52 protein-coding genes and 1 tRNA gene (1 of these 53 running past the window's edge) are annotated in these 57,303 nt (G+C 62.8%); 22 read left to right on the top strand and 31 right to left on the bottom strand.

The genetic code is table 11. From position 1 onward, the window contains the following. The 4 genes from paaC to NGM68_RS15745 form a co-directional block, all read left to right on the top strand. Window positions 1-758, top strand: the 3' portion of a protein-coding gene (paaC, locus tag NGM68_RS15730) for a 1,2-phenylacetyl-CoA epoxidase subunit PaaC (protein WP_252699176.1). Its footprint begins 100 nt before the window's first position; 758 of the gene's 858 nt are visible here — the last part of the coding sequence; the start codon falls outside the window, past its left edge; it ends in the stop codon at window positions 756-758. A 30-nt stretch (window positions 759-788) separates the two neighbouring features. Beyond that, window positions 789-1,319 (top strand): 1,2-phenylacetyl-CoA epoxidase subunit PaaD, encoded by a 531-nt coding sequence (gene paaD, locus NGM68_RS15735; RefSeq protein ID WP_252699177.1) that lies wholly within the window; start codon window positions 789-791, stop codon window positions 1,317-1,319. Between the two features lies 1 nt (window position 1,320). Continuing rightward, complete coding sequence (gene paaE, locus NGM68_RS15740) at window positions 1,321-1,491, top strand: 1,2-phenylacetyl-CoA epoxidase subunit PaaE (RefSeq protein WP_252699178.1); 171 nt, start codon at window positions 1,321-1,323, stop codon at window positions 1,489-1,491. A 100-nt stretch (window positions 1,492-1,591) separates the two neighbouring features. Continuing rightward, window positions 1,592-2,071 (top strand): hypothetical protein, encoded by a 480-nt coding sequence (locus NGM68_RS15745; RefSeq protein WP_252699179.1) that lies wholly within the window; start codon window positions 1,592-1,594, stop codon window positions 2,069-2,071. Window positions 2,072-2,117: 46 nt separating this feature from the next. On the opposite strand, the gene NGM68_RS15750 is transcribed toward NGM68_RS15745, so the two are convergent. Continuing rightward, complete coding sequence (locus NGM68_RS15750) at window positions 2,118-3,878, bottom strand: YcaO-like family protein (RefSeq protein WP_252699180.1); 1,761 nt, start codon at window positions 3,876-3,878, stop codon at window positions 2,118-2,120. A 119-nt stretch (window positions 3,879-3,997) separates the two neighbouring features. After that, on the bottom strand, window positions 3,998-4,693 hold the full coding sequence (locus NGM68_RS15755) for a ThuA domain-containing protein (RefSeq protein WP_252699181.1): 696 nt from the start codon (window positions 4,691-4,693) through the stop codon (window positions 3,998-4,000). A 283-nt stretch (window positions 4,694-4,976) separates the two neighbouring features. Here NGM68_RS15755 and NGM68_RS15760 point away from each other — a divergent pair, with 283 nt between their 5' ends. Then, window positions 4,977-6,083 (top strand): Gfo/Idh/MocA family protein, encoded by a 1,107-nt coding sequence (locus tag NGM68_RS15760; protein WP_252699182.1) that lies wholly within the window; start codon window positions 4,977-4,979, stop codon window positions 6,081-6,083. Between the two features lie 72 nt (window positions 6,084-6,155). Continuing rightward, on the top strand, window positions 6,156-7,436 hold the full coding sequence (locus tag NGM68_RS15765; protein ID WP_252699183.1) for a hypothetical protein: 1,281 nt from the start codon (window positions 6,156-6,158) through the stop codon (window positions 7,434-7,436). Window positions 7,437-7,536: 100 nt separating this feature from the next. Here the strand turns inward: NGM68_RS15765 and psmB are convergent, their stop codons facing one another. Continuing rightward, the gene (psmB, locus tag NGM68_RS15770; RefSeq protein ID WP_252699184.1) at window positions 7,537-8,268 is read right to left on the bottom strand and encodes an archaeal proteasome endopeptidase complex subunit beta; all 732 of its coding nucleotides are present in this window, start codon (window positions 8,266-8,268) and stop codon (window positions 7,537-7,539) included. A gap of 218 nt (window positions 8,269-8,486) precedes the next feature. Beyond that, a complete protein-coding gene (locus NGM68_RS15775; RefSeq protein ID WP_252701459.1) occupies window positions 8,487-8,690 on the bottom strand; it encodes a hypothetical protein in 204 nt (67 codons plus the stop codon). A 371-nt stretch (window positions 8,691-9,061) separates the two neighbouring features. On the opposite strand from NGM68_RS15775, the gene NGM68_RS15780 reads away from it, so the two are divergent. Both NGM68_RS15780 and NGM68_RS15785 read left to right on the top strand, forming a co-directional pair. Beyond that, the gene (locus tag NGM68_RS15780; RefSeq protein ID WP_252699185.1) at window positions 9,062-9,418 is read left to right on the top strand and encodes a DUF555 domain-containing protein; all 357 of its coding nucleotides are present in this window, start codon (window positions 9,062-9,064) and stop codon (window positions 9,416-9,418) included. Between the two features lie 59 nt (window positions 9,419-9,477). After that, window positions 9,478-10,017, top strand: coding sequence for a CBS domain-containing protein (locus NGM68_RS15785; protein ID WP_252699186.1), 540 nt, complete (start codon window positions 9,478-9,480; stop codon window positions 10,015-10,017). Window positions 10,018-10,171: 154 nt separating this feature from the next. Here NGM68_RS15785 and NGM68_RS15790 read toward each other — a convergent pair whose 3' ends face one another. The 4 genes from NGM68_RS15790 to NGM68_RS15805 are packed head-to-tail and all read right to left on the bottom strand — an operon-like array spanning window position 10,172 to window position 17,945. Next, complete coding sequence (locus tag NGM68_RS15790) at window positions 10,172-12,187, bottom strand: SpoVR family protein (protein ID WP_252699187.1); 2,016 nt, start codon at window positions 12,185-12,187, stop codon at window positions 10,172-10,174. A gap of 41 nt (window positions 12,188-12,228) precedes the next feature. Further along, complete coding sequence (locus NGM68_RS15795; RefSeq protein ID WP_252699188.1) at window positions 12,229-13,557, bottom strand: YeaH/YhbH family protein; 1,329 nt, start codon at window positions 13,555-13,557, stop codon at window positions 12,229-12,231. A 31-nt stretch (window positions 13,558-13,588) separates the two neighbouring features. Next, a complete protein-coding gene (locus NGM68_RS15800; protein ID WP_252699189.1) occupies window positions 13,589-15,871 on the bottom strand; it encodes a PrkA family serine protein kinase in 2,283 nt (760 codons plus the stop codon). Window position 15,872: 1 nt separating this feature from the next. Beyond that, complete coding sequence (locus tag NGM68_RS15805) at window positions 15,873-17,945, bottom strand: PrkA family serine protein kinase (protein ID WP_252699190.1); 2,073 nt, start codon at window positions 17,943-17,945, stop codon at window positions 15,873-15,875. A gap of 530 nt (window positions 17,946-18,475) precedes the next feature. Here NGM68_RS15805 and NGM68_RS15810 point away from each other — a divergent pair. Then, window positions 18,476-18,883, top strand: coding sequence for a DUF5820 family protein (locus NGM68_RS15810; protein WP_252699191.1), 408 nt, complete (start codon window positions 18,476-18,478; stop codon window positions 18,881-18,883). Between the two features lie 135 nt (window positions 18,884-19,018). On the opposite strand, the gene NGM68_RS15815 is transcribed toward NGM68_RS15810, so the two are convergent. Further along, on the bottom strand, window positions 19,019-19,720 hold the full coding sequence (locus tag NGM68_RS15815) for a glycosyltransferase family 2 protein (RefSeq protein ID WP_252699192.1): 702 nt from the start codon (window positions 19,718-19,720) through the stop codon (window positions 19,019-19,021). A gap of 96 nt (window positions 19,721-19,816) precedes the next feature. Here NGM68_RS15815 and NGM68_RS15820 point away from each other — a divergent pair, with 96 nt between their 5' ends. After that, entirely contained in the window at window positions 19,817-20,803 is a 987-nt protein-coding gene (locus NGM68_RS15820) for a beta-ribofuranosylaminobenzene 5'-phosphate synthase family protein (protein ID WP_252699193.1), read from the top strand. An 87-nt stretch (window positions 20,804-20,890) separates the two neighbouring features. On the opposite strand, the gene NGM68_RS15825 is transcribed toward NGM68_RS15820, so the two are convergent. From NGM68_RS15825 to NGM68_RS15835, 3 genes are all read right to left on the bottom strand, one after another. Further along, window positions 20,891-21,238, bottom strand: coding sequence for a hypothetical protein (locus tag NGM68_RS15825; protein WP_252699194.1), 348 nt, complete (start codon window positions 21,236-21,238; stop codon window positions 20,891-20,893). Next, window positions 21,208-21,900: a hypothetical protein gene (locus NGM68_RS15830; protein ID WP_252699195.1), complete on the bottom strand. Its 693-nt coding sequence runs from the start codon at window positions 21,898-21,900 to the stop codon at window positions 21,208-21,210. Before NGM68_RS15830 ends, NGM68_RS15825 begins: the two co-directional genes overlap by 31 nt. A gap of 478 nt (window positions 21,901-22,378) precedes the next feature. After that, window positions 22,379-22,612, bottom strand: coding sequence for a hypothetical protein (locus tag NGM68_RS15835; protein WP_252699196.1), 234 nt, complete (start codon window positions 22,610-22,612; stop codon window positions 22,379-22,381). 315 nt (window positions 22,613-22,927) lie between these two features. Between NGM68_RS15835 and dph5 the strand changes: the two genes are divergently transcribed. Both dph5 and NGM68_RS15845 read left to right on the top strand, forming a co-directional pair. Further along, window positions 22,928-23,701 carry a diphthine synthase gene (dph5, locus tag NGM68_RS15840; protein WP_252699197.1) on the top strand — a complete coding sequence of 258 codons (774 nt, stop codon included), beginning with the start codon at window positions 22,928-22,930 and terminating at the stop codon, window positions 23,699-23,701. A 15-nt stretch (window positions 23,702-23,716) separates the two neighbouring features. Further along, window positions 23,717-24,304: a GrpB family protein gene (locus NGM68_RS15845; RefSeq protein ID WP_252699198.1), complete on the top strand. Its 588-nt coding sequence runs from the start codon at window positions 23,717-23,719 to the stop codon at window positions 24,302-24,304. 36 nt (window positions 24,305-24,340) lie between these two features. On the opposite strand, the gene leuB is transcribed toward NGM68_RS15845, so the two are convergent. The 9 genes from leuB to NGM68_RS15890 form a co-directional block, all read right to left on the bottom strand. Next, window positions 24,341-25,324, bottom strand: a complete 984-nt coding sequence (leuB, locus tag NGM68_RS15850) for a 3-isopropylmalate dehydrogenase (RefSeq protein WP_252699199.1) — start codon at window positions 25,322-25,324, stop codon at window positions 24,341-24,343. Between the two features lie 76 nt (window positions 25,325-25,400). After that, on the bottom strand, window positions 25,401-26,045 hold the full coding sequence (gene leuD / locus NGM68_RS15855; protein ID WP_252699200.1) for a 3-isopropylmalate dehydratase small subunit: 645 nt from the start codon (window positions 26,043-26,045) through the stop codon (window positions 25,401-25,403). Beyond that, entirely contained in the window at window positions 26,038-27,459 is a 1,422-nt protein-coding gene (gene leuC, locus NGM68_RS15860) for a 3-isopropylmalate dehydratase large subunit (RefSeq protein ID WP_252699201.1), read from the bottom strand. The genes leuD and leuC overlap by 8 nt, the downstream gene beginning before the upstream one ends. After that, window positions 27,456-27,788, bottom strand: a complete 333-nt coding sequence (locus NGM68_RS15865; protein WP_252699202.1) for a DUF7989 family protein — start codon at window positions 27,786-27,788, stop codon at window positions 27,456-27,458. Before NGM68_RS15865 ends, leuC begins: the two co-directional genes overlap by 4 nt. 33 nt (window positions 27,789-27,821) lie before the next feature. Further along, window positions 27,822-28,889, bottom strand: a complete 1,068-nt coding sequence (ilvC, locus tag NGM68_RS15870; RefSeq protein ID WP_252699203.1) for a ketol-acid reductoisomerase — start codon at window positions 28,887-28,889, stop codon at window positions 27,822-27,824. Beyond that, window positions 28,882-29,568: an acetolactate synthase small subunit gene (gene ilvN, locus NGM68_RS15875; protein WP_252699204.1), complete on the bottom strand. Its 687-nt coding sequence runs from the start codon at window positions 29,566-29,568 to the stop codon at window positions 28,882-28,884. Before ilvN ends, ilvC begins: the two co-directional genes overlap by 8 nt. Beyond that, window positions 29,565-31,370 (bottom strand): biosynthetic-type acetolactate synthase large subunit, encoded by a 1,806-nt coding sequence (ilvB, locus tag NGM68_RS15880; RefSeq protein ID WP_252699205.1) that lies wholly within the window; start codon window positions 31,368-31,370, stop codon window positions 29,565-29,567. Before ilvB ends, ilvN begins: the two co-directional genes overlap by 4 nt. Before the next feature lie 370 nt (window positions 31,371-31,740). Beyond that, window positions 31,741-32,985, bottom strand: a complete 1,245-nt coding sequence (locus NGM68_RS15885) for a LeuA family protein (protein ID WP_311136070.1) — start codon at window positions 32,983-32,985, stop codon at window positions 31,741-31,743. 719 nt (window positions 32,986-33,704) lie between these two features. Next, window positions 33,705-34,526 carry a winged helix-turn-helix transcriptional regulator gene (locus NGM68_RS15890; RefSeq protein WP_252699206.1) on the bottom strand — a complete coding sequence of 274 codons (822 nt, stop codon included), beginning with the start codon at window positions 34,524-34,526 and terminating at the stop codon, window positions 33,705-33,707. A gap of 196 nt (window positions 34,527-34,722) precedes the next feature. Between NGM68_RS15890 and NGM68_RS15895 the strand changes: the two genes are divergently transcribed. Both NGM68_RS15895 and NGM68_RS15900 read left to right on the top strand, forming a co-directional pair. Further along, window positions 34,723-35,853, top strand: a complete 1,131-nt coding sequence (locus NGM68_RS15895; RefSeq protein WP_252699207.1) for an ATP-binding response regulator — start codon at window positions 34,723-34,725, stop codon at window positions 35,851-35,853. 93 nt (window positions 35,854-35,946) lie between these two features. Continuing rightward, window positions 35,947-37,488, top strand: a complete 1,542-nt coding sequence (locus NGM68_RS15900) for a replication factor C large subunit (protein ID WP_252699208.1) — start codon at window positions 35,947-35,949, stop codon at window positions 37,486-37,488. 85 nt (window positions 37,489-37,573) lie between these two features. On the opposite strand, the gene NGM68_RS15905 is transcribed toward NGM68_RS15900, so the two are convergent. After that, window positions 37,574-38,830 (bottom strand): aminotransferase class I/II-fold pyridoxal phosphate-dependent enzyme, encoded by a 1,257-nt coding sequence (locus NGM68_RS15905; RefSeq protein WP_252699209.1) that lies wholly within the window; start codon window positions 38,828-38,830, stop codon window positions 37,574-37,576. 348 nt (window positions 38,831-39,178) lie between these two features. Here NGM68_RS15905 and NGM68_RS15910 point away from each other — a divergent pair, with 348 nt between their 5' ends. Then, window positions 39,179-41,818 carry a heavy metal translocating P-type ATPase gene (locus NGM68_RS15910; RefSeq protein ID WP_252699210.1) on the top strand — a complete coding sequence of 880 codons (2,640 nt, stop codon included), beginning with the start codon at window positions 39,179-39,181 and terminating at the stop codon, window positions 41,816-41,818. A gap of 250 nt (window positions 41,819-42,068) precedes the next feature. On the opposite strand, the gene NGM68_RS15915 is transcribed toward NGM68_RS15910, so the two are convergent. After that, window positions 42,069-42,434 (bottom strand): winged helix-turn-helix domain-containing protein, encoded by a 366-nt coding sequence (locus NGM68_RS15915; protein WP_252699211.1) that lies wholly within the window; start codon window positions 42,432-42,434, stop codon window positions 42,069-42,071. A gap of 290 nt (window positions 42,435-42,724) precedes the next feature. Then, on the bottom strand, window positions 42,725-42,958 hold the full coding sequence (locus tag NGM68_RS15920) for a DUF2249 domain-containing protein (protein ID WP_252699212.1): 234 nt from the start codon (window positions 42,956-42,958) through the stop codon (window positions 42,725-42,727). 219 nt (window positions 42,959-43,177) lie between these two features. Here NGM68_RS15920 and pyrE point away from each other — a divergent pair, with 219 nt between their 5' ends. Next, window positions 43,178-43,717: an orotate phosphoribosyltransferase gene (gene pyrE, locus NGM68_RS15925; protein WP_252699213.1), complete on the top strand. Its 540-nt coding sequence runs from the start codon at window positions 43,178-43,180 to the stop codon at window positions 43,715-43,717. Window positions 43,718-43,755: 38 nt separating this feature from the next. On the opposite strand, the gene NGM68_RS15930 is transcribed toward pyrE, so the two are convergent. From NGM68_RS15930 to NGM68_RS15950, 5 genes are all read right to left on the bottom strand, one after another. Beyond that, complete coding sequence (locus tag NGM68_RS15930) at window positions 43,756-44,388, bottom strand: ribulose-1-phosphate aldolase (RefSeq protein ID WP_252699214.1); 633 nt, start codon at window positions 44,386-44,388, stop codon at window positions 43,756-43,758. After that, window positions 44,385-45,092, bottom strand: coding sequence for a ribulose-1,5-bisphosphate 5-phosphatase (locus NGM68_RS15935; RefSeq protein ID WP_252699215.1), 708 nt, complete (start codon window positions 45,090-45,092; stop codon window positions 44,385-44,387). The genes NGM68_RS15930 and NGM68_RS15935 overlap by 4 nt, the downstream gene beginning before the upstream one ends. Window positions 45,093-45,141: 49 nt before the next feature. Then, window positions 45,142-46,563, bottom strand: coding sequence for a chromate efflux transporter (gene chrA, locus NGM68_RS15940; RefSeq protein ID WP_252699216.1), 1,422 nt, complete (start codon window positions 46,561-46,563; stop codon window positions 45,142-45,144). 161 nt (window positions 46,564-46,724) lie between these two features. After that, window positions 46,725-47,201, bottom strand: coding sequence for a winged helix-turn-helix transcriptional regulator (locus tag NGM68_RS15945; protein ID WP_252699217.1), 477 nt, complete (start codon window positions 47,199-47,201; stop codon window positions 46,725-46,727). 243 nt (window positions 47,202-47,444) lie between these two features. After that, a complete protein-coding gene (locus tag NGM68_RS15950; RefSeq protein WP_252699218.1) occupies window positions 47,445-47,867 on the bottom strand; it encodes a universal stress protein in 423 nt (140 codons plus the stop codon). 1,096 nt (window positions 47,868-48,963) lie between these two features. Between NGM68_RS15950 and ppc the strand changes: the two genes are divergently transcribed. From ppc to NGM68_RS15975, 5 genes are all read left to right on the top strand, one after another. Continuing rightward, the gene (gene ppc, locus NGM68_RS15955; protein ID WP_252699219.1) at window positions 48,964-51,654 is read left to right on the top strand and encodes a phosphoenolpyruvate carboxylase; all 2,691 of its coding nucleotides are present in this window, start codon (window positions 48,964-48,966) and stop codon (window positions 51,652-51,654) included. 62 nt (window positions 51,655-51,716) lie between these two features. After that, window positions 51,717-52,745 carry a DUF4129 domain-containing protein gene (locus NGM68_RS15960; protein WP_252699220.1) on the top strand — a complete coding sequence of 343 codons (1,029 nt, stop codon included), beginning with the start codon at window positions 51,717-51,719 and terminating at the stop codon, window positions 52,743-52,745. Further along, on the top strand, window positions 52,742-53,329 hold the full coding sequence (locus tag NGM68_RS15965) for a DUF7269 family protein (RefSeq protein ID WP_252699221.1): 588 nt from the start codon (window positions 52,742-52,744) through the stop codon (window positions 53,327-53,329). The genes NGM68_RS15960 and NGM68_RS15965 overlap by 4 nt, the downstream gene beginning before the upstream one ends. Continuing rightward, window positions 53,326-54,807 carry a DUF58 domain-containing protein gene (locus NGM68_RS15970; RefSeq protein ID WP_252699222.1) on the top strand — a complete coding sequence of 494 codons (1,482 nt, stop codon included), beginning with the start codon at window positions 53,326-53,328 and terminating at the stop codon, window positions 54,805-54,807. The genes NGM68_RS15965 and NGM68_RS15970 overlap by 4 nt, the downstream gene beginning before the upstream one ends. Next, entirely contained in the window at window positions 54,804-55,328 is a 525-nt protein-coding gene (locus NGM68_RS15975) for a DUF7519 family protein (RefSeq protein ID WP_252699223.1), read from the top strand. Before NGM68_RS15970 ends, NGM68_RS15975 begins: the two co-directional genes overlap by 4 nt. Window positions 55,329-55,391: 63 nt before the next feature. Here NGM68_RS15975 and NGM68_RS15980 read toward each other — a convergent pair whose 3' ends face one another. Beyond that, window positions 55,392-56,342: an AAA family ATPase gene (locus tag NGM68_RS15980; RefSeq protein ID WP_252699224.1), complete on the bottom strand. Its 951-nt coding sequence runs from the start codon at window positions 56,340-56,342 to the stop codon at window positions 55,392-55,394. 158 nt (window positions 56,343-56,500) lie between these two features. Here NGM68_RS15980 and NGM68_RS15985 point away from each other — a divergent pair. After that, window positions 56,501-56,585 (top strand) — tRNA-Ser (locus NGM68_RS15985). Between the two features lie 413 nt (window positions 56,586-56,998). On the opposite strand, the gene NGM68_RS15990 is transcribed toward NGM68_RS15985, so the two are convergent. Further along, the gene (locus NGM68_RS15990) at window positions 56,999-57,190 is read right to left on the bottom strand and encodes a hypothetical protein (RefSeq protein WP_252699225.1); all 192 of its coding nucleotides are present in this window, start codon (window positions 57,188-57,190) and stop codon (window positions 56,999-57,001) included. Window positions 57,191-57,303 lie beyond the last annotated feature (113 nt).

The raw sequence follows: 57,303 nt of genomic DNA on the forward strand, positions 1-57,303 counted from the left end.
TCCTCGCCGAACGCTACACCGAGTGGCAGGTGCGCTCGCCGACGCTCGAGTCCGATCTCGCGCTCTCGAACATCGCCCAGGACGAACTGGGCCACGCCCGCCTCTGGTACGACCTACTCGAGGACTTCGGCTACGAGGAGGCCGATCTGCTCTGGGAGCGCGACCCGTCCGACTTCAAACACTCGACGCTGGTCGAACTCCCGTTCGAATCGGGTGACTGGGCCGACGCCATCGTTCGCTCGTACCTGTACGACGAGGCCGAACACCTGCGCCTCGAGGCGCTCGAGGACTCCGCGTACCCCCGGATCGTCGACCGCGTCGGCAAGGTGCAGGGCGAGGAGCGGTATCACCGCGAGCACGCCACGAACTGGCTCGAGCGACTGTCGTCGACCGACGACGGCCGCGAGCGCGTCCAGGCGGCCGTCGACCGGCTCTTCCCGCACGCGCTGACGCTGTTTGAACCCGTGAACCCGGAACTCGAAGCTCGTATCGACGAGTACGGCATCCGAACCCGGTCGCTCGACGAACTGGGCGAGACGTGGCTCGAGACGGTCGTCCCCTTCCTCGAGTCGCTCGGCATCGAGACGCCGGTGTCTGACAGCCACGAGGTGACGGAGAACGACCTCCCCGAGGTGCGTGGACGGGACGGCACCCACACCGACGAGTGGTTCGACCTCTACGACGAGTTCACCCACACCTACCGCGAACTCGGGCGTACGAGCGCGGATCGGATTATGGCAGATCCAGACGACGAGTAACGACGATCCGACCACCAAGGTTTCATCACTATGACCGACGACACAACACCCACTGACCCCTCGAAGGCCGCCGTAGACGGTCGTCACGACGTCGACGTCGCGTTCAATCCCGACGCCGACGCCGGGGCGACTCCCTGTGCGTACACCGAGTACGTCGAACGCGGCGACGTCGACGGCCTCCCGGCGACCGGAGAGGACGCCACAGGCCTCGAGCGCGCCGTCTGGGACGCCCTCTACGCGGTCGAAGACCCGGAGATGCCCGTCTCCATCGTCGACCTCGGGCTGATCTACGGCGTCGAACTCGAGGCCGACTCAAGCGACGAGGAGACGGCTGCAGGCGCTACTGCGGAGAACGACGCCCACGTTCGCGTCATCATGACGCTCACCTACACCGGCTGTCCGGCCCGAAAGATGCTCACCGAAGAAGTACGAGAAGCAGCGGCCTCGCCCGACGGCGTCGCCTCGGCCGAGCTCGAACTCGTCTGGAGCCCCGAGTGGTCGCTCGATATGGTGACCGACCAGGGGAAAACCGACCTGCGCGAATTCGGACTGAGTGTCTAACATGCGACGAACGACCGATCCCAGCGTGCAGACGACCGGCGACGAAACCGGTGCGGAGTGTCCGTACTGTGGCTCGACGAATACCGTACGCGAACACCCGAGGGGGCCCTCGTTGTGCCGGTCGATGCACTACTGTCAGGGCTGTGAGCAGCCGTTCGAGAAGTTCGAGTAACGGATTTCGGCAGGTCACCCTCGAGCAATAGTGTGGGTGCTGGTGACACTCGAGTATCCGAAACAGTACGCTTAGGAGACTCCATTTCCTACGTTCTTGCGTGAATCGTCGTAGCGTCCTCCAAACGGCCAGCGTCGCCGCGCTCGCAAGCGTCGCCGGCTGCCTGAGCGGGGTACGAGATCATTTTACTGGCGAGTTTCGGACGAACGCCCCCATAGAGATTTACAGCGAGGCGGAGCTCCCATACAACATCGTGGTCGAGGCCCACGAACAGGGAACGGGGAGACAGACCTACGACCAGAGCTTCAACGTGATCCCTGGCGAGCGCGTCGCTCCCCAGAACGTCCAGCGAAGCGACCAGCACTTCCGTGTCACCCGCTATGGCTACGACGGGCGGGACGGCGGGCCGGGCGAGGACTTCGTCGCCACCGATATAATTTCCGCTGACACCCAGTTGGTGAGTATCCGTATCCACGACGATGACCTCGAACTCGAGGTCATCGACGACATTTCGCAGGCCGAAGCTGAACAGGACGAACTCGAGGAGGAGGCAGACGAAGCGAACACGACCGAGTCCTGATCGAGTCCCTTCGTGGCCACTTTATCGATAGTCCCGTCAGGAACACTCAGGGATACGGATGGAATTCCCGCTCGAGCCGTGGCTCGAATCCGAGTTCCTCGGGAACCGTTTCGGCCCGCTCGGCGAAGTACGGATCCCTCGTAAAGAGCGGCTGCGCTTCCGGTACCACGACTCGCACGGCCTCGAAGCCGAGCCGTTCGACGTCGCGTGTCGTCAGCCGTGCCGCGTACGGGGTCAACCCACTCTCGGTGACTCGCTCGAGCAATTTCTCGAGTCCCGTGGAACCGGTCGGTGTCGGATTCGGGCCGACGCTGTCGGCTGGAACCGTCGGTTCGACGTCGACCAGTGAGCGAGCCCGCTCTGGGAACGCGCCGTACTCACCGATCGCGCCACCGGCCTGGTCTGCGTCGTCGGGGCCGATACCTCGCAGTTCCATCCAGTTCTGGAGCGCTTCCTCGAGTGCACTGACGGCCGCCCGGTCGCCGTCGAGGGCGGCCGCCGAGCCGATGGCGAAGTGGGGCCAGAGCTCGTCGTATGCGGCTGTCTCGACCTCGAGGTCGCGGTGGACGGCGACGGCGACGACGGGGACATCGACGTCCTGAGTACACAGCAATGCCGTCGTCTCTAGCCCCTCACTTCTGGCTCGTTTTTGGAGGGCCACAAAGTCCTCGTGGTCGACCTCGAGGCCGAGTGGCTCGAACGTCGAGTACCACGAGAGCATCGTCCCGTCCCGTTCGACGACCTCGGTGAGTCCCGAGATGAGCGCGTCGGTCATCGACGAGCCGAGACCGAGACCGGTCGTGATCGACGGCACCAGCGCCTCCCCCGGTTGTGGAAACTGGACGGCCGCGGCAGGAAGGAACGCTTTCTCACCCGTCTCGAGGTTCCTCCCCTCGACCCAGCGGTGCTCGTCTGCCGGATCGTACGCCGGCGATCCCTCCCGACGAGGTAAGTCGGTGGGTGGGACGGCGTTCTCCAGTTCGTCTTCGGTGGCGTGGACGAAGTCGGCGTCTCGGTAGGTGCCGGCGCAGTACCGCTCGAGCCCCTCACCGACGGCTTTCATCAGTGCCGTGTTCCAGTCGATGGCACAGCCGGCAGACTGGGTCGGCGCGCTCGCGTCGCTGAACGCCGTGGTATCGGCCGTCGTCGCGAGGTAGTACGGTAGCGGGAAGGACTCGAGTTCGCCGATGGTCTCGATGAGCCCGACGCGGTCGTCGATGGTCAGTTCGGCTCGTTCGACGGCGTTCTCGAGCGAAAGTGAGGCGTCGGCAGTCTGGTCGATCGATCGATCCCGTCCGCTCGTGGCACAGGTGCAGTCGGGAACTGGAAGCAGGTTTCGTCTGGCGTATGGCACCTCGCGAACCTGGCCGAGGATCGTCGGCTCCTCGCCGCTGAACAGCCGAATGCACTCTCGACCAGCAATCGCCCCGGCGAGTCTGGCCGCGCTGCGGTTCGCCCGTGGCCGCGTTTCGGCGGGTTCGTCGTCCTTCGTCGAGGCGACGCGCGAGCGAAGGCACTCGAAGCATCCGGTCTGAGGCGAAAAGCCCGTGACCGCTGCGTCGACTTCCTCGAGTGCCATACCACCGGCGCCTCCGATCTCGACGGCGATCCATGGCGTGTTGCCCGTCCGAGCCGCGACATTCGCCTCTTCGAAGCGAACGGCGCGGACGACGTCGCTTACGACGCCAAAACGGGCGTCCTCGAGATCGGCCGGTTCAGCATCGACGACGGTGACCGACTCGACGTCTTCGAAAGCGGCGACAACCGCTGCGCGGACAGGGTCGTCACCGACGACGTGTACATCCATACGCTGACCCACTCACGCGGGGACAAAAAACACGCCGTTCTCGGAACGAGGTGTGCTCGAGTGGTCGAAACAATTCGGCTCGAGCGGTGGTGTCACATTCTGCCCCTGCTCACAATGCCTTACGCGCGCTCCCCGAACGTCCGTGGGGCGCCCTCGGTCGGCATCGCCCAGTCGATGGCGTTGCGGATGACCCGCTGGATCTCCGGGTTCTCGTAGATTGGAATCGTCTCGTGGCCGGGTCGGAAGTAAAAGATTCGACCGCTGCCACGACGGTAACAACAGCCGCTGCGGAACACTTCGCCGCCCTCGAACCAGCTCGTAAAGACGAGTCGATCGGGCTCCGGAATATCGAACGGTTCGCCGTACATTTCGGTTTCGGGCAGTTCGATGTACTCATCCAACCCGTCGGCGATGGGATGGCCGGGGTCGACTACCCACAACCGTTCGAGGCCATCGTCCTCACGCCACTGGAGGCTACAGGTCGTCCCCATCAGTCGCTTGAATATCTTCGAGTAATGCCCCGAGTGTAAGACGATCAGTCCCATCCCCTCGAGTACCCGCTCGTGGATGCGGTCGACGATGTCGTCGTCGACCTCGTCGTGGGCTAGGTGGGCCCACCAGCAGAGGACGTCCGTTTCCTCGAGGACGTCGCTGGTGAGGCCGTGTTGTGGTTCGTCGAGGGTTGCCGTCCGTACCTCATAGTCATCCTCGAGAAAGTCAGCGATCGTCGCGTGGATGCCGTCTGGGTAGACGGCTGCGACCTCATCGTCGTCTTGCTCGTGTCGGAACTCGTTCCAGACGGTTACGGTAGGCATTGGCTGACTCTGGCGTCCCCTGCGTGATAGGTGGGCCGGTTCCGGCGGGGGTTGGCAGGATCGCAAGTTCATATTTGTCAGAATAAATGGGCCGCTTACAGAAAGATAATCATCTTTCACGCAAAATACGTTCGAATCTCTAGAGGAACCGGGACACAACCCTTATTTTGCTAGCCACCTCCTTTCCATCTATGAACCGCCCGCCCCGTGATCGACCCCACTCGAAATGGAGCATTGATCGACTCTCTCGACGCTCTGTATCGAGGCAATCGGAGGTTACCGTATGATCGAACAGGACATTGGCATCGGTATCGTCGGGCTGGGCGGGATGGGGCAACTCCACGCCTCGAACATGCGCGAGGAGGGTGCTGAAATCGTCGCGGGTGCCGATCTGGTACCTGAAAAGCGAGAACAGTTCGGGCTCGAGTTCGACGCTGAAACGTACGACTCCCACGAAGCGCTCGTCGCCGACGCCGATGTCGACGCTGTCGTCGTCACGACGCCAAACAAGTTTCACGAACCGATTTCTGTCGTCGCCCTCGAAGCCGGCCACCACGTCCTCGTCGAAAAGCCACTTGCACACACACTCGAGAGCGCCGAACGGCTTGCGAGAGTCGCTGAAGACGCCGAGGGGATCTGTATGGTCGGCTTCCACAATCGGCATGCGGCGTCGTCAACGATGTTCGATGCGTACAAAGCCGATGGCCGCTTCGGCGAGTTGACCCACGTCGAAGCGAACTACGTTCGACGGCGCGGTGTCCCCGGTCCGGGATCCTGGTTCACGAACCCGGATCTCGCCGGCGGCGGTGCACTGCTCGACATCGGTGTGCACGCTATCGACCTCGCCCTCTATACACTCGACTTCCCCGAGGTGATCGAAGTGTCGGGCGTCGCTCGAACCACCTTCGGCACCGACGAGGACTACGCTGATCCGGATGGCTTTGGTAGCAACTGGAATGCCGAGGCCGAGACCTACGAAGTCGACGACTCCGTCACCGCGCTGATCCGCTGTGCGGGCGGTCAGACGATCTCGCTCGAGGCTGGCTGGGCGACCAACCGCGAATCGAGTATGGAGTTCCACGTCCGCGGAACCGAGGCTGGCGCACAGTTCGAAATCGGCGACTCCGACCTCCGGATCATCGGCGCGAGCACCGCCGGCTGTGATCATTACGCAGACGCCGAACTCACCGGCGACGCGTCGGTAACGGGCCATTACGAACAGGATCGTCGCTTCCTCGAGACGATCGAAACCGGCGTCGAACCGACGACGAACACCATCGAGGAAGCGTTGACGGTACAGCGGGTGATCGACGCCATCTACCGCTCGAGCGAAGGCGGCCGGTCGGTCAGTCTCGAATCCGAAGCGGAGCCGGTTCAGCGCACGAACTAACGGAAACCAGCAGCGGTTTTATTCCTGATTGCGCAGAGCATTTGTCGTTGAAAAACACTGTATACGTACGACATGAATCCTCGCTCTCGCAGGCGACTCCTTCAGACCCTTCCGTTCGTTGGTCTCTCGACACTTGCCGGCTGTCTCGATGGTCTGGAGTCGGAGGGTGACGATACCGTCACTAACCTTGGTGACGACGATGCCGACCTATCAGCAACGGATGAGCAGTCGGACGTCGACACCGACACCGCGCCACCTGCGCTTTTACTTGAGGAGTGGGCACCGACAGCCGACGTCTTCGACGACGGCGCCTCGCTGGCGTTACGTGAACTCGATCTCGAGGCCGTCCGGAACCGTGCGGATCTGCTCGACGACGACGTCCGCGAGATGGTCACCGACGACATGGATCGCTACGTTGGCCCAGGATACGACCGCGACGAAATCGCCGGCTTCCTCGAGATCGAGGAACTCATCGTTCTCGAGGGGACGTTCGACCCGACGACAGTCGGAAGCGCACTCGAGGAACGCGCCGACGAAACCACGACTCGTGAGGCCATCACTCTGTACGACGGGGTCGTACTCGACCAAGCTGAACGCATCGATGATGGCGCAGCGATCGCTGTCAGCCAGTCGGCCATCGCGATCGTGAACCCGGTCACTTCGGCAAACGACACCGAGGGAAGCACGCCGCGGGAGACGCTCGAGGCCGTACTCGATACGCCCACTGGGTCGGCAGCACGACTCACCCGGGAGTACGGAGACGTCAGTGCGCTGTTCGACATGCTCGAAGTGGGTGGCTTCGACCCGAACGAGACCACGCTCTATCTTTGTGAGCGGTTCGAGGAGTCGCCGTCGTCACTTCCCGAGGGGACTAGAGCAGTCGGTGCAGCATGGGCGTTCCACGGAGAACGTGTCTCCCTCTCGTTCGCGCTCGTGTTCGATGACGGGAGACCAGATGAGACCGAAATTCAGGACTACTTCGACGAGTTCGGAGCGACCTCACACTACACCGATACGCAGACGACGGTGACCGATTCGGGAGCCGTTTTCACTGGCTGGATCGCCCTTGGATCGTTCAATTTCCTCGACCAGCCGCCAGAAGAACACCGAACGACCCCGAGTGCAACGTTCGATTTGATGACCAACGACGGATCGACCGAAGCCACCGTGACGCTCCTGGCAGCGGGCCGCCTCGACGCCTGGGAGATCCACCGGAACGGCGATCAGATCGAACGGATCACCGACGTCGCCGTTGGCCAGGCGGAGACGGTCGCAATCGAACCCGGCGACACCATCGTCATCGTCGGCGAGTACGATGATGTCCAATCCGTCTTGGTGATGCAGGACATTTGATCGATACGGCAGACTGAAGACCATCAAACGGGTCAACGATCCTCAGCGCGGCCGCTCTCGGTGGACGTACGTGTGAAAACGAAAGTGGAACCCCTCGAGTCTAGATAACTTCTTCGAAGTCGTTGTGCCCGTGGATGTCGACGCCCTCGGTGGTAATTTCACAGAGGAATACGCCGTTGCCGGAGCCGGTGTCGCGCTCGGCAGCGGACTTGATGCCGCGGGCGGCGATGGTCATCGCCTCCTCGTTCGAGAGGTCGTCCTCGTAGGACTGCTCGAGGTGGCCGTAGGCCAGTTGCATCCCGGAGCCGGTGACGGTGTAGTCGTCTTTCATGACGCCGCCTGCGGGGTCGATGCTGTAGACGTGGCTCCCCTCCTCGTCGACGCCCCCCAGGATCGGGTGGATGGCGAAGAACGGGCCGCCGCGGGCGAAGTTCCCCGCGAGGGTCGCGAGTGCGTCGATGCTCATCCCGTTGCCGCGACGGGCGCCGTAGAGGTTGACCTCCGCACGGAGGCTCTTGATGAACGACTGGGCACCACCGACGCTGCCGACCATCGTCAGCGCGCCCGTGGGGTGAATCTGCTCAACCTTCTGGACGTTCTTGTTTGAGACGAAGCGTCCTCCAAGACTCGCGCGCATGTCCGTCGCGATGACGACACCGTCGGCGGTCGTGATGCCGATAGTGGTCGTCCCGGTCTTGTTTACGTTGTCGAGGTCGGACTGCGAGAAGCCGTTCTGTGGGAGTGAGCCCAGTTCTGGCTCGTACGGCGATGGCTCGTTCGCCAGCTGGTCGACCGTGCGAGCAAAGTCGGAGTCGTGGGTTGGCGTTCGCATTACCCGATTGTTAGACCGACAGGGTATAAAACATCGGCGGTCACTTTCGCCGAGTCGATTGAGGCACTTGCTGGTCGAATAGTACGTGCTCGAGTGGACAAGTGTTGGGACGAGGAGTGAGCGAGTGGCCCCGAACCGATTTCGATGCTATTCGAACGAAGACCGAGAGCTGCCGCTCGAGCGGTGAGATAACGAAAAGTGTGCGATCGATTGGGGTTCTACTGAGCGTTCTCGTAGGCCTCTCCAACGGTAGCGAGGACTCTGTGGATGGGCAGGGAGATGCCTGCGCGGTGAGCGGCGATCGCGAGCGGCATCATGACGATGCCGACTGCGATGCACAGTTGGTACAGTGCGAACAGGGACGCGTGGTACACGCGGGATATCATCGGCGTTCGATCGATGCTCAGTCCAGGGGTGTACATAAGTCTTCTTGCCTGATACGAATCATCACGATTGAACAGGAACGTTAGAAGTCGACGCCTGCTTGCGATTAAAGTCAGGTTGTGAAAGGAACAATTCCACCAGTGTTCGGCCTCGAGTGACCCGTATCCAGACGGGAATTCACGGGCTCAATTTCCATAAGTTATAGCCAACGTAGTGGAACAGTGCGCGTCCATACGGGCGAGTGTGCGGGCTGTACACACCGTACACACTCCGTTGCGACCCGTCGTATAGTGACCATGTGACCCGAAGCCGAATCGCCCTCCCGTCGATTCGAGGGTGGTCGAACGGGGGTGGCTCGGGGACGCGACCAAACCGCAAAGCAGGAAACCCCCCAGACCGTCCACCGAGTATGGGAAACTATCTCGTCGGGATGGAAGCCGCGTGGCTCGTCCGTGACGTTGAGCAGATCGACGACGCCATCGGCGTCGCCGTCAGCGAAGCCGGAAAGCGCCTCAACCAGCAGAACATGGAGTACGTCGAAGTCGAAGTGGGTGCAACGGGCTGTCCCGCCTGTGGCGAACCGTTCGATTCGGCGTTCATCGCCGCCGACACCGCACTCGTGGGGCTCGCCCTCGAAATGGACGTCTTCAACGCCGACGGGGAGGAACACGCCTCCCGAATCGCCAAGAGCGAAGTCGGCGGTGCCCTGCGAGACGTCCCACTGTCGGTCGTGGACGTGTTCAAACTCGACGACGAGGACGAGTAATCGCACAGGCGATCGGTTCGACCCAAACACATTTCTATAACCCGTGGTTATCCCCACGTATGGAGCTACCGACGCCGACGGATCTCAGACAACGCCGGAACGAACTCGAGTTAACTCAGAGTGAACTGGCAAATCGGGCCGACGTCTCACAGCCGTTGATTGCCCGGATCGAAGGCGGGGACGTGGATCCACGTTTGTCGACGCTTCGCCGGATCGTCAACGCCCTCCAGGAAGCCGAAAGCGACGTCATCAGAGCGGACGATCTCATGCACGAGAACGTCGTGAGTGTCACCCCCGATGACCCGGTGAGTGAAGCGGCGAAACTGATGGAAGAGGAAGCGTACTCCCAGCTCGCCGTCCTGCAAAACGGCATCCCCGTCGGCTCCATTAGTCAGAGTGAACTCGTGCACCTCGATGAGGACGACCGGAACGAGACAGTTGCCGAACACATGGCAGAGAGCTTTCCAACGGTGTCCAAAGACGCGACGCTCGATGAGATCAGCAACCTCCTCGATCACTACAAGGCTGTCATGATCACCGAAGCAGGCCAGACCGTCGGCATCATTACCGAAGCCGATCTGGCATCGAGGCTCTCCTGACAGGATCTGGGTACGCTCGAGCCGAGAACTACTGTGGGTTCGTTCGCAGACGAACCACTGTCGCACCTGAATTAGCGTCTCAGCATTTCAGTGACTGGCGCTCGCTCGTCTCGAAACTTCTGTGACTGGCGCTCGCTCGAGAAAACTCTCTCGCTCACGCTAGCCACTCCTCGGGCTTCGTGTCGTAGTCCACGTCGTCTGCCGCCAGGTGTTCGACGGCCTCCCAGGGAACGTCCTCGACCGTCACCCGCTCGCCGTCGTACCGAATCCGTTTGCCCGTTTCGCTCGGCTCCGGTTCGCGGTTTCGTCGCTTGGCCACTTCGATGTCGTGATCGTCGACCTCCTTGACGATCGTGAGCAGGTTCACCGGCCGCCCCCACAACTCGAAGACGCGCTCGAGGGTCGCTGTCGCCTGTTCGACGTCGAGCATCACGCCGTTGTACTGGTGGCCCAACAGGAGCTCGTTCGCGTTGTCGTAGTTCCCGTCGTACACCGCAATCGTGGGCTTGCCGAAGTTGGTGAACTGCAAAAGCAGCTTCTTCTTGACGTCCTCGGCGTCGATGCTCGAGACGTGGTATTGGCCGGTGGCCCTGGAGTACTCGTAGGTGAAGTAGTCGTTCTCGGTGATGAACTCCTGGGTGAGGTACTCATCGAGGAACGTGACGTCGTTGTGGCTCTCGCGGATGTCGTACATTCGATCCCAGCCAGCGGTATAGGAGACGGCCTCGAGCGCCTCCTCGACTGACTCGTACCGGGCATCGTCGAACAGGTAGCGGCCGATCGACTCGAGATCGTTCTGGCTGACCCGACCGAGGAAGCCACGGTTCTGGGGTTTGACCAGTGAGTAGTGCCGGCGGGCCAGCCCCTCGTACGTCAACACCTTCCAGGGGTAGCGGTCGACGTCGATCTCTCCCGCCTGGGCGGCTTCGAGCGATCCCCGGTCGATCCAGGTCTCCGGCACCGATTCGAGTGCGTCCAGCGTCTCGGAACCGATCGAGGCCAGGGCAGCAGGTGCCTCGAGCGTCTTCATGACGGCATCGAAATCGACGACGTCGTCGAGGTTTCGCCAGGAGATTCCCTCGACACGAAGCAGGTGCTCGAGAACCTCACGCCGGTTCGTGGTGTTCTCGACGTACTCCCACAGCGCCATGCCGAGGCTGTAGGGATTCAGCCCCCGCGAGGCCAGCACCTTCGCCATGTGATCGGCGTAGTTGAGGAACTCGTTGGTGCCCGCGAACGCCTCGTCGCTCATCATCGTCGACTCCCAGTAAGCCGCCCACCCCTCGTTCATCACCTTCGTCATCTTCTGGGCCGCGAAGTAGTAGGCTTCCGCGCGCATCATATCGAGGACGTCGCGCTGCCACTCATCCATCTCGCGGGCCTTTCCCGTCTCTGGGTCGAATTGCTTGCCGTACTCACGGACGAACGCCAGCACGTCCGACTGTGGCTCGGCCGGGAACTCGGAGATCCCGTCGTCGGCCTCCATCCGTTCGAGCCACTCCTCGTCGAACACCTCGGCTTTGACCTCCGCGGAGAGGCCGAGTTCGTCCAGTTTCTCGGCGATGTCGTCGTCGAGGCCGTCCTCGCCCCTCTCGAGTTCGAGTCGCCGCTCGAAGACAGCGTGTTGATCGATGGTGTCCTCGAGTACCAGTGCGTTGTCGATCCACTTTTCGACCTCGGCCCGATCGATCTCCGGGTCGGCCATGTACTCGCCGATAGCGCGGGCGTGGCGCTCGAGCATCGCCGCGGCGTTGACCGCGTCCTGGTCGGCGCTCGCGCCGGTAAATAGCCCGAACCAGTCGTTGTTGGCAAAGAAGTCCGAGTGTGCCTCGACGTGGGTGATGACGGCCTTCTGGTCGGCCATCGTGTTCGACTCCTGGAGGAACGCGTGGGACGGGTTGTCGTTGTTGACGATCTCGAAGGCCTTGCCGCCGCCGTACTGTCCCTGTTTACGCTGGCGGTCGTACTGCATCCCCCACCGCCAGTGGGGGTACCGCGACTGGAACCCGCCGTAGGCGATGAGTTCGTTCATCTCGTCGTAGTCGACGATCCAGTACTTGACCGGGTAGGGCTCGAGCCCCAGTTTTGTCGCGAGGTTTCGAGCCTCGATAACCGGCTCCTCGAGGTTGGTGGCAATCGCCTGTTTGCGGAATCGGTCTGCGTTACTCACGGTGCTCACCTCGTTCGTTCGAAACGCGGTATTGGGGTTCGTTATGCATCGGACTCACCTGCCTCGGTGCTGAGAATTCGGTAGATCGCGTCGGTCACATCTTCCGCTGAGTTGACGTATGCAACGGCGACGTCGTCGCCGTCGGTACCGAAGTGACGCTCGAGCTCCTCTGCGTGGGTCGCATTGATCGCGTTCCCGCTGGGCTGCGTTTCGACGTAGGCGTGGAGGTTCGCCGGAATCGACTCCATCAGCGGGATCACGTTCTCCTCGGTGTCGTTGCTCGAGTTCTCGGAGTCGCCGGCAGCGAAGACGTAGCGGTTCCAGTCTCTCCAGGGGTACTCCTCGAGCAGTTCCGCGGCGAGTTCGTAGGCGCTGGAGATGCGAGTGCCGCCGCCGCTTCGGATGCCGAAGAACTCCTCGCGTTCGACCGCCCACGCCTCGGCGTCGTGGGCGATGTAGATGAACTCGGCGTTGTCATATTTCCCCGTCAGGTACCAGTCCAGCGGGGTGAACGTGCGCTCGACGAGTTCGCGCTTTTTCTCCCGCATCGAACCGGAGACGTCGCGAATGTTGACGACGACGACGTTCTTCTCTTTCTCCTCGATGATCTCGGGGTAGCGGTACCGCTCGTCCTCGCGTCGGAACGGCACGTGCCTGATCCCATCCCGGCGGATCTGCTGGTGGATCGTCTCGCGCTCGACGTTCGCCTCTACCTCCTCGATCGACGACCACTTACCCCGCTCGTCGGCCATCTCCTCGTGGGCCTCCTCGATCCATGCCATCGACACAGGTAGGCTCTCACCTCGCGCCCACTCGAACACCTCACGTGGGGTAATTCCCTCGACGGCACAGACCTCGCGGACGAACTCCTCGTCGAAGTCCATCGTGAGCTTTCGCTTGAGTCCCTCCTTGAACATCCGTTCGAAATCGAGGGTGCTGTCCGGGCCGGATCGCGTCAGATCCGTGTACGGCCCTTCCTTTTCCTCGATCACCCGTTTACCCTTGGGCTCGAGGTCGAGGCCCAGTTCTTCGTCCAGTTCCTGGGCGAACTCCTCGGGATCCATCTCGTAGTACTCGTGGTCGCCGCCCTCTTCGCCGGGTTCACCGTCCTCGCCGTCCCCGTCACCTGGCCGGGGCTGTGGCTGGCCGACCGGCTGGCCGACGTCCGGCGTCCCGCCGTCGCCTTGACCGACTCCGCCCTGATCGCGCTGGTCGTACTCGAAACCCGGAAGTGAGACGATCTTGACGGGGATTCGGATGTCGTCGTTGCTACCGCCGCTCAAATCGCCGTACTGGATGAACTCCGATAGATCCTCGCGGCGCTGTTCTCCCACTTCGCGGAATCGCTCGAGATCGTCTCTCAGTCCCATGAGCGTCCCTCCATTCCATCCGTTCCCTCCGTTAGTTCCATCGGTAGCTCACCTGTCCCATGACGTGTCGGCTGGTCAGTTCCGCGGAGGCGGGCGAGTAGTCGAATTCGTCGATCAGACACTCGACTGTCGCCGCTTTGACGGCCGCGGTTTCGGTACCGCTCGGCGGATCGTCCCACTGGCGTGGATCGAGGTCGTCGAACGTCCGCTTTACGTCGTCCCAGTCGTGGGTCTCCAGGACGTTCTTGATCACCGGAATCGAGGCCAGGTCGACGTCCTGGACGGAGAAGTCTTCGTCGCGCTGTTCCCAGGCGTGGCGGTTGAGTGCGGTGATGACCTTCTCCTGACGGAACTGTCTGACGCTCTCTCGAGGCAGGTTCGACTCGTAGGCTTCCTCGGAGAACCGCCCGAGGTGTTCGACCTCGAAGAGCTTCATCTTCAGCGGATCCGGATCGATCTCCTCGCCCCGGTCGTTGTACAGCGCTTCGCCGGTTTCCCAGGCGTAGACGTGTTCGACGTACTCGGCGACGGTCGCCTCGTCGACGCGGCGGTCGTGCATGATCGCCTCGATGACGTCGGCCTCCTGCTGGTCGTAGACGTAGTTTTTCACCGGAACCACCCGGTTTTCGAACTCCGATCGCTCGCCCGTCGAAAAGACCGGTGCCTCCGACAGCCCCTCCGCCATCGCGTTCAGGACGTCGCGGGGCATGACCACGTCTTCGACCGGAAGTTCGGGATGGTGGCGGTCACGCTCGTGCTGAAGGAGATCAGCCAGCGTGTCTCGGGTAAAGGTGACTGGAATCCCGTGTTCGCCGTCGTGACTCTGTTCGTCGAACTCGAACTCGTCTTTCTCGCGTCGGTTGTCGCCCTCCTGCAGGTACCCTTGATCGTACAGTAACGCCTTGTCGATCAGGTCGAGTTCGGCCGGCGTCGACTCCTCGTCCAACCGCGTCACGACGGCGTACATCGCCGCAGCCTCGAGCGCGTGCGGCGCAAACTCACGCTCACGAAGCCGGCCGTCGTCATCTTTGATCATCACCGTTACTGGTGCGCGTATCTCGTCGGCGACGGCTTCGTGGTCGCCGTCCCAGACGGTCGTCTCGCCGGTCAACTCCCGGCGAATCAACTGCGTCTCGAGGCTCAGGTTCGTCAGATAGCCGAACACGTGCTTGTCCAGCCGACGTTTCAGTGCCTTCAGCGGATCCATCCCGTTGCGATCGGCGTGCTGGTTGAGCTGGGCCTCGAGGTCGGGGTTCGAAATGATGAGCAACTGGGTATCGATGTCCATGACGATTCCCTTGTCGAGTTTGACGGCCCGCTCGTCGGGTACGTTGAGCAGTTTCTGAAGCAAGTCCGCGTGCTGGGCAGCGTCCTCGACGACCGTGAGGACACCGTTGCCCTGCGAAAGGACGCCATCGTAGCTGAACGCCTGCGGGTTCTTCCGCCCGCGTGAGTCGAGTTCCTGGAGCATGCCGTGCATCCAGGAACCGACCAGTCGCTCCTTCGGCCGACCGTCGTCTTCGGCGTGGAGCACGCCGATGCCCGACCCGACGTCGACGACGTAGTTTTTCACCCGAAGGTGACTGTCGTCGGTGATCGCCGAAAACAGCCCGTCCGTCCCCTGACGTCGGTACTGTTCCTCGAGGTAGGCGTACGCTTCTCGCGAGAACGGATCGAGAGTGGAGTCGATGCTGATTGGGATGTGATCGTCGAGTCGACCGTTTAGTTCCTCGAGAAGCTCCGTACGAACCGATTCCGGGAATACCGCGAACGGATGGACGTGTACGGGGCTCTCGTACCAGTTATCGTCGGTATCGGAGGTAGGGTTCCCACCGTAGCTCAGCCCCCGCTCGCCGGGATCGGTCGCACTGACGTTCCATTCGACGGTGTAACGCCGACCGCCGGGCGTCTTCGAGTACTCGCGGAGTCCGTTTATCAGACACCGCTTGAGTTCGGATTTCCCCGTTGCGGTTGGCCCCTCGAACCAGATGATCTTCTCGTCTTTGGCTCGACCGGCCGCGATCGAACGGAGGTCGTCGACGAACGCGTTCAACACGTCCGTATTGCCCAGTATCGCGTGCTGGCCGTCGTTGAACGGATCGTCGAAGAAGCGGTAGCGCTGTTTCTCTTCGCCCTCTTCGACGACCGTCCGAGTTCCGGATGCCTCGATCGCCTCGAGTAAGTACTTCGATGCGTGAGAGGCCGTCGTCGGACGTTCGAAGACGCGGTCGACGTACGTCGCGAGGCTCATTGGCTCCTCGTAGGTGTCCTCGAGGCGACGGTCAGCCGCGTCCACGTAGTCGGTTCCGCGCATATTAGTCCTCAATCTCGGCTTTTGCCACCTCCGCACCGGCGAACTCGAGGACTTCCTTCGCGCCGCCCTCGGAGTAGCCCTGTTCCATCAGCGCGTCTATCCAGGCGCTGCGCTCGTCGTCGTCGTACTCGTTCGCGCTCACGAGCGCCGAGAAGTTGATGTTGTGTTTCTTGTCCTCCCAGAGTTTCCGCTCGAGGGCGCGGCGCAGGCGCTCGTTGTCCTGCGGGTTGAACGTGTCCCCTTCCCGGGCGCGCCGAGAGACCCAGTTCGAGACCTCCTGGCGGAAGTCGTTCTTTCGATCCTCGGGGACGTTGAGTTTCTCCTCGACCGAACGCAGGAACGTCTCGTCGGGCTCTTGTTCGCGACCGGTCAGAGAGTCCTCGATCGTGTCGTCGTCTATGTAGGCCATGACGTGATCCATGTACTTCTCGCCCTGGCGCTGGATCTCGTCGACGTCGTAGGCGAGGGCGTGGCGAACGTCCTCGATGGCGCGCTCGCGGTACTCCTCGCGAACGGTCTCGAGGTAGCGGTAGTAGCGCTCGAAGTTCTCCTCGGGGATCGAGCCGTGGTGCTCTAAGTTCTCCTCGAAGAAGTTGAACACCGTCAGCGGCGAGAGGAAGCCCCGCGACCGATGTTTCGAGTCCATGATGGCTTCGGCGATCTCGTCGCCGATGAATCGGGGGGAGACACCGACCATCCCCTCGCCGATCTCGGCCTTCCCTGCGGCCTCCTCGCGGAGTTTTTTGATGTCGATGTCGTCGCCCTCGTCGATCTCGCCGTTGTAGGCTTTCGCCTTCGAGAGCAGGTCGACCGTCTCGGCGTCGGGTTCTTCCACGCGGGTCAACACCGCGAACAGCCCCGCCATCTCGAGGGTGTGAGGTTCGACGTTGATGTCGGGGACGTCCGCGTTGGTGAGCATTTTCTGGTAGATTTGTGCCTCTTGCTCGTAGGCGAGAACGTACGGGAAGTCGATCCGTTTCGTCCGGTCGTTGAACGCCTCCATCTTCTCGTCGCCCTTCTTGTCCTTGTACTCGGGCATGTTAGTCCGGCCGACGATCACCTGGTCGATGTCGATCCGTGGGTTGTTCTTTGGCTTGATCGTCATCTCCTGGGTCGCGTGCAGGAAGTCGTAGAGGAACTCCCGCTGGAGCTTCAGGAGCTCTTCACCGCTGAAAATACCCCTGTTCGCGTTACAGAACGCGCCGGAATAGTCAAACGCCCGTGGATCACTCTCACCGTAAATCGCAATTTTCGAGTAGTTGACGTCGCCCGTCAACTCGGTCTCGTCCTGATTTTTCTTGTCCTTGGGTTCGAACGTCTCGAGACACTGGCGTTTGTTCTCGTCGGCGACCAGCCGAACGATCTCGACGTGGTTCTCGAGCACTTGCTGGAGGTCGTCGTCGTAGTGCGCGAGCAATCGATCCATGTAGAACTCGCTCTCGGGATCGAGGCTCTGTTCGTTCCGGATCGTGTACGGTGCATCGAGTCGCTCGTTCAGGTCGTCGAGTACGCGCTGGCGTTGCTCGAGCGGGAGCAAGACGAGTGGATCCTGACTCATCGGAGAACGAACCGTATCGTCAGTTGGATCCTGATCACGGATGACGTCACCCAGGTTGATCCACTGGAAGGTGTACATTCGCCCCTCCTCGCGGAGGGTGTAGTCCTCGAAGTACTTTCGCACCTGTTTGTCGAAGTGTGATTTGCCGGAGCCAACCGGCCCGAGGAGCAGTTTGATCCGGCGTTCGGGCCCTAATCGCCGGGCACCGGATTTGACCTTGTTGACGAATTCGTGGATGGACTGGTGGATGACCGTCCCGTAGAAGGTGTTCTCGCCGTCGCCGAGTGGATCCTCGGAGGCGAGTAGGTACTCGACGACGCCTTCGGTCTCGTCGTAGGCGGTGCCATAAAAGTCGAACATGTCTGCGACGCGCTGGTGGGCGTTTCGCGTGATCGTCGGATCCGCGTAACACGCCTCCAGATACCACTCGAACGATCGCGTCTCCCGCAAGTCTTCGGGCATCGATGCTTTGTAATCGGTACTGAGCGTCTCGAGCGTCTTGATGTCACCAGTCATGGTAGCGTAGGTTTCAGGGGAGCCCCACAGCCAGAGTCCCACCTGTACTTTGTCGGCAATCCACGACCGAGAACCCATAACCCGGCCGTGCGGAGGAGCGATCGACGATTTCCGTGCCGTGCACTCGTTGGTATCGGGCGAACGAACGAAGTCGTTCGGGCGGCAATCGTAGGGTCTGTCATGTGTGAACCATCACCACTCTCGTCGACGATGTGACCCGTTCGCCACATGTATCGACAGTGCGCCGGGGACGGGCGCGAAGTGGATCGATCCGCCGATCGGATTCCGATAGTGTTTAATGAGTGTGTATCACAGGTACTTAAGCATATCCCTAAAAGGTATTTACCAGGAGCTTTTTCCGGCAAAATCGTTCCCGAACGATTGTATGTTAGCATGGCACGTTACAAATGTATTGCCGTCTTGCAATCAGTGCGAATCTCGCGCGCGTTACTCGAACCGCCGAACCTGGCAACAGCGCTACTCGAGCCGGAAGCGAACCCCCTATACAGCTACCACGACAATTCCCATCGATGAGCGACTTCGAGGCGCTTGCTGAGGGATGGGTGGTCTGGAGCGACCAGGACGACGGCCGCGCCGTTCTCGCGTTCCGCCCCGACGTATTCAACGCCGACGACTACCCAGCACCGTGTCTCCCGACCATCTACCTCACCCACGGGCGACGGACACGCCGACCGGGTGTCAATCCAGGCGACCGCCAGGCCGAACGCGACTGGCACGTCACGCTCTACCTCGAGCCCGAGGTTCACCTCCGGGAGACGAACCGGTTCCCGACCCGCGAAGCGGCCGTCGAGTCTGCACTCGAACTGGCTCGGCGATTCGTCACAGGAGACGTCGACTACCGCGAGCTATACCAGGTTCCCCGTGAACGGTACTTCGAGCGTCTGGACGAACTGACCGGCGGCGACGATCAAAAGTAACCCCCGGGCGGCGTTCGCCCGGGAAAAACGTACGCGAGATAGCCACGCGCATACGTCAGGAACAATCCCACGTACCCCTCCCGTTCCTGGCGACGGACGGAGGTCTCGACACGGCATTCGGTGTCCAATACGATTTCACCATTCCCCCGAAGTCGCAACGAGAGGTCGGTATCCTCGAGGAAGGCCAGCGATTCGTCGAACCCCCCCATGGCGCTCGAACGCCGTCCGTCGAACGCTACAGTTCGACCCCGGTTGCTGGACGAAGCCGAGGAGCCAACTCACCCGGTACCACCAGTCCGACAGAATTCGAAAGCAGACCCGATGGCGGAGCCCACTCTCGAGTGGATCGAGCGGGCCGCCGACGCCCACTACCTCGGGACGGCGGTAGTGTCGGCTGTGGTCACCGACCCAGGTCGGCGGGACGACAGTGTCTGCGTCGGTAAAGCAGAGGACGTCGCCGGTCGCTCGTTCCGCGCCGCTGTTTCGTGCCCACCCCGGCCCACGGGTGGGACTCGAATTCTCGCCACCGTCGGCTCGCGGAACTGGATCACGACGGCGGGGCTCACTCTTGGAGTTTGGGACGACCTCGCCTTCACACAACTCGTCCCCAAACAACTCGTCTCCACTCAACTCGTCTCCACTCAACTCGTCTTCACGCACCACCACGTCCACACGTGAATGCTCGCGTGCAACGGCCACGGTTTCCTCGCCAATGGCGACGACGATCACCTCGTTGGGCACCGTTCGCTGGTTCGCCAGCGAATTCAGCGTTCCCTCGAGCCGTTCACCCTCGTCTTTCGCCGGCACGATCACGGACGTCGTCAACGTCGTCGTCACGGTAGCGGTCTCTCGAGCGCACCGAGATAAGTCGGGGTGATCGAAGACGTTGCCACCGTCGCAACGCCCTTTGTACCCCTCTCCGTAGAACCGGCTATGCCAGCCGTGACCGTCAGCGCAGGGGCCCGCCTCCATATCGGGTTCCAGAACCTCTCGCTCGCTCGAGAGCGCCTCTACGGTGGGATTGGCGTCGGCCTTGAGCAGCCGCGGGTGATGGTGACGGCGACACCGGCGGAGACAGTCGATGTCGACGACGCCCTGGCCCACGAGTATGCGACACGGGCCGTCGAGATTCTCGACGTACCAGGCGTGGCACTCACCCTCGAGAAACGGCTCCCACGACACGTGGGCCTGGGAAGTGGTACCCAGCTCGCACTCGCCGTGCTCGCCGGGGTCGCCCGGGCCTATGGCCTCGAGGCGGCTGTGCGAGAACACGCGCCCGCCCTCGGCCGGGCCGGGCGCAGTGGCGTCGGCGTCGCGAGCTTCGAGACCGGCGGCTTCGTCGTCGATGCCGGCCATCCAACGGGCCGGTTCACGACCGAACGGCCGGCCGACGGTGACTGGACGGTTCCACCACTCGTCGCCAACCATCGACTCCCTCGAGACTGGCGGTTTCTCGTCGTCGTCCCTGAAGCTGACCCCGGGCGAAGCGGCGCTGACGAGGACGCCAGTATGCGAACTGTCGTCGACCGCGCCGACCCAGCCATCGCCGACGAGGTCGCCGGTCTCCTCACTCGTCGGCTCCTCCCGGCGGCAGCGGAGGGCCGACTCGAGGCCTTCGGCGAGGCGATATCAGCGATCGGGCAGAAAAACGGTGTCTGGTACGCCGACGTACAGGGCGGCGTGTTTCGCCCGCCTGCGGGTGCCCTCGTCGACAGCCTCTCGAGCAATCCAGTCATCACCGGCGTGGGCCAATCGTCCTGGGGGCCGGCCGTCTACGGTGTGACCGACGCGTCCCACACCGAGGAGGCGACGGCCGCTGCGGAGGCAGCGCTCCAGGAAACGGGATTCGACGGACACGTTCTCGTCTCGAGGCCAGCCGATAGCGGTGCGACGCGGACGACTCGGGGAGAAACCGGATAACGAAAACGGCGATTTCGGAGTAAACGCCACCGTTGGCGAAAACGGTGAAAACACCATAGATAGCGAAACCGACCGAAGAAAAGCTGATTACGAGCTGTTGTCGGAGAGATACAACGTCCGATCGATAATGCTCACCGCGCCACGACCCCACCTCTGAATCGCGTTCCCGTCCGCGTCGGGAATGTCGATCCTAATTCGCTGCCCGTCGATCGAAACTGACCCGTCCGGGGTCGACTCCTGATCGGCGAAGCTCTGGAGTTGATAGGTGAGCAATCGCTTCGTCGAGCCGCTGATCGAGACGGCCGCCGGATCAAACGAGAACACGACCTCCGCGTCGTCCTCGTCTTGCTCGGCGGTGACGTCGAACTGGTGGCTACTCAGCGACAGCGTCGGCGTCTCGTCGTTCAGCCCCTCGAGAGCGTCATCGACCGACATCGTCGGATCGAGTTCCTCGTCGATCGTCTCTTCGACGTCGAACGCTCCCAGCCCCTCGCTGGGTCGTGTGCCGATTCCTCGGCCACGGTGTCGTCGTTCGCTTCGTCAATGTCTTCCAAGGTTCCGTCGCTTTCGTCGCTTCCTTCCAGGCCGGTTTTGTCCCCGGTCTTCACCTCGATATCGACACCGTCGATAGTGTCGCCGGTGTCGCCAGTGTGGCTCTCTCCTTCTGCGTACGAGAGTTCCTCGAATGAGGGATCAGCTTCGGCGTCGACGACCTCGCCGGTCGACGTCTCGGAATCGGTTGTGTTGCCGGGTGCTTCCCCGGATCCGTCGCTCGAGTCGCCGCCGGTCGTGTCAGTCTCGGGGGTTTCAGTCCGCGATTCACGATCGGTTTCCGCTCGAGCCCCATCCTCCTCGGGGCCGACTGGTTCGGGAGAGTATTTGCTGTGTGCCGGTGGAGCCGCGTACACCGTCGACTCTTCAGCGTCCGATTGGTCGGAATCCAGTTCCGGTTCCGGTTCCTCGTCTGTCCCACCGGCCCCGGGTGTTTGCTCCCCGTCGGATTCAGCGTGGACGGTTCCGCCGTCTGTCCCGGCGTTAGGTTCAGCGTCATCGACGACTGCTGGGCTCTCGAGTTCGCCGGCAATCGTCGGTTCCAATGCCTCTGAAATCGCATCACGGTCGAGGTGGGTGGCGTACCAGGGCGTCCGATCCGGGGGGGGGGGGTGATGAACCGGCCGCGGTTGTGCTCGGCCATCGGGTGGGGTGTTGAATCGGCGAGGTCGTCCTCGAGCGTATCGTCCTCGAGCGTGTCGTCACCGTCGTCGGCCGTCTCTGGATCAGTGTCACCGACCTCGTCTGCATCGACAGCACCGTCCTCAGCTGTGTCGTCACCCGTCACGCCAGCAGTGTCTTCGTCGTCGCGGTCACTGTCGACGGACTGGTCGTCGACCCGTGATGCGGTGTCGTGGGCTGGCTCATGGGGAGCGTTGTCAGTGTCGGTTGGGTGGGCCTGTTCACCGGATTCGTGCTGGGGATTCTGGTGTCCGTTCACGGCGTCGGCACCAGCAGGCTGTTGTGCGTGCTGTCGTGGCTGGGCTGGCCCGTGTTCGGCACCGGAACTGATCGTGCCGCTACTCAGGTGAAGCTGGGTGCCCCCACCACCACCACCACCGACGTTCGAGAGGTTGTCGAGCGAGTACCCCATATCTGACAGATCGTCGTCGAGGGTATCCTCGAGTTTGTCGACTTTGTCCCCGACGCTCCGGGGGCCAGCGAGATGTCCCAGAGGACGATCACGGCGAAAAAGAGGAGCGCGAGGAAGACGGTCACGGCGACTCCGGCGAGGAAGTGGATGTCTACTTCGACCATAGCGGTAACTGAATTTGTAGTTTCCCGGTTACCACTTAGTGATTCGGTGCGTTTCAGTGCTCGACTCAGTTGTCGATACGCGGCTCGTCTGTGCACGGGGTTCGTCACCGGCCAACCAGCCTATGACGAGGGCAGGGATCGAACCACCGTCACGTTAACTGACCACCATACTCGAGCCCGGATACCATCTCGAACCCGTAAACGCCCTCGGGCCCGCAAACGCCTTCGAGCCCGGATACCACCTCGAGGAGCCATCGACGCACGCACTCGACACAACTCGAAAACGTATTCCACCCACCGCCGTAACGGACGGCCATGCTCACATTCATCGGTCTTGGCCTCTACAACGAGCGCTCGATCACCGTCGAGGGCCAGGCGGCGCTCCGGGCGGCCGACCGGGCCTACGCCGAGTTCTACACCAGCAAGCTGATCGGCACCACTGTCGAAGATCTCGAGGCCAACCACGGCGCCGACATCGAGGTTCGCGACCGAGCGGGGGTCGAACAGCACCCCGACGACATACTCGAGGCGGCCGAGACCGAAGACGTCGCTTTTCTCACCGCTGGAGACACCATGATCTCGACGACCCACGTCGACCTGCGCCTGCGGGCTCACGAACGGGAGATCGAGACGCGTGTGATCCACGGCGTCACCGCCCAGACGGCGACCAGTTCGCTCACCGGCCTCCAGAACTACCGCTTCGGGAAGGCGACCACCCTGCCGTTCCCCTACGCTCACGGGGCCGACGGCCTCCCGGCGAGCGTCACGAACACTATCGACGATAACCGCGAGGCGAACCTCCACACGGTCGTCTACCTGGACATCAAGGCCGACCGGGAAGAGTACATGACCGCCGATGTCGCCGCGGATCTCCTCGCCGAGCAGTACCCGGATCTCGTCGGCGTCGTCGTCGCCCGGGCTGGCAGCCCCGATCCACTCGTCGCCGCGGGAACGATGACCGATCTCGCCACCAAGGAGTTCGGCGACCCGCTGCACCTGCTCGTGATCCCCGGCGAACTCCACCTGCTCGAGGCCGACGCCCTCTGTGAACTGGCCGGCGCGGATCGAGACACTCTCGAGATCGCCTGATTCGACACCGTTTGTATGACCGATCACGACGAAACAGTAGACCGATTACTGGGCCTCAAGCCAGGCGTCGTCTCAATCGTCGATCACGAGTCGGCGTGGGCCGATGCTGCGGCGGCCGAACTCGATCGGCTCGAGTCTCGGTTTGCGAAGGCGAACGTCGACGAGCAGGTACGCGGATACGAACACGTCGGCTCGACCGCGGTTCCAGGCCTCTCCGCCAAGCCGATCCTGGATCTGCTCGTGGTGGTCGACGATATCGAGGCCACCACTGTTTTGCAACCCGAACTCGAGTCGATGGACTACGAACGTCGACCGAACGACGACGTCCCGGATCGCGCGTTTTTCGCGAAGGGGCCGGCGTCCAACCGCACTCACTACCTCTCTATCACACCTGTGGGAAGCGACTGCCACCGCGAACAGGTCGTCCTCCGGGACTTTTTGCGCGACAATCCGGTGGCCGCCAAGCGCTACGAACGACACAAACGCCACCTCGCGGCGACCCATGCCGACGATCGGAACACGTACACCGCACGGAAGGCGTCCGTGATCGATGAGCTGCTCGAGCAAGCCGTAGCAGCTGGCTACGAGCTCGAAGAGCGGTAGGTGGTCGGAGAACGGTATCGTGCTGCTGCGCAGACCTTACAGTCGGTCGATGACCGCACCGGTCACGTCCGCCGTCGACGCGTCGCCACCCAGGTCGGGCGTCCGTGGGCCGGATTCGAGGACAGATTCGACGGCCATTCGAACCGCCGAACCTTCCTCGTCGTGACCGAGGTACTCGAGCAGCATCGCCGCCGAGAGCACGGCTGCGGCGGGGTTCGCGACGCCATCCCCGGCGATGTCCGGGGCAGTTCCGTGAACCGGTTCGAACAGCGCGCGTTCGGGGCCGACATTCGCGCTCGGGAGCAACCCGAGGCCGCCGACGAGGCCGGCCGCCAGATCGGAGAGGACGTCGCCGGCGAGATTCGGACAGACGACCACGTCGAACTGGGTCGGGTCAAGGCAGACGTGGGTTGCGAAGGCGTCCATCAACACCTCGTTCGTTTCGAGGCCGTGGTCGTCGGCGACGTCGACGACGGCGTCGCGGAATCGGCCGTCGGTCTCGCGCATCACGTTCGCCTTGTGGACGACCGTAAAGCCCTCGAGGCCGCGGTCGTCGACAAAGTCGCAGGCGTATTCCGCGAGTCGGCGCGAGGCCGAGTCGGTGACGACGCGGGTGAGCGTCGAGAGGTCGTCGCTCAGCCGATCCTCGTGGCCTGCGTAGACGCCCTCGGTATTCTCCCGCAGGAAGACGAGATCCGTCTCGGGGCGAACCGCATCGATCCCCGGGTAGGCCTTCGCGGGTCGGACGTTGACGAACGAGTCCACGGCTGTTCGAAGCGGGAGGATGACGTCCGCCGCCGTCTCGCCCGCGGCACCGAAGAGCGTGGCGTCGCTCGAGGCCGCGAGGTCGTACGTCTCCTGGGGCAACGCCTGGCCGGTCTCGGCCAGGACGGCGTCGCCGGCATCGGCCTCGTGGAACACGAAATCGATATCGAGGGACTCGAGCACGTCGACTGCGGCCGGCGTCACTTCCTGTCCGATGCCGTCGCCGGGGATGACGGCGATATCGTAGTCGCTCATCGGCTACCTCCACGGGCTTCGATCGTGTCGATCGTGCCGACCATGCTGGTTCGCCAGTTCGTACTGGGCATCCCGATCATACCCGTTTCCCGTCCTCCACGTACGGCAGGCGCTCGGCCGTCTCTCGAACGGCGTCCGCGTTGGCCTTCATCAGCGCCGTCGTGTCCCAGACGCCCTCGACGAGTGCCTTCCGCTGGGCGTCGTCGACGGAAACGTCGACGGTCGTCCCGCCGTAGGTAACCGTCTCGCCCGGTACGTCGATCTCGATCTCGCCGTCGGAATTATCTTCGACCCAGTCCTGGAGTGCTTCGACGGTTTTGGTATCGGCCTCGAGCGTCGGGATACCGAGCGCGAGGCAGTTCCCTGCGAAAATCTCGGCGAAGCTCTCGCCCACGAGTGCGTCGATTCCCCAGCGCATGAGCGCCTGCGGCGCGTGTTCGCGCGAGGAGCCACACCCGAAGTTGGCGTTGACGACCATTACCGAGGCGTCCCGATGGGCCTGTTCGTTCAACGGATGATCCTTTTCGGTATCGTCATCATCGAATCGCTGATCGAAGAACGCGAACTCGCCCAGGCCGTCGAACGTGACGACTTTCATGAACCGAGCGGGGATGATCTGGTCGGTATCGATGTCGTTGCCGCGGATGGCGACGCCGCTTCCGGAGACCGATTCGACGCTCGGAATCTCGAGGTCGTCCGTTCCGGTCTCGTGCTCACTCATTGAGCGTCACCTCCTTCATCGCCCGTACGTCTGTGACTTCCCCGTTGATCGCCGCTGCAGCGACCATCCGGGCGTTCATGAGCACCGTCCGACCGTCCTTGCTGCCCTGGCGGCCGACGAAGTTCCGGTTCGAGGAACTCGCACAGGCTTCGTCGCCCTCGAGTTGATCCTCGTTCATGCCGAGACACATCGAACAGCCGGCACCGCGCCAGTCGAACCCGGCATCGGTGAAGATCCGATCGAGGCCTTCCGCCTCGGCGGCGGCCTTGACCCGCTGGCTGCCGGGGACGACCATCGCTCGAACGTTCGGGTCGACCTCGCGACCCTCGACGACTTTCGCGGCGCGTCGGAGATCGGGAAGTCGGGCGTTCGTACACGAGCCGAGGAAGGCGACGTCGATCGGGTAGCCCTCCATCGTCTCGCCGGGGTCGACGCGCATGTGTTCCTGGGCGCGACGGGCCGTTTCGACTTTGTCCGCGGGGAGCTCCTCGGGGTCGGGAATCGGCTCGGTGACGCCGACACCCTGGCTGGGAGTCGTCCCCCAGGTGACGACCGGCTCGAGCTCGCTCCCGTCGATCGTCACGACGTCGTCGTACTCGGCGTCCTCGTCCGATCGAATGGACTCCCAGTATTTCTTTCGCTCCTCGAAGGCCTCGCCTTCGGGGACGCGGTCGCGGCCCTCGAGCCACTCGTAGGTGGTCTCGTCGGGGTTGACGTAGCCCGCGCGAGCACCGCCCTCGATCGACATGTTGCAGATCGACATCCGCCCTTCCATGTCGAGGTTCTCGATGGCCTCGCCGGCGTACTCGTAGACGTAGCCGACGCCGCCCTCGGTACCGAGTCGGCGGATGATCTCGAGGATGACGTCCTTCGCCTCGACGCCATCAGCGAGTTCGCCGGTGACCTCGATCTTGCGAACCTTCTGTTTCTCCATCGCGACGGTTCCCGTCGCGAGCACGTCTCGAATCTGACTCGTACCGATCCCGAACGCCAGCGCGCCGAACGCGCCGTGCGTCGAGGTGTGAGAGTCCCCACAGACGATCGTCGTGCCGGGCTGGGTCAGCCCCTGCTCCGGCCCGATGACGTGGACGATGCCCTGCTCGCCAGAGTCGGGATGGGAGAACTCGATCCCCGATTCGCGAACGTTCTCCTCGAGTTCAGCCATCATCTCCTCGGCTGCCGTATCGGAGTAGGGCCGTTCCTTACTCGAGGTCGGCACGATGTGATCGACCGTCGCGTGGGTCAGGTTGGGGTAGGCGACCTCGAGGTCGCGCTCCCTGAGCATCCCGAACGCTTGCGGGCTCGTCACCTCGTGGATGAGGTGGAGGCCGACGAACAGCTGATCCTGGCCGGTCGGCAGTCGGGTGACTGTGTGTCGATCCCAGACTTTGTCGTAGAGCGTTCCTTCGCTCATTCGTCTACGTCTGCGTCTGGCTCGGCCCGTTCGCTCCCACCGCGTTCGAACACCGCGTTCGCGTCGTCGGCGTTATGTGGGGGCGTGTGGCTAACCGTTTTCATCGTTCCCGTCGCAGGCTCGTCCGATTTCACGGGCTGCTCGCCTGGCTCGACGGAGTTTGCCTCACCGCCGTCGGCGATCACGATGGGGCCGCGGTTGAACAGTTGGCCGGAGGTCTCGCCCGTGTAGGGGTTGGCGTGGCTGATCTCGCCCATCGCCGTTCGCGCTTTCGATCGGTTCTGTCGCTCGGTTTTCGTCGTTTCGTTCGAGTTCGTTTGTCGTGTCATCGTGAATTCCTCGTTATTCCTCGTTGTTCTTCGTTAGTCGTCTGCCGGAACTTCCGCCGGTTCGTTGTCGCTCGATTCGTCCTCCCACTCGAACAGGTCGCGCAGCGGGGCACCGATCTCCTCGATTTCGTGTTCCTCGTCGTGGCGTTTGAGCTGGGTGTACGACGGTCGCCCTGCCTGGTTCTCGTTGATCCACTCGCGGGCGAACTCGCCGCTCTGGACGTCCTTGAGCACCGCCTCCATGTTCTCGCGCACCGTTTCGTCGACGATGCGGTCGCCGCGGGTGAGGCCGCCGTACTCGGCCGTGTCGCTCACGGAGTACCACATCCCGCCGATCCCGTCCTCGTACATCAGGTCGACGATGAGTTTGAGTTCGTTCAGGCACTCAAAGTAGGCCATCTCGGGGGCGTACCCGTTGTCCACGAGCGTCTCGAAGCCGTGTTTGACGAGCGAGGTCACGCCGCCACAGAGGACGGCCTGCTCGCCGAAGAGGTCGGATTCGACCTCCTCGCGGAAGGTCGTCTCGACGACGCCCGCGCGGGTGCCGCCGATCGCCTGTGCGTAGGCGAGTGCCTCCTGTTTGGCCTCGCCGGTGGAATCCTGGTCGACGGCGATCAGCGCCGGGGTGCCGCCGCCGTTTTCGTAGTCGCGACGGACGATGTGGCCCGGCCCTTTCGGGGCGGCCATCGTTACGTCGACGTACTCGGGGGGCTGGATCTGGTTGTAGTGGATGTTGAATCCGTGAGCGAACATGACGGTGTTCCCCTCCTCGAGGCCGTCCTCGACGGCTTCGAAGACCGCCGGCTGGATGGTGTCGGGAACGAGGAACATGACGACGTCCGCCTGGGCGGTCGCTTCGTCGGGGGTCGTCACGCGCAGGCCGTCGGATTCGGCCTGGGGCCACGAGGACGAATCCTCGCGGAGGCCGACGACCACGTCGACCCCACTGTCGGTGAGGTTGAGTGCGTGGGCGTGACCCTGGCTGCCGTAGCCGAGGACGGCCACAGTCTTGTCCTCGATGTAGCTGGCGTCGGCGTCGTTGCTGTAGTAGATGTTCTGTGTGAATGCGTCGTCTGCGGTGGTGGCTGTGTCGTTAGTCATCGTCTGCTGGTGTCGTTGTCGTGTACTGGTCGGTGTCGTAGTCGTCTGTCTGTGCTGTCATCCGTGCCCGTCCGTCGGTTCGGTCACCGACTGCTGCCGTGTCGTCGGTTCCGCGGGCCATCGCCGTCGTTCCGGTTCGGGAAATCTCCCGAATACCGAACTGGCTGAAGGCCTCGATCGCGGCGTCGATCTTCTGGCGCGACCCGGTGACCTCGACGGTCGCCGTCTCCGGAGTGGCGTCGACGGTCTTGCCGCCGTACATGTCAACGACGGCGGCGACCCGATCGGGCCGCGTCGCGTTCACCTTCACGAGCGCCAACTCCCGGCGCATCGCGTCGGGCTCGAGCTCGCTGACGGCGACGACGGACAGCAGCTTCCGGAGCTGCTTTTTGAGCTGTTCGATTCCCGGATCCGGCTCCTCGACGACGACCGTAATGCGGGCGGTATCGTCGGTCTCGGTGGGGCCGACGGTGAGGCTCTCGATGTTGAACTGCCGCCTCGAGAACAGGGCCGAGACCTCGGAGAGGACGCCCGGTTCGTGTTTGACCAGCGCCGAGATCACCGTTCGACGCGGCTCCCTGGCGGCTTCTGCCTCCGGATCGACACGGATCCCGAGTTCGTTGCGCTTACCCGCCGGCCTCGGACGCTCCTCGGGCGCGGGGCCGTCGAGGCCGGTCATAGTTGCTCCTCCGACAGGGCGAACTGGCCGTTGTCGCCCCCGCTTGGCACCATCGGGTAGACGTTCGCTCCCGGATCGATGTGGACGTCGATCACCGATGGGCCGTCGTAGGCGATGGCCGCCTGGATCGTGTCGGCGACCTCGTCGTAGTCGTCGATTCGGAACCCTTTCGCGCCGAACGCCTCTGCCAGGGTGTCGAACGCTGGACACCAGTTGTACTCCGAGGCCGAGTGGCGGCCGTCGTAGAAGGCGTCCTGCCACTGGCGAACCATGCCGATGTACTCGTTGTTGAGCACGGCGACGGTGATGTCGAGATTCTCGCGCACGGCGACCGCCAGCTCCTGAATCGTCATCAGGAACGAGCCGTCCCCCTCGAAACAGACGACCTCCTGGTCGTCGTCGGCAGCGAGACGGGCGCCGATGGCGGCCGGCAGTCCGTACCCCATCGTCCCGAGACCGTGACTCGAGACCCAGGTTCTGGGTTCGGTGAACGTCCAGTACTGGCAGGCCCACATCTGGTGCTGGCCGACGCCAGTGGTGACGACGGCCCGATCACTCGTGGCCTCGTCGAGGGCTTCGACGACGAACTGCGGTTTCAGCGGCTCGTCATCGGGCGTCTCGTAGGCCATCGAGTACGTGGATTTCCACTGCTGGCACTGGGCGCGCCACTTGGTGGCCTTCGGCGACTCGATCATCGTGGTCGCCAGCTGTTCGGTCACCGTCGCGGCATCGCCGACGAGCGGGTACTCCGCGTGGATGTTCTTGCTGATCTCGGCCGGATCGATGTCGACGTGGATCAGCTCCGCGTCGGGGGCGAAGGTCTCGATGCCGCCGGTCAACCGGTCGTCGAAGCGGGTGCCGATGCCGATGAGCGTGTCGCAATGGGTGATCGCCATGTTGGCGTACCCGGTGCCGTGCATGCCGGCCATCTCCATCGCGAGGTCGTGATCCTCCGGGAACGCGCCCAGTCCGGGCATCGTCGTCACGACGGGGATCTCGTGCTCGAGCGCGAACGCGCGCACGGCCTCGGTCGCGTCGCCTTTGATGACGCCTCCGCCCAGGAGCATGACCGGCCGCGAGGACTGTTCGATCCGCCTGGCGGCGCGACGAACCGCGTCCGGGTTGGCTCGCTCGGGAACTTCGTAGGTATCCGGCGTTTTCGCTTCTGGCGGTTCGGCGTCGCTCGTGGTTTCCTCGAGGGTGACGTCTTTCGGGAGGTCGACGAGCGTCGGGCCGGGTCGACCGGCTTTCGAAAGGGCGAACGCCTCGCTGACGTCCGTTCCGACCTGGTTCGAATCGGCCGAAAACGTGTTCGCCTTCGTGATCGGTGCCGTCACCCCGGTCGTATCGGTTTCCTGGAACGCGTCGTTGCCGACCATCGCTGTCGGCACCTGTCCGGTCAGGGCGATCATCGGATCGGAGTCCATGTTGGCGTCGGCGATGCCCGTAACCAGGTTCGTCGCCCCCGGGCCGGACGTCGCCAGGCAGACGCCGGGTTCGCCCGAGACGATCCCGTAGGCGTCCGCCGCGTGTGACGCTCCCTGCTCGTGGGCCATCGTCACGTGTCGGATTTCCGAGTCGTAGAGGGCGTCGTAGACGGGCATGATCGCCCCGCCCTGGACGCCGAATGCGTACTCGACGCCAGCGTTCTCGAGGGCGCGGACGACTGCTTCAGCACCCGACGTTACCGGGGTCGAATCGGTCGCTGCCGCTTCGGTGGTCGTCGGTGCCGTTTCGTCGTCATCGGTGTCGTCGTACGTGGTCTCCGTCGTCGGTGGAACCGTGGGCGCTCGTTCGCTCATGGATATCGATACCTCCGTCCCGTTGTGTGTCGGGTCGTTCGCGTTCGTGTGTCCGTTGGTGGCTGTGTCTGTGTCATCGTCGAGGGTGTGTCCCTGGTCGCTGCGGGGTTGCTCGTGCTGGTCGCTTGGAAGGATGCAAATTCGCGTTCGGGAAAGGGGGTTGTAGGGGCTAGGCGGCCCCTACAATAATGAGCGCAGCGACCGCGCCGCTGTCGGCACAGCGAGCCGAATCCGTGGCGCGGGTCGTCATTACTACACTGGTTGTGACCCGGTTGCATATAACCCTTCTCCGGGTGGCAAACGTTGCATACATCATCCATTCGAGACACCAGCCGGTGCTGGCGGCCTGGAGCGACCGTAACGGACATCGTTACGCTCGCACCTCCTCCACGTCCCGCTCGGGGAGTCGTGCGACGCCCTCGGATTCGGCGAATCGCTCGAGGTCGGAGACCGTGACGCGCCGTTTTTCGGCGCCGTAGTCTTTGACGCGACGGGTGATCGCCCGTACCTCCGTTTCGGTTGGGTCGAAGCCGGTCTCGACGAGCCGTTCGCGAACGGAGTGAGTACCGGTGTGTTTGCCCAGGACGAGTCGACGGCGCGCGCCGACCATCTCGGGTGTCATCACGCCGGGTTCGAACGTGTCGGCGTTCTCGATGACGCCGGCGGCGTGAATGCCGCTCTCGTGGGAGAAGGCGTTCGCGCCGACGACGGGTTTGTTCGAAGGTACCGGGACGCCGCTTCGGTCGGCGACGACCTGGGAGAGTTCCGTAATTCGCGTGGTATCGATGCCCGTGTCGGCCTGGTAGACCGATTCGACGGCCATCACGAACTCCTCGTAGGCGGCGTTGCCGGCGCGTTCGCCGATGGAGTTGACCGAAACCTGTGCCTGGTCGGCACCCGCTTCGATCCCTGCCAGCGCGTTCGCCGTGGCCAACCCGAAGTCGTCGTGGGTGTGGACGTCGATGCTGACGTCCGTGTGCGCTCGGACGTTCTCGATCAGGTCGTAGAATCGCCGCGGGGTTGCGACCCCACAGGTATCGGGGATGTTGATCCAGTCGGTGCCCGCCTCGGTGACGGCCTCGATGACCTCGAGCAGGAACGCCTCGTCGGTTCGGGTAGCGTCCATCGGCGAGAACATGCAGGTTGCTCCGGCCTCGGTGACTCGTTCGACCGCCTCGATTGCGCGCTCGACGACGGTCTCACGGCTCGAGTGCATCGAGTCTTCGATCTGGACGTCACTCGTCGAGACGAAGACGTGTACCATTTCGACGCCGGTCTCGAGCGCTGCTTCGACGTCTGTGTCGACGACGCGGGCCAGCCCGCACGTCGTCGTGTCCGTCGAGGCGGCAATTTCGGAAACGGCCTCGAACTCAGCGTCGGAGTTGACGGGGAACCCTGCCTCGATGACGTGGGTGCCCATCTCGTCCAGAATCCGAGCGATTTCGCGCTTGTCGTCGGCTGTAAACGATGTACCGGGGGACTGTTCACCGTCGCGCAGGGTCGTATCGAAAACGCGTGTCGTTGCGATTTCGTCAGTAGAATCTAACGTGCCCTGGAAGAACTCGACCGCCCTGAGTGGTCTCAGAGCCGGTGTCGTGTGGTGTCGACATTGTATCCGCCTTCAAGTTCGATGGTGTATATAAACCTGGCGCTGCGACAGATGCTGGCAGTTTTTACACACTGGTGTACAACCGTGTACATCCCGGAAATCGCAGGACACCAACGACCTAAAATGCCACCCCTGTCCTTATATCTGACTGCATGGTACTATGTCAGTTCCCCACACGGTAGACCATGACACTATTTATCCCAGGGTGTTTTTTGGGAATATAACGAACTGGCCGGTAGCGCGCGCCAACAGGTGACCATTTTTTCGCCGCAGATTTCTGGTTGGCTGACACGTTAGGAATCAGTGCTATCGGGTATCTAAAAATCGGAGTCAGCGACAGTGACACACCACCATCGAACGACGTTCGATCGGTACGGTCACGTTCCACCTGTCACCGGGTTCTGGCGTCCAACACGTCACACGCAATCCCTGGTTTTACGTCGGACACCAACTGTGTGGCCGAATCGCCAGTGACCCGAGGAACGAATTTCGCTGCAGGTGTGATCGGACGTACCCCCTTCCTGTAGCGTCAGCATGACAATCCATCCTCGAGTGGAGCCGCTAGAACCGGCGTATTTCCGGCTGGATTCGACCAATACGTCCTCCGTGCGCCCACAACATTATCTTTCGCTAACACGATCGTAACCCCGTGGTTACCTTTGGGTAAGTGCGTTGGGCTGAGATCGCACGTTCGTAACGGAGTCCGATTACGTTACCGCACGCGTTCAGTCGGCGGTCTTCGCTTCGAGTGCCTCGACCCGCTCACAGAGAGCGGTATAGGCGTCGACCTCGTCGAGACGAACCCCGGTGTATGCGTCCTCGAGCAAGGCCTGTTTCGCGAGCAGTGAGCCCCGTTCGCGCGCGAGCGCGGACTCTCCTTGTCTACGAACCTGCTCGTTAATCGCGTCGAGTACCGTCTCCCGGACGACCGGCTTTCTGTAGAGGGCGTCGCAGTCGTACTCGAGGATCTCGAACGTTGGTCGGTCACTGACCAGCACGATCGTTCGACACGTCGCTGGAACGGACTCGAGAAGCGTACTGATCGACGTCCCCGGCACGTCCTCGTCACAAATGAGCACGTCTGTGTTCCCGTCGAGTACGGCCTCGAGTTCATCACTGGTGTGTGCGCGTCGGACGGTGAAGTGATCCGCGAGCCACTGCTGATACATTTCGGTAAGACGCCGATCGCTATCGGTTACGACGACCGTTGGCGACGTTGCCGCGAGGTGGCGTTCACCCCACGCACCCAGTGCATCGAACACCGGTTCCATCTCGGCACCGGCAGTCGTCAATTCGTACTCGACACGCAGCGGTGACTCGCTCACGACGGTTCGCTTCACGAGTCCGTTCTCACCCAGCGTCTCGAGGGTTTCGGAGAGTACTTTCCCCGAGACGCCTGGCATCGACTCGAGCAGCGCGTTGAAGCCCATCGGCTCGTGGTGATGGAGCGTCACGATGACCACCGGTTGCCACTTTTTGGTCAACAACGACAGCGCTTCGAGCGCCGTCTGTGACGACACTGGGATGTCTGGTTGGTGGTCGACCATACTCTTCGTTCCGAGCGCGTTCTCATAACTATTCGGACGGGTTGGTAGGGAAACCGACCCCTACTCCGCAACCGAACAACAACAGGACAAACGACGAGGAATTCAGCCCTGCCGAGGAAGTACTGCGACGAATCGAGTATATTCGACCCTGGTCGACACCGAAAACGAATAGTGGGGTCACTGTATTGGTCTCTGCATGGAGTCGTCGTCCGGTGCCGACCTGCTGATCGTCGAAGACAGCCACGACGACGCCCAGTTCGTCCAGCGACTGCTGGTCGAACAGCAAACGAACGTCGGTACCCACGACGGGGACACGCACGTCGCGATCGAGACGATCGGCCACGCACATACACTGTCCGACGGCCTCGAGCACGTCACCGCAAACCCGCCGGACGTCATTTTACTCGATCTCAACCTCCCCGACAGCCGGGGGATCGACACGGTTGAGCGGATGATCGCCCACGCACCAACGCTCCCGGTCGTGGTACTGACCGGTCGTAATGACGTCCAGACCGGAGCCAGGGCGATCAGACGCGGTGCACAGGATTACCTGGTCAAAGGTACCATCACGGGCGAGTTGTTGCTTCGAACACTGCGCTACGCGATCGAACGGGCCGAGAGCAAACGCAAACTTCGCGATCGTAATCACCGGCTTGCAATGCTCAATCACCTCGTCCAGACCGGCATCAGAGACGACGTGAGCATGATCGTCGGCCGTGGTGATCAGCTGTACGAACACACGAACGATGGCGGTGACGCCGTCGTCGATTCGTTGCTCGAGGCCGCCCGACACGCCCTCGAACTCACGGAGACGGCGGCGGAGTTGATCGACGTCCTCTCGAGGGAGAGCGCACCCGGTACCGTCCCCGTCGATCTGACCGCGGTACTCGAGGCGGAGGTCGAGCGCGTTCGCGAGGAGACCGATCGGACACTCGACATCGAGCGGCGAGGACGTACCGATTCCGTTCCGGTCACTGGCTCGCCGCTTCTCGGCTCCGTCTGCCGTCAGCTCCTCATGAACGCGGCCGTTCACACCGACCGTGAACGACCCACCATCATCGTCACCGTCGACGCGACCGACACCGAAGCGATGCTCACGATCGCTGACGACGGAGTGGGTATCTCGGACGTCCAGAAGGAGTTGCTCACCGACCCCCGGACGCGTCTGGATCGTGGAGCTGGCATGGGCACTGGCCTCTACCTGGTGACTACCGTGCTCGAGGAAATCGGCGGCGACCTGACCGTCGAGGACAACACGCCACGCGGTACGATCGTTACCGTGACGCTTCCACGCGAACGTCAGGCTCGAGGCGGAACCGACGAGTAACTGATCGAGCGTGGCCCTCGAGAACAGCGAGGACTGGAACGACGCATAGGGACTCCGCAACCACTAAACGCGACTCACCCCAACGAACCCCCAATGAGTGACTGGACCGAAACGTACCGCCCGACGACGCTATCGGAGGTACGGGGAAACAACAAGGCCCGCGATCAACTCGAGGAGTGGGCGAAGACGTGGGACGACCACCGGAAAGCAGTCATCGTCCACGGCAGCCCCGGCATCGGGAAGACCTCGGCAGCCCACGCCCTGGCCAACGACATGGGCTGGCCGGTGATGGAACTCAACGCCAGCGACGACCGCCAGGCCGACGTCATCAAACGGGTCGCCGGAGAAGCCTCGAAAAGTGGCACGCTCACGGGCGGGAGCGGCGGCCGTCGACTCGTCATCCTCGACGAAGCCGACAACTTCCACGGCAACGCCGACTACGGGGGCTCGAGGGAGGTAACCAGAGTGGTGAAATCGGCCGGACAGCCGATCGTCCTCGTCGCCAACGAGTTCTACGACATGAGCCAGTCCCTGCGAAAGTTCTGTGAGACGATCGAGTTCCGCGACGTCTCGGCCCGCTCGATCGTCCCGGTGCTTCGGGACATCTGTCGACGAGAGGGGATCGAGTTCGAGGAAGATGCGCTCCGGACGATCGCGGAGGCGACCAGCGGCGACCTGCGCTCGGCCGTCAACGACCTGCAGGCGGTCGCCGACGGGGCGTCTCGGCTGACCGTCGACGACGTCGTGACCAGCGAGCGCGACACCACCGAGGGGATCTTCGACTTCCTGGACGCCCTCATCAAGGAGAAAGACGCCCACGGTGCGCTTTTGGCCGCCTACGACGTCGACGAGACGCCCGACGACTTGCTCAACTGGGTCGAGGACAACGTGCCGAAAGACTACTCGGGCGGCGAACTCGCCGACGCCTACGAGTTCATGAGCAACGCCGACCGCTGGCTTGGCCGGGTCCGAGCGACGCAGGACTACTCGTTCTGGCGATACGCGACCGATAACATCGCCGCCGGCGTCGCCGCCTCGAGGCGAGAGCCCAAAGGGGGATGGACGCGATACGGGCCACCGAGCTACTGGTCGAAACTAGGCCGAACGCGAGGGAAGCGCGACCGTCGGGATGCCATCGCCCAGCGCATCGCCGACCGAGAAGGTGCGAGCGTCGCGACCGTCCGCCAGGAGATTCTCCCGTTCCTTTCGGCGATGACGCACCTCTGTCGCAACCGCGACCTCACCGTCGCGATGACCGCTGCCTACGACCTCGACGAAAAGGAAGTGTCGTTCATTACGGGAAGCGGGGCCGACACGAACAAAGTCGAGTCGGTCGTCGCGGACGCCGCCGAGCGCCGCGCCCAGGAGACGGTCGAACACTCGGGATCGGCTTTTTTCGATGCGCCCGATTCGGACGAGACCGACTCGAGCGAAAAAGACGAGTCGACGACAACCGAGACTGCGTCACTCGAGGACACGTTCGATGACGCTCCCTCGAGTGGCGCCACTTCGAGTGCTGACGGGGACGAATCTGCTGACTCGAGTGCCGACTCCACGGACGAAGCCACCGACGAGGATGGGTCGGCCGAGGAAACCGATGATGACGGGCAGTCGGGACTCTCGGACTTCTTCTGATCGGATTCACCGCTCGTCTACTGCGTACGATACCAGCCGCGAACCAGCCCGTCGAACGAGTACACGGTGACGGCTCCGACGCAGACTACAACAGTTCGCAGGCGTCACTCGCGTCCTGAAACGCCTCGAGGCTGGCCAGTACCTGCCCGCGGGTGTGCGCAGCCGACGGCAAGACCGTGACGGTCGTATCTGCGGGGACGGTGTCATCAGAGAGATCGGTTCGGAGGGGCGTCATCGGCGGCTGAACGATCACGCCACGGGCGGCGAGTGCGTCGGTCAGTTCGTGTGCCTGCTGAATGGTTCCGCACTCGACCGCGAGGATTTGCGAGTCGCCCAGGACATCGTAGCCCATCCCCGCGAGCCCTTCACGGAGGTGGCCGACGTTTTCCCACAGCCGTTCGCGCTGGTTCCCGTGTTTCGACAGGTGGAGCGCTTCGCTCGCCGCCGCTGCAGCCATCGGCGTCAACCCCGTCGATTCGACGAACGGTGGTGCGCGATTGAGCACCCACTCGATCAGGGCGGTGTCACCGGCGATGTAGCCACCCTGGCTGGCGAGGGCACTCGAGAGCGACCCCATCTGGACGTGGACGCGGTCGGCGACGCCTTCGGCCTGGACGATGCCGCCGCCGCGGGCGTACAACCCCGTGGCGTGGGTTTCGTCGACCATCACCCAGGCGCCAACGGTTTCGGCGACGTCGCAAATGGCACTCAGTGGCGCAACCGCACCGTCGAGCATGAACGTCGAATCGGTGACGACGAGCCATGACTCCTCGACTGCCTCGCCACCGTCACTCGTGACCGTCTCCCGTTCGGCCCCGCTGTAGCGGTCGATGGCCGCCCGGAGGTCGTCGGGGTCACAGTGATCGTAGGGAACGACCTCGGTTCCCGCCAACTGACACCCCTCGAGACTGCTGACGTGGGTGTAGGCGTCGACGAACACCACGTCCGGTTCGAGCGCTCGAATCGTCCCGACGTTCGTCGCATAGCCCGAGGGGAACGTCAGTGCCCGTTCGGTTCCGAGGGTTTCGGCGAGCAGTCGCTCGAGGTCGTGGTGGAGGATCGTATCGCCGGTCGTGAGTCGACTGCCGCCGGCACCGGTGCCGACGGTCGCGGCAGCCTGGCGGGCTGCGTTCTGGACGCGCTGGTCGGCAGTCAACCCGAGGTAGTTCTGTGAGCCGAAGATCAGGTGTTCGTCGGCCTCGAGAACCGGGAGCCCACCGTTCGGTGGCTCGGCGCGATAACTCCGGGCGTCGATCCGATCGGTCGGAGCCAGCGAGTGCGTTCCGTGTACACCGGCCTCGTCGCTGAGTCGCGCCTCGAGATCGAACCCACGGTCTTCCATCTGGTGCAATCCTGTCGGCCGGCAGGTTTGACTCTCACGGTTCGCGATTGCCACCAGAAACATCCCTTGTGTGGTTGAAAAAGGCGGTTTAACGGCCTTGTTCGCCTTCTCACGAGGATCGGCCGGTGGGCTTGTTTCGCCACGATTTCGGAAGCAAAACCCCGTCGCAGATTCCCGACCCAGATTCCGGAAGCAGAACCCCAACCCAGATTCCGGAAACAGAACCCCGTCGCAGTTTCGAATCCGTTTAAGCCGTGGCGTCCGTACCCTCGCCAATGGACTCCTCCCCGGTATCCCAAAAAGCCGGTGAGAACCGAACGGGTGCCACGAGTCGGCGGGTGAGCGCCGGTGACTGACCCTCGTGATCGTGATCACGAGCGGACGCTCCCGGGACGGTGTTCGGTGTGTGGCCGTGACCGCACCGATCTAACCCTCACACTCGAGGGAACCACTGCGAGCTTTTGTTCGACTGGTTGTCGGAACGTCTGGGACACCGTCGGCCCGATTACGGAGCCAGCGTCGGCCCCACCACGCACGATGACCGATCAAGCGTCCGTTTCCGATGGCTCGCCCTTTTCCGATTCCAATACCGATGAGACGCCATCACACGACGTCGACGGCCGCGAGGTAGAAGACGACGGCGAGTCGACGACCGAAGACGAGGCGAATGGGTATCGTCGAACCTTCCTCCGGATCGACGGCATGCGTTCGATCACCTGCGAAGCGTTTCTCGAGTCGGTCGCCCACGACCAACCTGGTGTCGTCGACGCCGAGGCGAGCCACGTGACCGAGTCGATTCGCGTGACGCACGATCCCGCCCAGTGTACCGACGAGGCGCTCGAAGACGCCCTGAGTACGCTCGGCTACACGGCATACCTTCGGGAGGACGCCGAGGGATCCGGAACAGCGGCGGCCACCGGCGAGACGCGGCGCGCTCGAGAGATGTCGGGGATTCGCAAGCGGCGGGCGGACGACATGATGGACGTTCGCTACATCCTCGGCGTCGTGTTCGGCTCGTTCCTCCTGTTGCCGTACGTGACCATGCTGTACCCGGCGTATCTGGCTCCGTTCCTCCCCAACAGCCCGCTGCACTCGTTCGAGGAACTGTTCACCGACAGTGGCGTCCTCTTTTTACGGGTCTACTTCGTGCTGACTGGCATCGTCCTTTACATCACCGGAAAGCCGCTGCTCCGGGGGGCGTACATCAGCCTGAAGATGCGTCGGCCAACCGTCGACCTCCTCGCTGCGGTAACCATCGTGAGCGCGTTCTGTTACAGTACCGTCGCCGCCCTGGTCGGCCATACGCACGTCTACTTCGACCTCGTGATCGTCATCGCCGCGCTGGTAATGGGGGCACTGCTGTACGAATCCCAGGTCAAACGACGCGCCCTCGACACGCTCACCGCGCTCACGATTTCCCAAGTCGACACGGCTCACCGGTACGAGGCGGATGGAACAACGACGGAGGTTCCCGTCCACACGCTCGAGCCCGGCGAGACGGTGCTCGTCAAACAGGGCGAACGCATCCCGGTCGACGGCGTGCTCGAGGAGGGAACCTGCACGGTGGACGAATCGATCATGACCGGCGAGTCCGTACCGATCACGAAATCGGCGGGTGACGACCTCATTGGTGGATCGGTCGTCACCGGGGGCGCGGCCGTGATCTCGGTCGACGAGCAGGGGGCGAGCAGCATCGATCGGCTGACAGAGACGGTGTGGAACCTCCAGAGTGCGACCCACGGCATCCATCGTCGGGTCGACGCCCGTGCCGGTCGCGTCCTCGCCGGCATGGGGGTGCTCACCGTCCTCGTCGCCATCGCCACCCTCCTCCTCGGGGGCGGCGTCGACGACGCGCTGCTGGCAGCCCTCGCGGTCAGTTTCGTCGCCTCGCCGTGGCTGATCGGCGTCGCGACGCCCCTTTCGATTGCCACCGCCATCGAGGCCGCGCTCGAGCGGGGTATCGCCGTCTTCGACGCCACCGTGTTCGGCCGCATCGCCGACGTCGACACCGTCGTCTTCGACAAGACGGGTACCCTGACCCGCGGCGAGATGACCGTCGTCGACGCGGATGCCCCGTCCGCCGTCCTTTCCGCTGCTGCTGCCCTCGAGCGACGAGCCGCCCATCCCGCGGGCGAGGCGATCGTTCGAGCGTTCGGAGACGACGAACGCGAGAGCGAGGGCGAAGGCGAGAAATCGTCGCTCGAACCCGATGGGGGATCCCCGACGTCGCCAACGCAACCGACGGACGTTGGTCAGGAGGTCAGCGAGTTCACGAACCACGCGACCGGCGTCGAAGGCGTCGTGGATGGCGCGCGCGTACTCGTGGGCCACCCCGCCCTCTTCGGCGAACGCGGCTGGGCGACGAGCGAGGAACTCGACGCACGGGCACGGTCGGCCCGCGAGGCAGGCAAACTTCCGATACTCGTCGGGACGGATGGCGTCGCCGAAGGCGTCGTAGTCGTCGGCGACGAGCCACGAACGGACTGGGAGGAGACGATCACGAGTCTGGGCGAGCGAGGTCTCGAGGTACTGGTCGTTACCGGCGACGACGCCGAAGCGACCGCGGCCTTCGACGAGCACCCCCACGTAGCCGAGACGATTGCGGGCGTTTCGCCTGCTGGGAAAGTCGCCGCGATCGAGCAACTGCGACGGGAGTCCAGCGTCGCGATGATCGGGGACGGGACGAACGATGCCCCGGCCCTGGCGGAAGCCGATCTCGGCATTTCGCTCGGGAGCGGGACGGATCTGGCTTCGGACGCCGCCGATCTGGCGATTGCGGAGGACGACCTCGAGGCGATCGAAACGGCGTTCGAAGTGGCGACCGTGGCCGAACGCCGGATGCGCCAGAACACGCGGCTGGCGCTGAGCTACAACGTCATCGTCATCCCGTTCGCACTACTCGGCCTGTTGAACCCGCTGGTGACGATGGCAGCGGTTGTCGTGGCTGCCGGGATGGTTATTATCAACGCGTTCAGGCCGTATCTGTAACCTCATAGCGATTCCTGGAAGTCATGGGGCGTGCAAGCCGTGACGGTAGCGCGTGCGTGTCTCGACAGTTCAACGAATCATTATCAACCGGCACTCGGAACGCTGTCCTGAATTCTGAGGCATTACCAGTGTGTCGCGCTATGTCGCTCGAAAAGTATCGCCCACGCGACGGCGGTTAATCACTGTCTGCGTTTGCTCCTCTGCTTGCTGCAGGAACTTTGAGCCACCTACTGCAGGAACTCTGATCGAACTACTGGACGCACTCTTTGTGATAGGCGTGCTCGAGCCACTCTTCAAGGGAGGGTTGTGTCCAGTAGCGAACGGTCTGGCTGCGAGGATCGTGTTCGATGACACCTGCTTCCTCGAGTTTCGGTAGGTGTATGTGGTGGAGTGCCGTCATCAGCTGATGACGACCCTCTGAGGACTCTGAGAGGATCGAGTCGTGGGTAAGGATGTACTCTGCGATCTCTTCGACAGTCGCCACCCCATTTGGGAGATTGTGGAGGTAGTACAGGGCCTTCCGTCGTCGACGGTCTGCGAGCAGTTCGAAAACGAGATCTAGCGATGGCGTCGTACAGCCCGTTCGAGCCGTCGACTCTTTTTCGGTATTATCCATATATCAACCACCTACCATAACGTACCATTCAATTCCACCGAGGTAACGTTCTATTGGTGAGACATTAGCTGTTACGCCTTGTTGCCGACGATTTCTGTTTAATGTTTCACCATTAATATATGGATAAAATAGTGGTGGCGAACGATGTATCAGTTCGTCACTGTTATCGAGCGTGCTCAGGAGGCGTTAGAGTTTGTATCCGAACGCAGGGAGGGGGCTATCACCTCTTCGATACCGAGGGACAGTTGTGAAACGAACTCGGTGACTCGAATTCGAGCAGTATCGTGTCGCTACTCCGATTGCTTCGGAAACTCCGCGACGAACCGTCCCGGTTCAGGTTGGTCGACGGTGTAGCCATCGGCGTCGAACGTCGGTACTTCGGCCTGGAACTCGTAGAACAACGGCTTTGGCTCGTGATCGTTGATAATCGTCAACGACTCGCCAGCCTCGAGTTCGGCGAACGCGTCGTGAATCGTTGGATGTCGGTCGACCGGTGGAATCGAACGGACGTCGAGTGTCGTCATGCGAATCGTTGTTTGTACGGCCCACCCATCGACGTTGCTCCGAATACGTTCGGTCGAAGGGAGTCCGCCGACGAAATGTGAGGAGGTCGCAGATTCAGACCCGAACGCGTTCGAGAGGCACATCACCACAATACACTCCGGTGTCAGTAGTCCCTGATAGCCGCGATCCCCTGGACGGTTTCAGACCGTTTAACTCGCTCGAGCGCGCCAGCACCGATAATGGCCAACCAGAACCTCATCGACGCGTTGCGGGCGGCCGACGCCGTTCGCTTCGGCGAGTTCGAACTCTCCCACGGCGGCACCAGCGACTACTACGTCGACAAGTACCTCTTCGAGACCGATCCGCGTTGTCTCGAGTTGATCGCCGACGCGTTCGCTGACCGCCTCGAGGCCGACGCGAAACTCGGCGGCGTCGCCCTCGGTGGCGTCCCCCTCGCGGCGGCCACGAGCGTTGCAGCGGGCGTACCGTACGTCATCGCGCGCAAACAGCGCAAGGACTACGGGACGGCGAACCTGATCGAGGGGCGACTCGAGGACGGCGAGGACGTCGTCGTCGTCGAGGACATCGTTACGACGGGGACGAGTCTGGTCGACGCCGTCGAAGCCCTCCGTGACGCCGGCGCGACTGTCGAGCGAGCCCTGGTCGTCGTCGATCGCCAGGAAGGCGGTCGCGAGAACGTCGAGGCCGCGGGGGTCGAGATGGAGGCGCTGGTGACTGCAGAGGAGTTGCTAGCCGACCGCGATCGAACTGATGCGTAACTCGAGCGAACACTCCGGTGGCGTCGATTGACGCCTCGTTACTGCCCGTACGACTCGAACGCCTCGAGCACCGCGTCTAGCTGCTCGTCGGCTAGCGTCTGGGGCTCGAGACCGGCCGACCGGGTCTCGAGGTAGAGCCGAGCGAGGCTCTCGACGTGGCGCGTGTTCTCGAGGGCCGTCTCGAGGTCGGCCGCGGTGACGACGAGACCGTGATTTTCGATGAACGCGGCGGTCGACTCGGCCTCGTGCATCGCCGTGACGATGTTTTCGGCGAGTTCGTCGGTGCCGTACGTCGCGTACTCGGCGACCGGCACCCGCTTGCCGACGGCGACGATCATGTAGTGGATCGGCGGCAACGGCTGGTTTGCGACGGCCAGCGCCGTCGACCACGGCGAGTGTGTGTGGACGATCGCCCCGACGTCCTCGCGTCGGTAGATGGAGCTATGCATCGGCACCTCGCTGCTGGGTTTCATCCGTCCGTCGCGGTGCTCGCCGTCGACCCCCACCACGGGGACGTCGACCGTCTCGAAGGCGTCGTAGGGGACGCCTGTCGGCGTGATGGCGAACGCATCGTCCTGGCGAACGCTCAGGTTCCCCGTCCGTCCGGGCGTGAGCGTTGCGAGGTCGCTCGCCCGCTCGACGACCTGCTGGCGCTGGCTCTCGAGGATCATCGTACCAGCCTCGTTAGGTCAGCGAACGTATCTATCTGATGATCGGGCTCTCGATAGCCGGTCAGCGACGCCTCGTCGACGTCACCGGCGTTGAACAGCACGGTTTCGATGTCGAGCGCGTTCGCACCGACGATGTCCGCTGACACCGAGTCGCCGACCATCAGGGCGTCCGCCGGCTGACAGCCCACGCGAGCGAGCGCCAGCGTGAACATGACCGACGCCGGCTTGTCCTGGCCGACTTCCTCCGAGGTGAGCAACAGGTCGATGTCGTCGGCCAGACCGAGGTGCTCGATCTTTCGGAGCTGAATCCGCGTCGTCAGGTTCGTGACGATGGCGATCGTGATACCTGCTTCGCGCAGCGTCGCCAGCGTCTCCTCGACGCCCGAAAAGAGGGTCATCTCCTCGAGATACCCCTCCCAGTAGGCCTCGCTGAGCGCGAGCGCGTCCGCTGGCTGAGGCGACCCGGTGAGGCGCTCGAGCGCCCGCTTGAAGTACAGCAGTCGGTGGTGTCCCGCCGCGGAGCCCTCGAGGTCGCGTTTGACGTCTCGGCGACCTGATTGATAGAACGCTTCGAAGGCCTCGGCGTCGAACTCGTAGCCGCGCTCGCGGGCCGTCGCTCGAGCGGCGGCTTTCCCGGCTTCGTTGCAGGGCTGGTAGGGGTAGAACGTGTCGTCGAAGTCGAACAGCACCGTGTCGACCGTCATGGGTTGACACACTCAGCGACGGGTAAAACGCGTGTCGGTCTCTCGGAGCTCAGCGGGGGAGAATCGAGAGGACATCCAGGAAATACAGCGGAACACCCACGAGCGCACCCCCGAGTATGATCCACGCCGCGTGAAGGCCCCGGACGAAGAGTAGACAGGAACCGATCGCCAGCGCGATCGGAATCGGATCGACCACGCCCTCGATGACGAAGGCCTCGAGCGCCAGCGTCACGGTCGCGCCGAGGATTGCCCCGACGACGGCCGCGTTGACGCCGACGAGGGCCGTCTGGACGACGTCGTTCTCCCGAACCTGTGCAAAGTACGGGAAAAAGCCCATGATGAAGACGAACGACGGGCCGAACGCCCCGACGGCGGCCACGAATGCCCCCAGCACGGCCAGCCAGACGAGGCCCCCGGAGGCCTCGAGGATGAATCCGTAGCCGACGAACGCCGTCGTCATCACGACCGGGCCTGGCGAGAGCTGGCCGATGGCGATGCCGTCGACGAACTCCTGGCCGGTGAGCCATCCGAACTCACGAACGACGTAGAGTTCGATGAACGGAATCAACACGAGGCCGCCGCCGTAGATGAACGAACCCGTGTAGACCATGAACGCGAACAGTTTGACCCACTCGTTAGCCCACAGCGTCAGCAGGTACCCCCAGAGGGGACTCGCTTCGATCGCCCGACGAATCGACGGAGTCACCGCCGCAATCAGGTGCTCGCGGAAGACCACCAGTGCGCCGACCGCGGTCGCGACGACGACTCCGATCGACACCCGTGAAACGTTCTCCCGAACCCACCCCGACCGGTAGACGGCGACCGCGACGAACCCGGCGAGGACGAACGCCACGACCGGATTCGGGTTGAACGCCGCGACGACGGCCGTCGCGACGACCAGGATGGCGACGAGCAGGTAATCGATCGTCCACGTCCTCGTGCCGACCGCGAGTTCGTAATCAGCCCGCCCTTCGGCGAAGGCGCTGTGGGCCATGGAGTAACAGGCGCCGACGATGAGGCCGATCACCACGGGGTTGATGCCGTAGAAAACGGCCTCGACGGCGGGAAGGGCCTGGTAGGCGAAGTAGACGTACGAGAAGATCACGACGAGGACGAACGTCGGCACCATGAAGAAGAAGCCGGCGACGACGGCCCCGAGTTTCCCGGCGTACGCCCAGCCCATGAAGATCCCTAGCTGGGTGGAAGCGGGGCCGGGTAGCATGTTGCAGATGGCCAGTCCCTCCATGAACTCCGAGTGGGACGTCCACTCCCGGCTGTCGTCGCCGACGAGGTCGTCTTCCATCATCGCGATGTGCACGAGCGGGCCGCCGAAGCCCACGATGCCGATGAAGAGAAAGTAGCGGGCGATCTCAGTCAGTTTCGATGGGGTTGGCGTGCCGCGGTAGCTGTCGGCGGTTGTGCTTTCGCCTGGGTCTTGGCCCGCATCCGCACCGGCGTTCGCTCCCGTCACATCCACTCAGATTCCGGGAGCGCCTGTAACTGTTGTGTCGATTCGCACTCGAGACGGGTGCTGCTCTCAGTTGCTGATCGATCCGTGGCCTCGATTCGGTACGAGCCAGGGTCTCGAGCGTCTATGGAGTGTGCTCGCGTATGCTCAAAAACAGGTGTTCGTCAGTCCGAACGTCCGGCCCCGTATCGATCCTCCCACAGGCGCAAGTAGACGAACAGCGGGGCGAGCGACGTCGCCGCCTCCGTCGGTCGATACTCGACGCGTGGGGGCACCTCGTCGAAGGTCTCTCGCTCGAGCAGGCCCGCTTCGACGAACTCCGAGAGACGAGCCGAAATCGTACTTGGGGAGGCGGAAACCACGTCCTCGAGTTCCGAAAAACGACTCGCGCCGCCACCGGTCGTCGTCGCTCGCAGGATCGCAAGCGCGTGTCGCCGGCCGAGCAAGTCGAGGATGTCAGTAGCTGTTTCCTCGGTAGCGGCGTCATCGTCGGGTGTTGGCGAGGCGCTCTCGAGCGACTTGGACGGGTTCGACTGGGCATCGAGTGACGATTCGACTGCGTCGACGGCCGCGAGGGCGTCCGTCGCCGGTGCCTCGAGCAGCGTCTCGAGGGCGTCCGTGATCGGTTCTGGATTGCTCATACGCAATCTATGAGTTCCATAGTAATATACTTCACCTTCTGAAGCAAGCGCTCGAGGGGGTTCTCGGATTGGGGGATCACCGGGCGTCCGCTCGAAATCGGCGGCACACCTTATAGGTTGTCAACCCTGTTACAACGCTTCGTCGCTTCCAAAAATGGCCTGCTGAATACAGGGGTATAGTGCAGCACGACGATTTCGATTGTTTCACTCTGAAATGGGTGACCATCCGCTCGCTGCACGTGCTTATCGATCGGGATTCGGTAAGGAAACGACGGGGACAGATGGGTCGGTGACTATCTTCGTCGCAATATCGCCAGCGAGAATTCGTTTAATTCGACTGCCACCTCGAGCGCGGAACGCAATAGCGTCGGCTCCAGCGTCAGTTGCCTCCGAAAACAGCGCGGAAACGATGTCCGTCGAAAAGACGGTCTTCGTATCGACAGCCACAGCGTGACTCAGCTCCGAATCAACTATCGCGAGGAAATCAGCCGCATCTTCTCTGCGCTTTTCGAGTGGGGCTTTGTCAGGCGCCCCTCCAGCTTTTTCGATGATGTGGACAGCAGTCACACGCTCTATCTCGTCGAGATACGGCTCGAGGGCAGCACAGGTCGCTCGAGCATCCGCTTCCGTCACAACCGGGATCAGGATATGCGAAAAATACACCATGTATACTATCGATTCAACAACCTCAAATAAGTATCCTATATTGAAGCAGTTGTATTGTCAGAAATTTACAATTTTAATTCCGGACAATTTATTGCCCCTGGAAGTAACACTCCGGTAATGGCGCTCAGGGATATTGTCGGGCCAAGGTCTCTCGACCAAATTCTGTTCGTTTCACTTCTGTGGGTGGTGATTGTCGTCGGGCTCGGTTACGTGCAAAACGAATCCATCATACGGGTTGAGATCGTCGTCGGAACGGGCATTCTTCTGGTGTGGGTCGTATGGGGCGTTCGGTACCGCCTTGAACAAGTCCGGAAAGAACGATACAAACGATAGCTCTTCTTCCCTGTAATAGTGGCTGTCTCGTTCGAACATTCGCACCTCATACGTAGATGTCAGCGCTTCCCCCTGTACTGAGCGTTAGACCTTCCACGGTGATCACTCATCAGCCCGTGCCACAGACGGGGCTTTCTCTTCAGCACGACTCTTGAGAACAGTCGTTCATTTTGCTGGGTTGCTGAACCGTTCCACCTTGCCGTGTGCCCTGCTCTTTGGTGTATGGTATAGTAGCCGCTGAACGTCGACACACATCCAACTGCAAGACGTGTCCGCGTCTAATGGGTAACTCATTTTAGTCCAGTTCATCGTCTCATCTGCGAATCGGTGGCACAGATCAGTCCGAAACCGCTTCGGAACCCGAGCTACCTGCGTTCGTTATCGGCTCGAACTCGGTCGATCCACACTGACAGCCATCCCGAGCACCGATCGGGATAATTCGCCCACAGGAACTTCTCTCGACAGCGTATATCTCTCCACAGACGGTACACGTCGCCGCGAATTTCGACCGCTCTTTTTCGGCTCCCACTGCGTTCCATAGCACCTTTGGGATGATAAAGAAACAGTGAGATTCCCAAGAGAATCCGCTTTCCCGTTCAATGTACCGTGTGAATTGGTCGAACGACGTCCGGTGTCTCGTCCATCGTCTCGAGTCTGCTGCCTCAAGATTTTGCACCCGTCGCAACCATCACGAAAAACGATACACGTGGCAAAGATTCGTACGGTGGAGAGCTTTTTGCAACGGGCCACACTGTGTAGTGGTATGCAACTGCACAACAGGGAAGTCCGTCAGGACGTCCGCGAGCTCGGGGCGTTACTCGGGGACGTCCTCGAGGAACAGACCTCTCGACGGGCGTTCGAGACCGTCGAATCGTGTCGAACCGCAGCCATCGACTACCGCTCGGGCGACATCGAGTCACGAGAGCCGCTTATTGCGGAACTCGAGGGGTTATCGCCACACCAGCAACGAACCGTCGCCCGCGCATTCACCACCTACTTCGAACTCATCAACCTTGCCGAAGAGCGCGAGCGAGTCCGATCGATTCGACAGGATTCACAGGAGGGTACCCTCGAGGACAGCCTCGAGGCCGCGGCAACCGAACTGTCCGAGATCGACGACGAGACGATCGACCGAGTTCTCGAGGACGTGTTCATCGAACCGACGTTTACTGCCCATCCAACCGAAGCGCGGCGAAAGACGGTTAAGGCGAAACTCCGATCGGTGGCGACCCACCTCGAGACGCTCGACGAGCGCCGACTCACGGACAAAGAGCGCGAGCAGGTCTGGCGGGACGTAGACGCCGAGGTGACGAGCCTCTGGCAAACGCCCCAGGTGCGAAAACGGCAACCCGAGCCCGAAGACGAAGCCAGGAACGTCCAGTGGTACCTCGAGAACACCCTCTTCGACGTCGTCGGCGAGGTGTACGACGAACTCGCGGACGCGCTGGAGAACGAACTCGAGCGAGCGCCGGAGGTTCCCAAACTGTTCGAATTTCGCTCGTGGGCCGGCAGCGACCGCGACGGGAACCCGTACGTGACCCCCGAGGTGACGGCCAACACGCTCGAGCGCCAGCGGGCGGTCGTCATCGACCGGTACCGCGACCAGCTCAAGCGACTGTCTGGGGTCTTGAGCCAGGACGGGAGCCGAATCACGGCCGGCGGTTCGTTCGACGCCTCCCTCGAGGCCGACCGCGAGCGGTTGTCTGGCGTCGCCCGGACTGCCGAGGAACGCTACCCTGGCGAGCCCTACCGCCAGAAGCTCAAGCTCATGCGCGAGCGCCTCGAGCGGGTCGGCGACGTTCGTCCGGGCGGCTACGACGAGGCCGACGAACTGATGGACGATCTGGACGTCATCGCAGCGAGTCTCCGTGACAACGGCGCGGAGACGGTCGTGGAGGCCCACGTGGATCCGTTGCGTCGACAGGTGGCAACCTTCGGCCTCTCGCTGGCCAGCCTCGACCTTCGCGACCACCGACAGAATCACACGGACGCGATCGTCGAAACGCTCGCTCGAGAGGGGATCGACTACACGTCCCTCGACGAGGACGAGCGCGTCGAGTTGCTCACCGACGCCATCCTCCAGGAGGGAACAATCGTCGACCTCGAGCGAACCGACGACCTCTCGGATCACTCGGCTCGCGTCGTCACGCTGTTCGACAGCCTCGCTGGCTGGCAGGCCGAGTACGGTGTGGAAGCGATCGACACCTACTGTATTTCGATGACGAACGAGCCGTCTCACGTCCTCGAGGTACTGTTCCTCGCCGACCAGGCGGGCATCGTTTCCCTGCCCGAACACTGCGGGATCGACATCGTTCCGCTGCTCGAGACCGAGTACGCCCTCTCTGGGGCGCGACGGATCATGGGCACGCTGTTCGAGAACGAGGCCTACGCCCAGGTGCTCGAGGCTCGCGGCCACACCCAGGAGATCATGTTGGGGTACTCCGACTCGAACAAGGAGAACGGCTTCCTGGCGGCGAACTGGTCGTTGTACAAGAACCAGCGGCGACTGGCCCAGATCTGCGACGACTTCGACGTCACGATGCGGTTGTTCCACGGCCGTGGCGGATCGATCTCTCGAGGTGGTGGCCCGATGGGAGCGGCCCTGCTCGCGCTGCCCAGCAGCACCGTCACAGGGCAGGTCAAGTTCACCGAACAGGGGGAGGCCATCGCCGAGAAGTACGGCAATCCTCGTATCGCCGAGCGGAACATCGAGCAGATGCTCAACGCCCAGCTCAGGGCGCGCAAGCAGGCGATCGAACAGCCAGAGGAGTACATCGAAGACGAGTGGATCGAGGCGATGGACGTCATGGCCGACGCGGCCCGCCAGGAGTACCGCGATCTCCTCGAGAGCGACGGGTTCGTCCAGTACTTCGAGCAGGCGACGCCGATCACGGTGATCGAGAATCTCGACCTCGGGTCGCGACCGGCGTCCCGGAGCGGCGAGCGAACGGTCGAGGATCTGCGAGCGATCCCGTGGGTGTTCTCCTGGACGCAATCCCGGTGTATCCTCCCCGGCTGGTACGCCGTTGCGACCGGCCTCGACGCCTATCTCGACGCAGGCGGCGAGATCGACATTCTTCAGGAAATGTACGAGACGTGGCCGTTCTTCCGGACGATCCTCGACAACGCAGCGCTGTCGCTCTCGAGAACCGAACTCGAGATCGCCGAGCAGTACGCTGACCTGGCGACCGACGACCTCCGCGAAACGTACTTCCCGCGGATCACCGCCGAGTACGAGCGGGCCGTCGAACTGGTGCAGACTATCGGCGAGCGCGAGGAACTCCACACCCGCGATTGGCTCGGGGAGAACCTCGAGCGACGAAATCCCTACGTCGACCCGCTCAACTTGCTCCAGACGCATCTCCTCGGTCGAACCCACCTGACCGATGTCGAGGAGCGTACGCTGCGCCTGACGGTGAAAGGAATCGCTGCAGGGATGAAAAATACTGGATGATTGTGTCCTGACAGGTGTCGGAATTCCGGTACTGTTATTTCGGTACCGTTTAAGCTACCGTCATGAACCGGTCAGCGGTTGGACTGGTCGTGATCGTCGTCCTCTGTGTGACGTCACTCGTTATCGCGGCGGGCACGCTCGAGACCGCCGTCCACGCTGACCAATCGCCGACAGGAGCCGATTCGCCACCCATGGACGGTCCCGACGATGACGTTCCCGAAGAAGAAGACGACCCGGATGCGGACGGCACGTTCGACACGTCGAACCTCTGTGTTCCGATTCTCACGTCGCCGTGGGTTCTCGGCTTGCTCGGGCTGGTAATCGTGGCCATTAGTGCGTGGTTGATCCGGTCGTACCGCGTCGTACTGGGCCTCATCCTCGTGATATCCTTCAGCGTGCCGTTGGCTGGTGCATACATGATTCCGGCGACCTGTGAACCGCCCTCGCCGGCGACGATCGACGACGGCGGAACGGGCGAGAACGCTACGGCAAACGAGACGGACGCGGAATTCATCGAGGGTGCACCGCTCGAGCCGACGAATCGACCGACGGTGTCGGTCGCGGCGCTCGGTGTCGTACTCGTCCTGTCGATGGCGGGTGTGCTCGGCTACTATTTCAGATCCCGGCGGTTGCAACAGATCGCGCCGCCCACGGAAGCAGCGTCGACACCAGCCGTCGATCCGGAGGCAGTGAGTCGCCTGGTCGGGGAGGCGGCGGATCGAATCGACGCTGCATCCGACCTCGAGAACGAGGTGTATCGCGCCTGGCGGGAAATGACCGACCACCTCGACGTCGACAGACCGGAGTCGAGCACACCCGGGGAGTTTGCGACGGCAGCAGTCGCGGCCGGCTTCGATGCCGACGACATCGACGAACTCACGTCGATATTCGAGACGGTTCGGTACGGAGACCACTCCGTTACACCGACACAGGAGCAGCGAGCGATCGAGTGTCTCCGTCGGCTCGAGGAGGCCCATTCCTCGTCGACGAGCGAACGGGATGCGACTGGCGACGAGGGGGATGAGCAGGGGACGACTGGCGACGAGGGGGACGAGCAGCGGACGACCGGTGATGAGGTGGAAGATCGATGAACCGACTCGTGGTCGCTGCCCTGATCGCTGCCATCGCGGCGATCGGCCTCGGACTCGCCTCGGTCGCTGGGGTCGGGGTAGTCTTCGTGACCCAGTACGAAGGGCTTGCACTCGCTCTGTTTGCACTCTCGACGTGTCTCGCCGGCGCCCTCAGATGGAAGGCACGACTCGAGACGCCGCCGACACACCACAGGCCACCGATCGTCGAGCGTTCCCAGCCGCTTCCAGCCCCCGGTGACGAACTGGACGGCGACCTCGAGTTGACGATCGGGATCGGGCATCGCGATCGGGATCGACACCGACGAGCGGTGTCCGATCGTCTCGAGTGGCTCGTCATCGCGACCCTTTGTCGAACGTACGGGTGGTCGAAAACCGACGGTCGGCGTGCTCTGGAACGAGGGACGTGGACGGACGATCCCGTCGCCAGCGCGTTCTTCACCGGTGAGAGAGGGTGGCGCTACCGGCTGGCGATGGCAGTCGAACACCGCAGGTTCGTGCTGATCGAACCCGACCTCCGCCTCGAGGCCAGTCACGTCATCGAGGCGCTCGCAACGATCGACGACGTGGAGGCCGAGACACCGTGACGGCTGACCCCCAGTCGTCCGCCTCGAGGACGGATCGGTCTGTATCCGGGCGTGGTGGCGAACCGGTAGACGACTCGGTCGGCGAGGAGCCATCGACGTCTGAAGAGCGACCGTCGACGCCAAACGTACCTGCGTCGGAACCACCGTCAGCGGATCGGTCATCGAACGGAGGAATCGACGTCCACCCGACCGGCCACTGGAAGGGAGTGACTGCAATCGGGCTGCTGTTGAGCGGGATCGCGATCGCCTCGGCGATCCCGACGATCGCAATCGCCCCGCTGCCTGGACTCCTTCTGGGTGCCGCCGTCGGCCTCGGATACGTCGTTTACGGCACCGTTTCGAGCCGACCACAGCCGACCCTCGAGGTCACTCGATCACTCTCGACGAACCGAGCGTCCGTCGGAACGGACGTCGTCGTCACCACGACGATAACCAATACGGGCGAACGGATGCTTCCGGACGTCCGCATCGTCGACGGCGTGCCTGCCGAACTGACCGTCGTCGACGGCTCGCCGAGAGGGGGTGGCCCACTCAGGCCCGGTGAGCACATCACGCTCGAGTACACCGTCACGACCAGACGGGGAACGCACGAGTTCGGGCGGGCCGAAGCGATCCTCCGTGATCTCACTGGAACGACGGAGGTGGTGGCGTCCCTCTCGAGCGACGACGAATCGACGTTGACCGGGACGCCCTCCTTTGTCCCGCTTCCGGGAGCCCCGTTACGATCGCACCTGCGTCGGGAAACGGGACGCCTCGAGTCGGACTCCGGAGGCTCCGGAATCGAGTTTTACGCGACCAGACAGTACCGGCCTGGCGATCCGATGCGGCGAATCGACTGGAATCGGTACGCCCGAACGGGGGCGCTGACGACGCTCGACTTCCGCGAGGAACGATCCGTGACGGTCGTGATCGTCCTCGACCTTCGCGCACCGGCGTACGTGCGCGCCGAGAAGTCGGGGTTACACGCCGTCGATCACGGGATCGACGCCACCGGTCGACTCTTTGCGACCCTGCTCGACGACGGTGAGCGCGTCGGAATTGGGGCGGCGACGCCTCGAGCGGAACTCTGGCTCAAACCGGGGATCGGGAACGATCACCGCTCGCGAGCCGAGTCACTGCTCGCGTCACATCCAGCGCTGTCACCCAGACCACCGGAAACCGCGTTCAGAGTGCAGTACGGGACGAAACAGCTTCGGAAGCGACTGCCTAGCGATGCGCAGGTACTGCTCGTTTCGCCGCTCACCGACGACACGATCGTCACCCTCGCTCGTCGGCTCGAGGTATACGGTAACCCGGTTTCGGTACTGAGTCCGGACGTGACGGCGGCGGACACGCCCGGGCAGATCGTCGGCCAGGCCGAACGAACGGTTCGAATAACCCACCTCCGTCAGTACGGTGTTCCGGTTATCGACTGGGACACCGACCGGTCGCTGGCGGGGGCGATCACGACCGCCGCTCGAGGGGGTGATTCCCGATGAGCGTCTCGCCATCGAATTCGCTCGAATTCGACGCCCGTCCCTCGATCACGGGTGCGGCTGTGGCACTCCTCTTCGGTGCACTAGTGACGCTACTGGCCACGATGGGCTCGATGATCGCAACACCATTCGCATTCGCCGGTCTCCTCTCGATTGGTTACGGCGTGACGGTCGGTTCAACGCGCGCCGTCGATACGGGAACGGCGGGGTTCGTGCCGGCAATCGCCATCGGAACCGCCGGTTCGCTGTCGGATCCTCTGACGGTCAGTGCCGTCGTCTGTCTGTACACCGCATGGGACGTCGCTCACAACGCGATCGGGGTCGGGGAACAACTCGGTCGCTGGACGGAGACGACTCGCCTCGAGCTGATTCACGCAGGTGGGACGCTGGTGGTCGGCGCCCTCACTGCCGGAATCGTACTCCTGTTCTATCAGGTGACGGTCGAGGGGCTTCCGTTCGCGGCCCTCGTGTTCGTGGCTCTCGGAGGGGTGCTGTTGCTCTGGATACTGGATCACTGGGTATGACGCAGAAGGCGGGTGGGTTCGTGCCAATTCGACCTGTCACCGATGTCGCGGACGGCGATCGGCTCAGTCCACCGTTGGCACCGGAACGGACTCGAGGACGGCGTCGACGATCTGTGACTTCTGTACCTCGTTGACCGTCGCATCGGGCGTCAGTACGAGTCGGTGGGCCATCACCGGCTGCGCGACGCGTTTGATGTCGTCAGGTGTGACGTAGCTCCGGCCCGTGATCGTCGCGTAGGCCCGGGCCGCTTCGAACAGTCGCTGGGTGCCGCGGGGTGAGACCCCGACCTCGACGCGGCCGTCGGAACGGGTCGCACGTGCCAGCGCGACGACGTAGTCGATGAGGTCGTCGTCGACGGTCACCGTCTCGGGCACTTGCCTGAGGGCGGTCACGTGTTCGGGTTCGAACACCGTCTCGACGCTAGGGCTCATCTCGTCGCGACTCGCCCGGCGCTGCAAGAGTTCGACCTCGCCGGCTTCGTCGGGGTAGCCCATCGACGTCTTCACGAGGAAGCGGTCGACCTGTGCTTCCGGCAGGGGGAAGGTGCCTTCCTGTTCGACGGGGTTCTGGGTTGCGATGACGAAAAACGGCTGTGGGAGCTGTCTAGTTTCGCCGTCGGTCGTCACCTGGCCTTCCTCCATCGCCTCGAGCAGCGCGGCCTGGGTTTTCGGCGGCGCGCGGTTGATCTCGTCGGCGAGGACGATGTTGGCGAAGATGGGGCCCTCGTTGAACTCGAACTCGCGATCCTGTTCGTTGAAGACGTGGGTGCCCGTGACGTCGGTCGGCAGCAGGTCGGGGGTAAACTGGATCCGAGAGAACGAGAGGCCCAAAACGTCCGCAACGCTGCGCGCGGTGAGGGTCTTGCCCGTCCCTGGAACGTCCTCGAGGAGAACGTGCCCGCGGCCGACGACACCGAGTAAGACAGTTTCGAGAAAGTCCCGTTCGCAGATGACAGCGCTGCTGATTTCGTCGAGGACGGCTGCACACTCCTCGCTCGCTTGAGTAACGTCCATGGCCGGTGACTCGAGTGCGTCACCCATATCTCTTGTGTTCGTGTCACGTTCGTGTAGTGTCGATAGCGAACGGGTGGTCAACGGGAAGGACGTGGCGGCCTCTCAGAGGGGGAGGAAATCGAAACGGCTAAAATCAACACCCGGGTATGTACGAGTGAGCCGAGATAGCCTAGCCCGGCCAAGGCGGCAGATTCGAAATCTGCTGTCCCCACGGACACGGGAGTTCAAATCTCCCTCTCGGCGTTTTCACGACCCAACACCGTGAGCAACGCGAACGGCTGGGTCGTGGAAACCCGAACGGGGAATTTGAAGTAGACCAGTCGCGCGCAGCGAAGCGAGCACGTCTGGCCGTCGTTCAAATCTCCCTCTCGGCTTTTTTCCGCGAACAACCACGCCGAGCACCGCGTCGCGTGTGCTCGGTACCCGTGAGCGGAAATCTCCCTCTCGGCACCCACGGAAAACACGTCTCGAGCCCATCTGGTCTTCGTCACATCACTCGAGGGGCCTGAATTCCCCTCTCGAGGTGGTTGATTCCGTCTACCCGGGGGGTGTCTGGCACCAACCAGTTCTGGGTACCCGAAGTCCACTTCCACTTCCACTTCGCCCTCGATTCGCGGTTGGCTCGAGGCACAGTCGGCTCGAGCCCTCGAGCCGCCTTACCCGGTCTGGACGAACTCAGTGAACAGCCAGTAGACGACGCCGATCAGTACCGCGACCAGCACCAGCGAAACGAGGAGGCTGACGATCCAGGAGACGATCGAGAGCAGGATCGACACCACTTCGACGATCACCAGCAGGGCGATGAGTGCGAGCAGTACCAGTCCGCCTGTCCGTAACCAGTCAGTCATACCCGGCCGTAGGTCGTCGCGTATCAGCATAGTTTGAGGTGGAGCCTCCGACCTCATGGAGCGAGTGAAGCGAGTGAGTAGGTCGGAGAGGAAACCGACGAAAGAGGACATAA

The sequence above is a fragment of the Natronosalvus vescus genome (assembly GCF_023973145.1).
In the GTDB taxonomy this organism is placed as follows: Archaea; Halobacteriota; Halobacteria; order Halobacteriales; family Natrialbaceae; genus Natronosalvus; species Natronosalvus vescus.

Excerpts from the sequence above, each read along its gene's own strand:
- NGM68_RS15835 (WP_252699196.1), bottom strand. The coding sequence starts at position 22,612 with ATGGTCGAAGTAGACATCCACTTCCTCGCCGGAGTCGCCGTGACCGTC.
- NGM68_RS15820 (WP_252699193.1), top strand. The coding sequence starts at position 19,817 with ATGCCAGCCGTGACCGTCAGCGCAGGGGCCCGCCTCCATATCGGGTTC.
- dph5 (WP_252699197.1), top strand. The coding sequence starts at position 22,928 with ATGCTCACATTCATCGGTCTTGGCCTCTACAACGAGCGCTCGATCACC.
- paaD (WP_252699177.1), top strand. The coding sequence starts at position 789 with ATGACCGACGACACAACACCCACTGACCCCTCGAAGGCCGCCGTAGAC.
- paaE (WP_252699178.1), top strand. The coding sequence starts at position 1,321 with ATGCGACGAACGACCGATCCCAGCGTGCAGACGACCGGCGACGAAACC.
- NGM68_RS15795 (WP_252699188.1), bottom strand. The coding sequence starts at position 13,557 with ATGGGACTGAGAGACGATCTCGAGCGATTCCGCGAAGTGGGAGAACAG.
- NGM68_RS15755 (WP_252699181.1), bottom strand. The coding sequence starts at position 4,693 with ATGCCTACCGTAACCGTCTGGAACGAGTTCCGACACGAGCAAGACGAC.
- ilvC (WP_252699203.1), bottom strand. The coding sequence starts at position 28,889 with ATGACTAACGACACAGCCACCACCGCAGACGACGCATTCACACAGAAC.
- NGM68_RS15805 (WP_252699190.1), bottom strand. The coding sequence starts at position 17,945 with ATGACTGGTGACATCAAGACGCTCGAGACGCTCAGTACCGATTACAAA.
- leuC (WP_252699201.1), bottom strand. The coding sequence starts at position 27,459 with ATGAGCGAAGGAACGCTCTACGACAAAGTCTGGGATCGACACACAGTC.
- NGM68_RS15760 (WP_252699182.1), top strand. The coding sequence starts at position 4,977 with ATGATCGAACAGGACATTGGCATCGGTATCGTCGGGCTGGGCGGGATG.
- pyrE (WP_252699213.1), top strand. The coding sequence starts at position 43,178 with ATGGCCAACCAGAACCTCATCGACGCGTTGCGGGCGGCCGACGCCGTT.
- NGM68_RS15810 (WP_252699191.1), top strand. The coding sequence starts at position 18,476 with ATGAGCGACTTCGAGGCGCTTGCTGAGGGATGGGTGGTCTGGAGCGAC.
- NGM68_RS15890 (WP_252699206.1), bottom strand. The coding sequence starts at position 34,526 with ATGGTCGACCACCAACCAGACATCCCAGTGTCGTCACAGACGGCGCTC.
- NGM68_RS15945 (WP_252699217.1), bottom strand. The coding sequence starts at position 47,201 with ATGAGCAATCCAGAACCGATCACGGACGCCCTCGAGACGCTGCTCGAG.
- NGM68_RS15960 (WP_252699220.1), top strand. The coding sequence starts at position 51,717 with ATGAACCGGTCAGCGGTTGGACTGGTCGTGATCGTCGTCCTCTGTGTG.
- NGM68_RS15980 (WP_252699224.1), bottom strand. The coding sequence starts at position 56,342 with ATGGACGTTACTCAAGCGAGCGAGGAGTGTGCAGCCGTCCTCGACGAA.
- NGM68_RS15775 (WP_252701459.1), bottom strand. The coding sequence starts at position 8,690 with ATGTACACCCCTGGACTGAGCATCGATCGAACGCCGATGATATCCCGC.
- NGM68_RS15895 (WP_252699207.1), top strand. The coding sequence starts at position 34,723 with ATGGAGTCGTCGTCCGGTGCCGACCTGCTGATCGTCGAAGACAGCCAC.
- ppc (WP_252699219.1), top strand. The coding sequence starts at position 48,964 with ATGCAACTGCACAACAGGGAAGTCCGTCAGGACGTCCGCGAGCTCGGG.
- NGM68_RS15930 (WP_252699214.1), bottom strand. The coding sequence starts at position 44,388 with ATGATCCTCGAGAGCCAGCGCCAGCAGGTCGTCGAGCGGGCGAGCGAC.
- ilvB (WP_252699205.1), bottom strand. The coding sequence starts at position 31,370 with ATGAGCGAACGAGCGCCCACGGTTCCACCGACGACGGAGACCACGTAC.
- NGM68_RS15780 (WP_252699185.1), top strand. The coding sequence starts at position 9,062 with ATGGGAAACTATCTCGTCGGGATGGAAGCCGCGTGGCTCGTCCGTGAC.
- NGM68_RS15845 (WP_252699198.1), top strand. The coding sequence starts at position 23,717 with ATGACCGATCACGACGAAACAGTAGACCGATTACTGGGCCTCAAGCCA.
- NGM68_RS15865 (WP_252699202.1), bottom strand. The coding sequence starts at position 27,788 with ATGACACGACAAACGAACTCGAACGAAACGACGAAAACCGAGCGACAG.
- NGM68_RS15765 (WP_252699183.1), top strand. The coding sequence starts at position 6,156 with ATGAATCCTCGCTCTCGCAGGCGACTCCTTCAGACCCTTCCGTTCGTT.
- NGM68_RS15800 (WP_252699189.1), bottom strand. The coding sequence starts at position 15,871 with ATGCGCGGAACCGACTACGTGGACGCGGCTGACCGTCGCCTCGAGGAC.
- NGM68_RS15920 (WP_252699212.1), bottom strand. The coding sequence starts at position 42,958 with ATGACGACACTCGACGTCCGTTCGATTCCACCGGTCGACCGACATCCA.
- NGM68_RS15990 (WP_252699225.1), bottom strand. The coding sequence starts at position 57,190 with ATGACTGACTGGTTACGGACAGGCGGACTGGTACTGCTCGCACTCATC.
- psmB (WP_252699184.1), bottom strand. The coding sequence starts at position 8,268 with ATGCGAACGCCAACCCACGACTCCGACTTTGCTCGCACGGTCGACCAG.
- NGM68_RS15785 (WP_252699186.1), top strand. The coding sequence starts at position 9,478 with ATGGAGCTACCGACGCCGACGGATCTCAGACAACGCCGGAACGAACTC.
- leuB (WP_252699199.1), bottom strand. The coding sequence starts at position 25,324 with ATGAGCGACTACGATATCGCCGTCATCCCCGGCGACGGCATCGGACAG.
- leuD (WP_252699200.1), bottom strand. The coding sequence starts at position 26,045 with ATGAGTGAGCACGAGACCGGAACGGACGACCTCGAGATTCCGAGCGTC.
- NGM68_RS15825 (WP_252699194.1), bottom strand. The coding sequence starts at position 21,238 with ATGTCGGTCGATGACGCTCTCGAGGGGCTGAACGACGAGACGCCGACG.
- NGM68_RS15915 (WP_252699211.1), bottom strand. The coding sequence starts at position 42,434 with ATGGATAATACCGAAAAAGAGTCGACGGCTCGAACGGGCTGTACGACG.
- NGM68_RS15950 (WP_252699218.1), bottom strand. The coding sequence starts at position 47,867 with ATGGTGTATTTTTCGCATATCCTGATCCCGGTTGTGACGGAAGCGGAT.
- NGM68_RS15965 (WP_252699221.1), top strand. The coding sequence starts at position 52,742 with ATGAACCGACTCGTGGTCGCTGCCCTGATCGCTGCCATCGCGGCGATC.
- NGM68_RS15750 (WP_252699180.1), bottom strand. The coding sequence starts at position 3,878 with ATGGATGTACACGTCGTCGGTGACGACCCTGTCCGCGCAGCGGTTGTC.
- NGM68_RS15975 (WP_252699223.1), top strand. The coding sequence starts at position 54,804 with ATGAGCGTCTCGCCATCGAATTCGCTCGAATTCGACGCCCGTCCCTCG.
- NGM68_RS15900 (WP_252699208.1), top strand. The coding sequence starts at position 35,947 with ATGAGTGACTGGACCGAAACGTACCGCCCGACGACGCTATCGGAGGTA.
- ilvN (WP_252699204.1), bottom strand. The coding sequence starts at position 29,568 with ATGACCGGCCTCGACGGCCCCGCGCCCGAGGAGCGTCCGAGGCCGGCG.
- NGM68_RS15935 (WP_252699215.1), bottom strand. The coding sequence starts at position 45,092 with ATGACGGTCGACACGGTGCTGTTCGACTTCGACGACACGTTCTACCCC.
- NGM68_RS15905 (WP_252699209.1), bottom strand. The coding sequence starts at position 38,830 with ATGGAAGACCGTGGGTTCGATCTCGAGGCGCGACTCAGCGACGAGGCC.